At 69.5% G+C, this 54,316-nt stretch carries 70 protein-coding genes (1 of these 70 only partly in view); 54 read left to right on the top strand and 16 right to left on the bottom strand.

Annotated features, from left to right (window positions below):
- Positions 1-140: 140 nt before the first annotated feature.
- From proS to GXW83_RS27635, 15 genes are all read left to right on the top strand, one after another.
- Positions 141-1,553, top strand: coding sequence for a proline--tRNA ligase (proS, locus tag GXW83_RS27705; protein WP_182445785.1), 1,413 nt, complete (start codon positions 141-143; stop codon positions 1,551-1,553).
- A gap of 311 nt (positions 1,554-1,864) precedes the next feature.
- Positions 1,865-2,470 (top strand): hypothetical protein, encoded by a 606-nt coding sequence (locus GXW83_RS27700; protein ID WP_182445784.1) that lies wholly within the window; start codon positions 1,865-1,867, stop codon positions 2,468-2,470.
- Positions 2,471-2,642: 172 nt separating this feature from the next.
- Positions 2,643-3,083 (top strand): 30S ribosomal protein S16, encoded by a 441-nt coding sequence (gene rpsP, locus GXW83_RS27695; protein WP_182445783.1) that lies wholly within the window; start codon positions 2,643-2,645, stop codon positions 3,081-3,083.
- A gap of 3 nt (positions 3,084-3,086) precedes the next feature.
- Positions 3,087-3,326 (top strand): RNA-binding protein, encoded by a 240-nt coding sequence (locus GXW83_RS27690; RefSeq protein WP_182445782.1) that lies wholly within the window; start codon positions 3,087-3,089, stop codon positions 3,324-3,326.
- A gap of 97 nt (positions 3,327-3,423) precedes the next feature.
- Positions 3,424-4,014, top strand: a complete 591-nt coding sequence (gene rimM, locus GXW83_RS27685; protein WP_182445781.1) for a ribosome maturation factor RimM — start codon at positions 3,424-3,426, stop codon at positions 4,012-4,014.
- 13 nt (positions 4,015-4,027) lie between these two features.
- Entirely contained in the window at positions 4,028-4,852 is an 825-nt protein-coding gene (trmD, locus tag GXW83_RS27680; protein ID WP_182445780.1) for a tRNA (guanosine(37)-N1)-methyltransferase TrmD, read from the top strand.
- Between the two features lie 161 nt (positions 4,853-5,013).
- On the top strand, positions 5,014-5,364 hold the full coding sequence (gene rplS, locus GXW83_RS27675) for a 50S ribosomal protein L19 (protein ID WP_182445779.1): 351 nt from the start codon (positions 5,014-5,016) through the stop codon (positions 5,362-5,364).
- Positions 5,365-5,401: 37 nt separating this feature from the next.
- Positions 5,402-6,124, top strand: a complete 723-nt coding sequence (lepB, locus tag GXW83_RS27670) for a signal peptidase I (protein ID WP_182445778.1) — start codon at positions 5,402-5,404, stop codon at positions 6,122-6,124.
- Complete coding sequence (gene lepB, locus GXW83_RS27665) at positions 6,117-7,151, top strand: signal peptidase I (RefSeq protein WP_182445777.1); 1,035 nt, start codon at positions 6,117-6,119, stop codon at positions 7,149-7,151. Before lepB (GXW83_RS27670) ends, lepB (GXW83_RS27665) begins: the two co-directional genes overlap by 8 nt.
- Before the next feature lie 53 nt (positions 7,152-7,204).
- Positions 7,205-8,314 (top strand): signal peptidase I, encoded by a 1,110-nt coding sequence (gene lepB, locus GXW83_RS27660; RefSeq protein ID WP_225447292.1) that lies wholly within the window; start codon positions 7,205-7,207, stop codon positions 8,312-8,314.
- Between the two features lie 112 nt (positions 8,315-8,426).
- Entirely contained in the window at positions 8,427-9,203 is a 777-nt protein-coding gene (gene lepB, locus GXW83_RS27655; RefSeq protein WP_182445775.1) for a signal peptidase I, read from the top strand.
- Between the two features lie 28 nt (positions 9,204-9,231).
- Positions 9,232-9,759 carry an NUDIX hydrolase gene (locus GXW83_RS27650; RefSeq protein ID WP_182445774.1) on the top strand — a complete coding sequence of 176 codons (528 nt, stop codon included), beginning with the start codon at positions 9,232-9,234 and terminating at the stop codon, positions 9,757-9,759.
- Between the two features lie 14 nt (positions 9,760-9,773).
- Positions 9,774-10,100: a DUF2469 domain-containing protein gene (locus GXW83_RS27645; RefSeq protein ID WP_034090139.1), complete on the top strand. Its 327-nt coding sequence runs from the start codon at positions 9,774-9,776 to the stop codon at positions 10,098-10,100.
- A 181-nt stretch (positions 10,101-10,281) separates the two neighbouring features.
- On the top strand, positions 10,282-10,653 hold the full coding sequence (locus GXW83_RS27640; protein ID WP_182445773.1) for a YraN family protein: 372 nt from the start codon (positions 10,282-10,284) through the stop codon (positions 10,651-10,653).
- Position 10,654: 1 nt separating this feature from the next.
- Positions 10,655-12,571 (top strand): recombinase family protein, encoded by a 1,917-nt coding sequence (locus GXW83_RS27635; RefSeq protein WP_182445772.1) that lies wholly within the window; start codon positions 10,655-10,657, stop codon positions 12,569-12,571.
- A 3-nt stretch (positions 12,572-12,574) separates the two neighbouring features.
- On the opposite strand, the gene GXW83_RS27630 is transcribed toward GXW83_RS27635, so the two are convergent.
- The gene (locus tag GXW83_RS27630) at positions 12,575-13,279 is read right to left on the bottom strand and encodes a helix-turn-helix transcriptional regulator (protein WP_182445771.1); all 705 of its coding nucleotides are present in this window, start codon (positions 13,277-13,279) and stop codon (positions 12,575-12,577) included.
- A gap of 92 nt (positions 13,280-13,371) precedes the next feature.
- On the opposite strand from GXW83_RS27630, the gene GXW83_RS35465 reads away from it, so the two are divergent.
- The 31 genes from GXW83_RS35465 (at position 13,372) to GXW83_RS27475 (ending at position 32,664) form a co-directional block, all read left to right on the top strand.
- Entirely contained in the window at positions 13,372-13,623 is a 252-nt protein-coding gene (locus tag GXW83_RS35465) for a helix-turn-helix domain-containing protein (protein ID WP_182445770.1), read from the top strand.
- Positions 13,620-13,808, top strand: a complete 189-nt coding sequence (locus GXW83_RS27620) for a hypothetical protein (protein WP_182445769.1) — start codon at positions 13,620-13,622, stop codon at positions 13,806-13,808. The genes GXW83_RS35465 and GXW83_RS27620 overlap by 4 nt, the downstream gene beginning before the upstream one ends.
- 117 nt (positions 13,809-13,925) lie before the next feature.
- On the top strand, positions 13,926-14,294 hold the full coding sequence (locus GXW83_RS27615) for a hypothetical protein (protein ID WP_182445768.1): 369 nt from the start codon (positions 13,926-13,928) through the stop codon (positions 14,292-14,294).
- On the top strand, positions 14,291-14,569 hold the full coding sequence (locus GXW83_RS27610; protein ID WP_182445767.1) for a hypothetical protein: 279 nt from the start codon (positions 14,291-14,293) through the stop codon (positions 14,567-14,569). Before GXW83_RS27615 ends, GXW83_RS27610 begins: the two co-directional genes overlap by 4 nt.
- On the top strand, positions 14,566-14,913 hold the full coding sequence (locus GXW83_RS27605; RefSeq protein WP_182445766.1) for a hypothetical protein: 348 nt from the start codon (positions 14,566-14,568) through the stop codon (positions 14,911-14,913). The genes GXW83_RS27610 and GXW83_RS27605 overlap by 4 nt, the downstream gene beginning before the upstream one ends.
- Entirely contained in the window at positions 14,910-15,419 is a 510-nt protein-coding gene (locus GXW83_RS27600) for a hypothetical protein (RefSeq protein WP_182445765.1), read from the top strand. The genes GXW83_RS27605 and GXW83_RS27600 overlap by 4 nt, the downstream gene beginning before the upstream one ends.
- Entirely contained in the window at positions 15,416-15,952 is a 537-nt protein-coding gene (locus GXW83_RS27595; RefSeq protein WP_182445764.1) for a hypothetical protein, read from the top strand. Before GXW83_RS27600 ends, GXW83_RS27595 begins: the two co-directional genes overlap by 4 nt.
- A 115-nt stretch (positions 15,953-16,067) precedes the next feature.
- Positions 16,068-16,316 (top strand): hypothetical protein, encoded by a 249-nt coding sequence (locus tag GXW83_RS27590; protein ID WP_182445763.1) that lies wholly within the window; start codon positions 16,068-16,070, stop codon positions 16,314-16,316.
- A complete protein-coding gene (locus tag GXW83_RS27585; RefSeq protein ID WP_182445762.1) occupies positions 16,313-16,558 on the top strand; it encodes a hypothetical protein in 246 nt (81 codons plus the stop codon). The genes GXW83_RS27590 and GXW83_RS27585 overlap by 4 nt, the downstream gene beginning before the upstream one ends.
- Complete coding sequence (locus tag GXW83_RS27580; protein WP_182445761.1) at positions 16,555-18,360, top strand: hypothetical protein; 1,806 nt, start codon at positions 16,555-16,557, stop codon at positions 18,358-18,360. Before GXW83_RS27585 ends, GXW83_RS27580 begins: the two co-directional genes overlap by 4 nt.
- 176 nt (positions 18,361-18,536) lie before the next feature.
- The gene (locus GXW83_RS27575) at positions 18,537-18,743 is read left to right on the top strand and encodes a hypothetical protein (protein WP_182445760.1); all 207 of its coding nucleotides are present in this window, start codon (positions 18,537-18,539) and stop codon (positions 18,741-18,743) included.
- Entirely contained in the window at positions 18,740-19,405 is a 666-nt protein-coding gene (locus GXW83_RS27570; RefSeq protein ID WP_182445759.1) for a hypothetical protein, read from the top strand. The genes GXW83_RS27575 and GXW83_RS27570 overlap by 4 nt, the downstream gene beginning before the upstream one ends.
- Positions 19,406-19,417: 12 nt before the next feature.
- A complete protein-coding gene (locus GXW83_RS27565; RefSeq protein WP_182445758.1) occupies positions 19,418-19,765 on the top strand; it encodes a hypothetical protein in 348 nt (115 codons plus the stop codon).
- A gap of 219 nt (positions 19,766-19,984) precedes the next feature.
- The gene (locus GXW83_RS27560; protein WP_182445757.1) at positions 19,985-20,170 is read left to right on the top strand and encodes a hypothetical protein; all 186 of its coding nucleotides are present in this window, start codon (positions 19,985-19,987) and stop codon (positions 20,168-20,170) included.
- A gap of 1 nt (position 20,171) precedes the next feature.
- Positions 20,172-20,645, top strand: a complete 474-nt coding sequence (locus GXW83_RS27555) for a hypothetical protein (RefSeq protein WP_182445756.1) — start codon at positions 20,172-20,174, stop codon at positions 20,643-20,645.
- Between the two features lie 147 nt (positions 20,646-20,792).
- Positions 20,793-21,062 carry a hypothetical protein gene (locus GXW83_RS27550; protein WP_182445755.1) on the top strand — a complete coding sequence of 90 codons (270 nt, stop codon included), beginning with the start codon at positions 20,793-20,795 and terminating at the stop codon, positions 21,060-21,062.
- Positions 21,063-21,560: 498 nt separating this feature from the next.
- Positions 21,561-22,136, top strand: a complete 576-nt coding sequence (locus tag GXW83_RS27545; protein ID WP_182445754.1) for a hypothetical protein — start codon at positions 21,561-21,563, stop codon at positions 22,134-22,136.
- Positions 22,137-22,304: 168 nt separating this feature from the next.
- Entirely contained in the window at positions 22,305-22,955 is a 651-nt protein-coding gene (locus GXW83_RS27540) for a hypothetical protein (protein WP_182445753.1), read from the top strand.
- Positions 22,956-22,973: 18 nt separating this feature from the next.
- Entirely contained in the window at positions 22,974-23,333 is a 360-nt protein-coding gene (locus GXW83_RS27535; protein WP_182445752.1) for a hypothetical protein, read from the top strand.
- The gene (locus tag GXW83_RS27530; protein ID WP_182445751.1) at positions 23,333-23,656 is read left to right on the top strand and encodes a hypothetical protein; all 324 of its coding nucleotides are present in this window, start codon (positions 23,333-23,335) and stop codon (positions 23,654-23,656) included. The genes GXW83_RS27535 and GXW83_RS27530 overlap by 1 nt, the downstream gene beginning before the upstream one ends.
- Positions 23,649-27,191 (top strand): phage tail tape measure protein, encoded by a 3,543-nt coding sequence (locus tag GXW83_RS27525; protein ID WP_182445750.1) that lies wholly within the window; start codon positions 23,649-23,651, stop codon positions 27,189-27,191. The genes GXW83_RS27530 and GXW83_RS27525 overlap by 8 nt, the downstream gene beginning before the upstream one ends.
- An 83-nt stretch (positions 27,192-27,274) precedes the next feature.
- Positions 27,275-27,532 carry a helix-turn-helix domain-containing protein gene (locus GXW83_RS27520; RefSeq protein WP_255431332.1) on the top strand — a complete coding sequence of 86 codons (258 nt, stop codon included), beginning with the start codon at positions 27,275-27,277 and terminating at the stop codon, positions 27,530-27,532.
- Positions 27,533-27,588: 56 nt separating this feature from the next.
- On the top strand, positions 27,589-28,650 hold the full coding sequence (locus GXW83_RS27515; protein WP_182445748.1) for a site-specific integrase: 1,062 nt from the start codon (positions 27,589-27,591) through the stop codon (positions 28,648-28,650).
- A gap of 99 nt (positions 28,651-28,749) precedes the next feature.
- On the top strand, positions 28,750-29,376 hold the full coding sequence (locus GXW83_RS27510) for a hypothetical protein (RefSeq protein ID WP_182445747.1): 627 nt from the start codon (positions 28,750-28,752) through the stop codon (positions 29,374-29,376).
- A 149-nt stretch (positions 29,377-29,525) separates the two neighbouring features.
- Positions 29,526-29,798 (top strand): hypothetical protein, encoded by a 273-nt coding sequence (locus tag GXW83_RS27505; protein ID WP_225447291.1) that lies wholly within the window; start codon positions 29,526-29,528, stop codon positions 29,796-29,798.
- Positions 29,776-30,303, top strand: a complete 528-nt coding sequence (locus GXW83_RS27500; RefSeq protein ID WP_182445746.1) for a DUF6879 family protein — start codon at positions 29,776-29,778, stop codon at positions 30,301-30,303. Before GXW83_RS27505 ends, GXW83_RS27500 begins: the two co-directional genes overlap by 23 nt.
- Positions 30,304-30,315: 12 nt before the next feature.
- Positions 30,316-31,167, top strand: a complete 852-nt coding sequence (locus GXW83_RS27495; protein WP_182445745.1) for a helix-turn-helix transcriptional regulator — start codon at positions 30,316-30,318, stop codon at positions 31,165-31,167.
- 96 nt (positions 31,168-31,263) lie between these two features.
- Positions 31,264-31,434, top strand: a complete 171-nt coding sequence (locus tag GXW83_RS27490; protein WP_182445744.1) for a hypothetical protein — start codon at positions 31,264-31,266, stop codon at positions 31,432-31,434.
- Between the two features lie 186 nt (positions 31,435-31,620).
- Positions 31,621-31,800, top strand: a complete 180-nt coding sequence (locus GXW83_RS27485; protein WP_182445743.1) for a hypothetical protein — start codon at positions 31,621-31,623, stop codon at positions 31,798-31,800.
- Positions 31,797-32,072: a hypothetical protein gene (locus tag GXW83_RS27480; RefSeq protein ID WP_182445742.1), complete on the top strand. Its 276-nt coding sequence runs from the start codon at positions 31,797-31,799 to the stop codon at positions 32,070-32,072. The genes GXW83_RS27485 and GXW83_RS27480 overlap by 4 nt, the downstream gene beginning before the upstream one ends.
- A gap of 184 nt (positions 32,073-32,256) precedes the next feature.
- Positions 32,257-32,664: a hypothetical protein gene (locus GXW83_RS27475; protein ID WP_182445741.1), complete on the top strand. Its 408-nt coding sequence runs from the start codon at positions 32,257-32,259 to the stop codon at positions 32,662-32,664.
- A 1,001-nt stretch (positions 32,665-33,665) separates the two neighbouring features.
- On the opposite strand, the gene GXW83_RS27470 is transcribed toward GXW83_RS27475, so the two are convergent.
- The 13 genes from GXW83_RS27470 to GXW83_RS27410 form a co-directional block, all read right to left on the bottom strand.
- Entirely contained in the window at positions 33,666-33,965 is a 300-nt protein-coding gene (locus GXW83_RS27470) for a hypothetical protein (protein ID WP_225447290.1), read from the bottom strand.
- 108 nt (positions 33,966-34,073) lie between these two features.
- Positions 34,074-34,796 (bottom strand): hypothetical protein, encoded by a 723-nt coding sequence (locus GXW83_RS27465; protein ID WP_182445739.1) that lies wholly within the window; start codon positions 34,794-34,796, stop codon positions 34,074-34,076.
- A complete protein-coding gene (locus tag GXW83_RS27460; protein ID WP_182445738.1) occupies positions 34,793-35,197 on the bottom strand; it encodes a hypothetical protein in 405 nt (134 codons plus the stop codon). The genes GXW83_RS27465 and GXW83_RS27460 overlap by 4 nt, the downstream gene beginning before the upstream one ends.
- Before the next feature lie 18 nt (positions 35,198-35,215).
- Positions 35,216-35,905: a hypothetical protein gene (locus tag GXW83_RS27455; protein ID WP_182445737.1), complete on the bottom strand. Its 690-nt coding sequence runs from the start codon at positions 35,903-35,905 to the stop codon at positions 35,216-35,218.
- Complete coding sequence (locus tag GXW83_RS27450; protein WP_182445736.1) at positions 35,902-36,093, bottom strand: hypothetical protein; 192 nt, start codon at positions 36,091-36,093, stop codon at positions 35,902-35,904. The genes GXW83_RS27455 and GXW83_RS27450 overlap by 4 nt, the downstream gene beginning before the upstream one ends.
- Positions 36,090-37,382, bottom strand: coding sequence for a DUF2637 domain-containing protein (locus tag GXW83_RS27445; protein WP_225447289.1), 1,293 nt, complete (start codon positions 37,380-37,382; stop codon positions 36,090-36,092). Before GXW83_RS27445 ends, GXW83_RS27450 begins: the two co-directional genes overlap by 4 nt.
- The gene (locus GXW83_RS27440; protein ID WP_182445735.1) at positions 37,376-37,603 is read right to left on the bottom strand and encodes a hypothetical protein; all 228 of its coding nucleotides are present in this window, start codon (positions 37,601-37,603) and stop codon (positions 37,376-37,378) included. Before GXW83_RS27440 ends, GXW83_RS27445 begins: the two co-directional genes overlap by 7 nt.
- Positions 37,604-37,759: 156 nt before the next feature.
- Positions 37,760-37,909, bottom strand: coding sequence for a hypothetical protein (locus GXW83_RS27435; RefSeq protein ID WP_182445734.1), 150 nt, complete (start codon positions 37,907-37,909; stop codon positions 37,760-37,762).
- A complete protein-coding gene (locus GXW83_RS27430; RefSeq protein WP_182445733.1) occupies positions 37,906-38,412 on the bottom strand; it encodes a hypothetical protein in 507 nt (168 codons plus the stop codon). Before GXW83_RS27430 ends, GXW83_RS27435 begins: the two co-directional genes overlap by 4 nt.
- On the bottom strand, positions 38,409-38,732 hold the full coding sequence (locus GXW83_RS27425) for a hypothetical protein (protein WP_182445732.1): 324 nt from the start codon (positions 38,730-38,732) through the stop codon (positions 38,409-38,411). The genes GXW83_RS27430 and GXW83_RS27425 overlap by 4 nt, the downstream gene beginning before the upstream one ends.
- Positions 38,729-38,926: a hypothetical protein gene (locus GXW83_RS27420; protein ID WP_182445731.1), complete on the bottom strand. Its 198-nt coding sequence runs from the start codon at positions 38,924-38,926 to the stop codon at positions 38,729-38,731. The genes GXW83_RS27425 and GXW83_RS27420 overlap by 4 nt, the downstream gene beginning before the upstream one ends.
- The gene (locus GXW83_RS27415; RefSeq protein WP_182445730.1) at positions 38,926-39,147 is read right to left on the bottom strand and encodes a hypothetical protein; all 222 of its coding nucleotides are present in this window, start codon (positions 39,145-39,147) and stop codon (positions 38,926-38,928) included. The genes GXW83_RS27420 and GXW83_RS27415 overlap by 1 nt, the downstream gene beginning before the upstream one ends.
- A gap of 5 nt (positions 39,148-39,152) precedes the next feature.
- Entirely contained in the window at positions 39,153-40,436 is a 1,284-nt protein-coding gene (locus tag GXW83_RS27410) for a hypothetical protein (protein ID WP_182445729.1), read from the bottom strand.
- A gap of 126 nt (positions 40,437-40,562) precedes the next feature.
- On the opposite strand from GXW83_RS27410, the gene GXW83_RS27405 reads away from it, so the two are divergent.
- The 7 genes from GXW83_RS27405 (at position 40,563) to GXW83_RS27375 (ending at position 49,712) form a co-directional block, all read left to right on the top strand.
- Positions 40,563-41,927: a YifB family Mg chelatase-like AAA ATPase gene (locus GXW83_RS27405; RefSeq protein ID WP_182445728.1), complete on the top strand. Its 1,365-nt coding sequence runs from the start codon at positions 40,563-40,565 to the stop codon at positions 41,925-41,927.
- A 71-nt stretch (positions 41,928-41,998) separates the two neighbouring features.
- On the top strand, positions 41,999-42,445 hold the full coding sequence (locus GXW83_RS27400; RefSeq protein ID WP_182445727.1) for a DNA-processing protein DprA: 447 nt from the start codon (positions 41,999-42,001) through the stop codon (positions 42,443-42,445).
- A gap of 169 nt (positions 42,446-42,614) precedes the next feature.
- Positions 42,615-44,057 (top strand): hypothetical protein, encoded by a 1,443-nt coding sequence (locus tag GXW83_RS27395; RefSeq protein ID WP_225447288.1) that lies wholly within the window; start codon positions 42,615-42,617, stop codon positions 44,055-44,057.
- 80 nt (positions 44,058-44,137) lie between these two features.
- Positions 44,138-45,973 (top strand): hypothetical protein, encoded by a 1,836-nt coding sequence (locus GXW83_RS27390; protein WP_182445725.1) that lies wholly within the window; start codon positions 44,138-44,140, stop codon positions 45,971-45,973.
- Complete coding sequence (locus GXW83_RS34495; protein WP_225447287.1) at positions 45,970-48,117, top strand: hypothetical protein; 2,148 nt, start codon at positions 45,970-45,972, stop codon at positions 48,115-48,117. The genes GXW83_RS27390 and GXW83_RS34495 overlap by 4 nt, the downstream gene beginning before the upstream one ends.
- Positions 48,114-48,605: a hypothetical protein gene (locus GXW83_RS27380; RefSeq protein ID WP_182445724.1), complete on the top strand. Its 492-nt coding sequence runs from the start codon at positions 48,114-48,116 to the stop codon at positions 48,603-48,605. Before GXW83_RS34495 ends, GXW83_RS27380 begins: the two co-directional genes overlap by 4 nt.
- A gap of 114 nt (positions 48,606-48,719) precedes the next feature.
- Positions 48,720-49,712 carry a hypothetical protein gene (locus tag GXW83_RS27375; protein ID WP_182445723.1) on the top strand — a complete coding sequence of 331 codons (993 nt, stop codon included), beginning with the start codon at positions 48,720-48,722 and terminating at the stop codon, positions 49,710-49,712.
- Between the two features lie 376 nt (positions 49,713-50,088).
- Here GXW83_RS27375 and GXW83_RS27370 read toward each other — a convergent pair whose 3' ends face one another.
- Together GXW83_RS27370 and GXW83_RS27365 are read right to left on the bottom strand one after the other, a co-directional pair.
- Positions 50,089-50,922, bottom strand: coding sequence for a DUF4238 domain-containing protein (locus GXW83_RS27370; protein WP_182445722.1), 834 nt, complete (start codon positions 50,920-50,922; stop codon positions 50,089-50,091).
- Between the two features lie 114 nt (positions 50,923-51,036).
- A complete protein-coding gene (locus GXW83_RS27365) occupies positions 51,037-51,804 on the bottom strand; it encodes a hypothetical protein (protein WP_182445721.1) in 768 nt (255 codons plus the stop codon).
- Between the two features lie 2,388 nt (positions 51,805-54,192).
- On the opposite strand from GXW83_RS27365, the gene GXW83_RS27360 reads away from it, so the two are divergent.
- Positions 54,193-54,316, top strand: the 5' portion of a protein-coding gene (locus tag GXW83_RS27360; protein ID WP_182445720.1) for a hypothetical protein. 158 nt of this gene lie beyond the right edge of the window; 124 of the gene's 282 nt are visible here — the first part of the coding sequence; it begins with the start codon at positions 54,193-54,195; its stop codon lies off the right edge, out of view.

The raw sequence follows: 54,316 nt of genomic DNA, 5'->3' as shown, positions 1-54,316 counted from the left end.
CCACGCCCTCCAGACAACTCCGACCCGGGCCGGGAGTCCAGAGCGCGGAGGTATTGAAAACCCGCCGCCGCCGTGCGCCGCCGCCCGCCCCTCGGCAAGCGGTTCGGCTGCCCCGCCCACGGCGGGATACCATTCGCCCCATGGCAAAAGCTCCCGTTCTCACCCCCCAGGCGGACGATTTTCCCCGCTGGTACCAGGATCTGATCAACAAGGCCGAGCTGGCCGACAACGGTCCGGTGCGCGGCACCATGGTCATCCGACCGTACGGCTACGCGCTGTGGGAGCGGATGCAGCAGGAGATGGACGCGCGGATCAAGAAGGCGGGCGCGCAGAACGCCTACTTCCCGCTGTTCATCCCGCAGTCCTACCTGACCCGCGAGGCCGAGCACGTCGAGGGCTTCGCCCCCGAGCTGGCCGTGGTCACCCACGGCGGCGGCAAGGAACTGGAGGAGCCGGTCGTCGTCCGGCCCACCTCCGAGACCATCATCAACGAGTACTTCTCCAAGTGGGTGCAGAGCCACCGGGACCTGCCGCTGCTGATCAACCAGTGGGCCAACGTGGTCCGCTGGGAGCTGCGCCCGCGGGTCTTCCTGCGCACCACCGAGTTCCTCTGGCAGGAGGGCCACACCGCCCACGCCACCTACGAGGACGCCCGCGACTACGCCTCGCACATCCACACCGAGGTGTACGGCGACTTCATGACCAACATCCTGGGCATCGACGTGGTTCTCGGCCGCAAGACCGCCAAGGAGCGCTTCGCCGGGGCCATCAACACGCTCACCCTCGAGTCGATGATGGGCGACGGCAAGGCCCTGCAGATGGGCACCAGCCACGAGCTGGGCCAGAACTTCGCCAAGGCCTTCAACACCCAGTACCTCTCCAACGGCAGCGAGCGCGAGTACGTCTGGCAGACCTCCTGGGGCAGCTCCACCCGCATGGTCGGCGGCCTGATCATGTCGCACGGCGACGACAACGGCCTGCGGGTCCCGCCGCGGCTGGCCGCCACCCAGGCCGTGGTGCTCGCCATCAAGGGCGACGACGCGGTGATCGCCAAGGTCCGCGAGATCGGCGCGCAGCTGGAGGCCGCCGGGGTGCGCGTGGTCGTGGACGACCGCACCGACACCCCGTTCGGCCGCCGCGCGGTGGACTGGGAGCTGAAGGGCGTCCCGGTCCGGATCGAGGTCGGCCCGCGCGACCTGGAGTCCGGCACCGCGATGCTGGCCCGCCGCATCCCCGGCGGCAAGGAGCCGGTGGCGGCGGACGCGCTGGCGTCGCTGGTCCCCGGCATCCTGGAGGAGGACCAGGCGCTGCTGCTGCGCCAGTCCCGTGAGCGCCGCGAGAGCCGCACGGCCGAGGTCTCCACCCTGGGCGAGGCGGTCGAGGCGGCCGCCACCGGCTGGGGCCGGATGTCCTGGGCCGAGCTGGGCCCGGAGGGCGAGCGCAAGCTGGCCGAGCAGGGCGTCTCGGTGCGCTGCCTGGTGGCCGAGGACGGCTCGGTCCCGGCCGCCGACGACCAGCCCGGCAACGTCGCAATCGTCGCCCGCGCCTACTGATCCGTGCCCGCCGGTCCGCGCGGACACCCGTTCCGCGCGTGCCGACGGCGCTGATCTCACTGGCTGAGACGGTTGTCCGCCGATTTCCGTAGAGAATGTGGTCCGCTTCCTTCCTCCGGGAAGGCGGCGGGCCACCGGCGTTTTCGGCCGCCCCGCGCGGTGAAACCGCAGGTGGGGGCGGGTGCGGCCGAAGTCGGGGCAGGTCGGCGGCCAGTGCCGGAGGAACGATTCGGCGGCCGTTCGGCTCAGGCCGTCCACGCTGATCTCGTCATCCCCGGAACATGACGGGACCTTCCCTCGTTTGGCGTTGCGTGAGCACGACACAACAACCTCTGGTCCTCGCGGCCGAGCTGGCCCTCGCCTGGGGCGACATCCAGCGCCACCACCCCGACCTGCCCAACCTCGCGGCCCCGGAGTCCCTGATCGGGGAGTCCTCCTCGGCCTGCGGGTCCGAGCTGGGCTTTGAGCGGCTGCTGCACGAGGCAGCCCACGGACTCGCCGCCGCCCGCGGCATCCGGGACACCTCGCGCGCCGGCCGCTACCACAACCGCCGGTTCCTGGCCCTCGCCGACGAGCTGGGCCTGGACCACGCCGCCGATCCGCACGCCAGCAGCGGGTTCTCGCTGGTGACGCTGCGGCCGGAGACGCGGGAGCGCTACGCGGACACCATCGACCGGCTGCAGGCCGCGCTCGACGTCCACGCCGCCGCCACCAGCGGCTCCGGCGCCGACCGGGTGCGCAGCTTCCGGGGCCCCTCGGCGCGGCACGGCTCCTCGGGCGGAGGCGTCCGGGTCAAGGCCGTCTGCGACTGCGGGCGCAACGTCCGGGTGGTCCCCTCGGTGCTGTCCCAGGCCGCGATCGTCTGCGGCGCCTGCGGTCAGCCCTTCCGGATCGCGGACGGAGCAGCCCAGGCGTGACCGCGCGGGAAATCCGGCAGCCGACCTATGGCAGAATGGACAGCTGAGTACTCGGCAGCCGAGCAGGACCCCTCTCTCCTCCGGCTGACGTGTCCGTCGAGCAACCTGCAGCCGCAACCCCACGTGGAATGCGCGGTTGCTCACCCACGTCAAATCCAGGAGAACCACTCCCGTGGCAGTCAAGATCAAGCTGAAGCGTCTCGGCAAGATTCGCTCCCCGCACTACCGCATCGTCGTCGCCGACGCCCGCACCAAGCGTGACGGTCGCGCGATCGAGGAGATCGGCGTCTACCAGCCGACCTACGACCCCTCGATCATCAAGGTCGACAACGAGCGCGCCCAGTACTGGCTGAGCGTCGGCGCCCAGCCGACCGAGGCCGTGCTCGCCATCCTCAAGCTCACCGGTGACTGGCAGCAGTTCAAGGGCCTTCCCGCCCCGGCGCCGCTCAAGGTCGCCGAGCCCAAGGTCACGGACTTCTCGCACCTCTTCGCCAAGGCCGTCGCGGGCTTCGAGGACTCCACCACCGGCGTGGCGATCACCCCCAAGGCCAAGAAGTCGGACAAGAAGGACGAGGCCGCGGCCGAGTCCGACGCGCCCGCCACCGAGGCCTGATCCATGCTCGAGGAAGCCCTCGAACACCTGGTCAAGGGCATCGTCGAGAACCCGGACGACGTCCAGGTGCACTCGCGTGAACTTCGCCGGGGCCGCATCCTCGAAGTGCGCGTGCACCCCGAGGACCTCGGCAAGGTCATCGGCCGGGGCGGCCGTACCGCGCGTGCCCTGCGCACCGTGGTCACCGCCCTCGGCGGTCGCAGTGTCCGCGTCGACCTGGTCGACGTGGACGGCGTGCGATAGATCAGAAGGCAACGCTCGGGGCCGGTCGGGACGTCACGTCCTGACCGGCCCCGAGCCCTTTGCGTGTCATTTCCGTGTCCAGAGGAGAAGGATCACCGTGCAGCTCGTCGTCGCCCGGATCGGCCGGGCCCACGGCATCAAGGGGCAGGTCTCGGTGGAGGTGCGCACCGACGAGCCGGAACTGCGGCTCGCGCCCGGCGCGGTGCTGGCCACCGACCCCGCCTCGGCCGGCCCGCTCACCGTGGCCGACGGGCGTGTGCACAGCGGACGGCTGCTGCTCCGGTTCCAGGGGATCGACGACCGCAACGGCGCCGAGGCGCTGCGCGGCACCCTGCTGATCGCCGAGGTCGACCCGGCGCAGACCCCGGACGATCCGGAGGAGTTCTACGACCACCAGCTGATCGGCCTGGAGGTCGTCCTCGCCGACGGCACCCCGGTCGGCGAGCTGGCCGCGGTGCTGCACCTGCCCGCGCAGGACCTGCTGTCGGTGAAGCGCCCGGACGGGAGCGAGGCGCTGGTGCCGTTCGTCCACGAGATCGTCCCGGAGATCGACCTCGACCGGCGCCGGGCGGTGCTCACCCCGCCGCCGGGCCTGCTCGACCCGTCCCAGGCGGAGGTCGCCTCCGCCCGCGCGGACGAGCCGGACGCCGACGTAGACACCGCCGACGCCGACGCCGAGTCCGAGTAAGGGGCTCCGAGGCTTGCGCATCGACATCGTCACCATCTTTCCCGAGTACCTGGAGCCGTTGAACGTCTCCCTGGTCGGCAAGGCCCGCGCCCGGGGCCTGCTGGACGTCCGGCTGCACGGGCTGCGCGAGCACACCGCCGACGTGCACCGCACCGTGGACGACTCCCCGTACGGCGGCGGCCCCGGCATGGTGATGAAGCCCGAGCCCTGGGCGGCCGCGCTGGACGGCGTCACCGCCTCGGCCGGTCCCGCCGACGGCGAGGCCCCGACGCTGGTGGTGCCCACCCCCAGCGGCCGGCCGTTCACCCAGCAGCTGGCCCAGGAGCTGGCCGGACGCCCCTGGCTGGCCTTCGCCCCGGCCCGCTACGAGGGCATCGACCGCCGGGTGATCGACGACGCCGCGACCCGGATGCCGGTGGTCGAGGTCTCCATCGGCGACTACGTGCTGGCCGGCGGTGAGGTCGCGGTGCTGGTCATCGTCGAGGCGGTGGCCAGGCTGCTGCCGGGCGTCCTCGGCAACGCCGAGTCGCACCAGGACGACTCCTTCGCCCCGGGCCGGATGGCCGACCTGCTGGAGGGCCCGGTCTACACCAAGCCCGCCGAGTGGCGCGGCCTGCCGGTGCCGGAGGTCCTGCTCAGCGGCAACCACGGCAGGATCGCCCGCTGGCGGCGCGACCAGGCGTTCGCCCGCACCCTGGCGATGCGCCCGGACCTGCTGGAGCGCTGGGACCGGTCCGCGATGGACAAGCACGACCTGCGCGCGCTGGCCGAACTGGGCGTCCACTGGGACGAGGCGCAGGCGCGGTTTAGGCGCACGGCGAGCGGTGTGGAAGAATAGGCGGTCGCTGCCTGTCCTCGGCCGCCGCCGACTCCTCGGAACCGGCCGGTCGGCCCGGCGCCCCTGCCACGGGGGAGACGCCGTCAACCGGGTGACACACAGCACAACCATTTCACGCTACTTTCCGTGGGTGGCCCGTGGCGCCTGCGATGGAGACAAAAATGAGCAACCTGCTCAGTGCGGTCGACGCGGCCTCGGTCCGCAGCGACATCCCGTCCTTCCGCCCCGGCGACACCGTCAACGTCCACGTGCGCGTCATCGAGGGCAGCCGCTCGCGTGTGCAGCAGTTCAAGGGCGTTGTCATCCGTCGTCAGGGTGACGGCATCCGCGAGACCTTCACGGTCCGCAAGGTCAGCTTCAACGTCGGCGTGGAGCGCACCTTCCCGGTGCACACCCCGGTCGTCGAGAAGATCGAGGTCGTGACTCGTGGCGCCGTCCGCCGCGCCAAGCTGTACTACCTGCGCGACCTGCGCGGCAAGGCCGCGAAGATCAAGGAGAAGCGCGACCGCTGAGGTCGTCCTCACCGCGGTGCCATAAGCTACTGCGGCCATGGAGACCCAAGAAGCGCCCGAGGACCGCGAGTCCCCTCCCGATCCGGCCGACGCCGGAGCCCCGGAGGAGCACTCGCGGTCCTCTGCCGTTCGCGGACTGCTGCGCGACGCCGCGGTGCTGGTCGTGGTCTGCGCGCTGGCACTGTTCCTGGTCACCCGGTTCGTGGCGGAGCCCTTCTCGATCCCCAGCGGGTCGATGGAGGGCACCCTGAAGGTCGGCGACCGGGTGGTCGTGGACAAGCTGGCGTATCGTTTCGGCGCCCCCAAGCGCGGCGACGTCGTCGTCTTCGACGGCCGGGGCTCCTTCATCACCGCCAACTCGGCCGACCCGGACGACAGTTCGGGGAACGACTTCGTCAAGCGGGTGATCGGCGTCGGTGGCGACACGGTGACTTGCTGTGACCGCAGCGGCCGGGTGAGCGTGGACGGCGTTCCGCTGGACGAGTCCGCGTACCTCTTCCCCGGCGACGCCCCCTCGACGGTGCCCTTCTCGGTGAAGGTTCCTTCGGGCACACTGTTCGTGCTGGGAGACCACCGCTCCCAGTCGCGGGACTCCCGTGACCACCTGGGCGACCCCGGCGGCGGCTTCGTACCCGTCGACAGGGTGATCGGTCGAGTCGACTGGGTGGTGTACCCGGTCGACGACTGGCGCTCGGTGGACCGTCCGCAGATCTTCGCCGTGCTTGAGTCAGAGCTGCGGAAGGGCGCCGTACGTGGGTAGCAGGGGCAGGAGCGGCGCGCCGGAGCGCCCCGCGGCGGAGGGCGAGCGGGGCTCGCGCGCCGAGCGGGCGTCGCGCCCCGACAGCGGCTCGCGCCCCGGGACCGGTTCGCGCTCCGATACCGGTTCGCGCTCCGAGCGGGCCGGGCGCGGGCGCGCGGACCGGCGCCGGGCCGCCCGGCGCGCGCAGCGCCGCAGACGCCGCTCGCTGATCCGCGAGATACCCCTGATCATGGTGGTCGCGCTGCTGATCACCCTGATGCTGCAGACCTTCTTCGTGCAGGTGTTCTCGATCCCGTCGGGCTCCATGCAGAACACCATCGCCATCGGCGACCGGGTGGTCGTGGACAAGCTCTCGCCCTGGTTCGGCTGGAAGCCCCAGCGCGGCGAGGTAGTCGTCTTCAACGACCCCGACAACTGGCTCTCGGACGACCCGGTGCCCAAGGACGGCCCGGTCCTGGGCGCGGTCAAGACCGCCTTCACCTTCGTCGGACTGCTGCCCTCCGACCGCGACCTGATCAAGCGGGTGATCGGCGTCCCCGGCGACACCGTCGCCTGCTGCGACAGCAAGGGGCGCGTGACCGTCAACGGCAAGCCCCTGGACGAGCCCTACGTGTTTCCTGGGAATCCGCCGTCGCTGATCACCTTCAAGGTGAAGGTCCCGGCCGGGAAGATCTGGGTGATGGGCGACCACCGCGACATCTCCGCGGACTCCCGCTACCACATGTCCGACGCCACCGGCGGCTTCGTCCCGGAGAAGGACGTGGTGGGGCGGGCGGTCGCGGTGGTCTGGCCGTTCTCGCACTGGCGCACGCTGCCCGTCCCGCAGACGGCGCCCCCGGCCGCGGCGTCGGCGGTCCCAGGACAAAGTCTTCGTCAAGTATCGTCCGCAGCGGTGCTCGGGCCGATTCCCGGGGAACTTCCGCTCGTTATGGGTGTGGCTGCGTCTGCCTCCTCCCGCTTCCGCAACTGGCGGCGTCGGCGAGGCCGACGGTCGCGGACAGCGGCTCCACCAGGCGGCAGCGCCTGACGACAGTAGTGATGAGCGGACGCTGGGCGTCCGCACGGCAGCAAGGAGGCGACGTGGGGGATCTTGCGATCGGTGCCCACTCCGGTATCGGCGAGCCCGAGGATGGGGGCAGCCGTACCGTGGAGTCCGTGGACGACGAAGGACGCGGCGACCAAGGCAGCGATCAGACCGGGCGACCGGAGGCGGACCCCCTCGGCCCCCTCGGCGAGGCCGGCGACGGCGCGGGCGAGCGCTTCTCGCACAGCGGGTCCAAGCCCGCCGCCACCGGCGCCGCCGCGTCCGGCGGCGACGGCCCCGGCGGCCGGGACGGCACCGCCCCGGGCGGTTCGGGGAAGAGCAAGAAGCCGCAGCGCTCCTTCTGGAAGGAGCTGCCGATCCTGGTCATCGTGGCGCTGGTGCTGGCGCTGCTGATCAAGACGTTCCTGGTGCAGGCGTTCTCCATCCCCTCGGGGTCGATGGAGAACACCCTGCAGATCGGCGACCGGGTGCTGGTGGACAAGCTGACGCCGCACTTCGGCGACAAGCCCTCGCGCGGCGAGGTCGTGGTCTTCCACGACCCGGGCAACTGGCTGGCCGACGAGCCCACCACCTCGCAGAGCAGCAACTCCTTCGTCCGGGGCATCCAGGACGCCCTCAGCTGGATCGGCCTGATGCCCTCCGCCAACGAGAAGGACCTGATCAAGCGGGTCATCGCGGTCGGCGGGGACACCATCAGCTGCAAGGGCACCGGCCCGGTCTACGTCAACGGCAAGGCGCTCACCGAGCCGTACATCTACCCGGGCGCCACCCCCTGCGGCGACAAGAACTTCGGCCCGTTCAAGGTGCCCGCCAACTCCATCTGGGTCATGGGCGACCACCGCAACGACTCGCTGGACTCGCGCTACCACATGGACGAGCCCGGCGGCGGGGCCGTTCCGGACAGCGACGTCGTCGGCCGGGCGATCCTGGTGGCCTGGCCGCTCTCGCACTGGGCGACGCTGCCGATCCCCTCGACCTTCACCCAGCCGGGCATCGGCGACCAGTCCGCCCAGGCCGCCGGCGGCGGCACGGCCGGCGCACTGCTGGTCAACTCGCCCGGCGCGGCGGGCCTGATCGGCGCGGTGCCGCTGACGTACCTCTACCGACGCGGCCGGCTGCGCCGCGCGCGCCGCAAGCAGGACTGAAACCCGGTCCGAACTCCTTCCCGACAGCTCTTGCCAGGGCCGCAGTACTCCTCAGTAGCATGCGAGGACGTCCTGCGGCCTTGCGCATGGGCCGGTGATCGAGGGAGGGCGCATGGCGGCAGTGGCGAGCGGTACCGGGAGCCGGACCGGGGGCGGACCGCGGCGGGGGCTGCTGGGCCGCTGGGGGCTGGGGCAGCTGCTGCAGGGCCTGGGCATCACCGTCGGCCTGATCGCCATGGTCGGGGGCTTCGCCGTGCTGGCCGTCCAGTACCGCCCGTACAGCGTGCCCACCGACTCCATGCAGCCCACCATCAAGCCCGGCGACGTGGTGCTGGCCCACCCGGTCACGCCGTCCGCCATCGGCCGCGGCGACGTCGTCGTCTTCAACGACCCGCAGTGGGAGGGGTCGAACCTGGTCAAGCGGGTGGTCGGGATCGGCGGCGACACCGTGGTCTGCTGCGACAGCAGCGGCCGGATCACCGTGGACGGCCACCCCGTCACCGAGCCCTACACCCGTCAGGCCGGCGCCCTCGCCGGGGTCCCGCAGACGAAGTTCACCGCGGTGGTGCCGCCCGGCCGACTGTTCCTGCTCGGCGACAACCGCGCCGTCTCCCAGGACTCCCGGGTCCACCTGATGCTGGACGACGGCACGGTCGCCGCCGACCAGGTGCTCGCCCGGGTCGACGGCACCGTCTGGCCGCTCGGCCACACCGCCGCCATCGCCCGCACCACCGCCTTCGACGCCCTGCCCGGCCGCGACGCCTCCGCGCACGGACCGCTGGCCGCCGCCACCTGGGCCACCCTCGGCGGGGCCGCGCTGGTGTTGCTGACCGCCGCGCTGGGTACGTTGGGAGGACTGGCACGGCGGCTGCGGGGCCACCGGGAGTGACCGAGCCGAGGCTGCCCGGGAGGCTGAGATGACCGAGCCGACGGTGCTGCGGCGGACGGCGGCCCGGGTGCTGCTGCTCGACCCGGCCGACCGCATCCTGCTGCTGCACGGCTTCGACCCGCTGGACCGGGACCGCCAGTGGTGGTTCACCCCCGGCGGCGGGGTCGAGCCCGGCGAGGACCTGCCGACCGCCGCCCGGCGCGAGATCGAGGAGGAGACCGGCATCCGCGAGGTCCGGATCGGGCCCCTGGTCGCCCGCCGCAGCAGCGCCTTCAGCTTCGACGGCCGCTCCTTCGAACAGGACGAGTGGTACTTCCTGGCCCGGACCGCGACCACCGCGACGGACACCTCCGGCCAGACCGCGCTGGAGCGCCGCAGCACCGACGGCCTGCGCTGGTGGACCGCCGCGGACCTGCTCGCCACCGCCGAGACGGTCTATCCGGAGGCGCTGGCACCACTGCTGGCGTCCGTCCTGAGGGACGGAGCGCCGGCCCGGCCGGTCCTGCTCTCCGGTCCGGCCGCGTGGTCCACAATGGACGAACATACGCACAGCTGAGGGGAACGTGGGGAATGAGTGCCGAGGACCTCGAGAAGTACGAGACCGAGATGGAGCTCAAGCTCTACCGGGAGTACCGCGACGTCGTCGGGCTGTTCAAGTTCGTGATCGAGACCGAGCGCCGCTTCTACCTCACCAACGACTACGAGCTGCAGGTCCACTCGGTCCAGGGCGAGGTGTTCTTCGAGGTGTCCATGGCGGACGCCTGGGTCTGGGACATGTACCGACCGGCCCGCTTCGTCCGCAAGGTCAGGGTGCTGACCTTCAAGGACGTCAACGTCGAGGAACTTGCCAAGAGCGATCTCGAACTGCCCTCCGACGAGGCCGGTTTCGGGCCCTGACCCGGCCCGCCGGCCCGGCCCCCGCCCGGCCCGGCCGTTCGACCGTCAACACCCGGCCGCCCGGACTCACCCGTCCGGGCGGCTGAGTTTTTCACACCCCCCAGGTTGTCCACAGAACGCCGGAACCCCCTCGCACCACCGCCCCCGGGAGCGGAAGAGTCCTGTTCCGGAGGTGACTGCGATGACCGCACGCACACAGGCACTCGGCCGCTACGGCGAGGACGCCGCCGCCCGCCACCTGGCCGCCGCCGGGCTCGACGTCCTGGAACGCAACTGGCGCTGCCGGGCCGGGGAGCTCGACATCGTCGCCCTGGACGGCGACACCCTCGCCGTCTGCGAGGTCAAGACCCGCACCGAGCACGGCTTCCAGAGCCCCGCCGAGGCCGTGGACGCCATCAAGTCCGCCCGGCTCGCCGAGCTGGCGGAGCGCTGGCTCGCCGAGCGCTGGAGCGGGCCGCCCCCGCCCGGCGGGGTCCGCATCGACCTGGTCTGCGTGGTGCACGGCGCCCGGGGCGCGGCCCGGGTCAGCCACCTGCCCGGGGCGGTGGGCTGACATGGCCTTCGCCCATACCGGCTCGGTGGCTCTCCTCGGCGTCGACGGCGTGGTGGTCGAGGTCCAGGCCGACCTGGAGCCCGGCGTCGCCGCCTTCACCATCGTCGGCCTTCCGGACAAAGCCCTCAGCGAGGCCCGCGACCGGGTCCGGGCCGCCGTCGTCAACAGCGGCGAGAAATGGCCCCAGCGCAAACTCACCGTCGGCCTCTCCCCGGCCTCCGTCCCCAAGAGCGGCAGCGGCTTCGACCTGTCAATGGCTAGACGAAAACTCTTTTACGTGGCTACGCTGGCCACCATGAAGACGACTCTCGAAGGCGGCCGAGTACGGGTCGTCATCTACGCGCGGATCTCTGATGACCGTGAGGGCCGCGGTGCCGGCGTCGAGCGTCAGGAGCGGGACTGCCGCAACCGCGCTGACCGCAACGGCTGGGACGTGGTCGCCGTCCTTGTCGAGAACGACCTGTCGGCGTACTCGGGGAAGCCACGTCCGAAGTACGAGCAGATGCTCGCCATGATCCGCGCCGGCGAGGTGGACGCGGTCCTCGCCCTGTCCCCGAAGCGCCTGTACCGGCAGATCGGGGACGCCTTCGACTTCTTCGACCTGATCATCCAGAAGAACATCAAGGTCGAGACGATCAAGCAGGGTCGATTCGACCTCAGCACGGCCGAGGGACGGCGTGACGCCCGCCGGGCCGCCATCGACGGCCAGTACGAGTCGGAAGAGATTTCCGAGCGCGTCAAGGACGCGAAGGCCGACAACCTGGCGGCGGGGGAGTACCGGGGCGGTCCGCGCCCGTTCGCTTACGAAGCAGATGGGCGCACCCTGCGCTCGCTCCAGTGCCCGCAGTGCGGGTCCACGGAGGGCTTCACCGCCGACCGCGAGTGCGAAAAGTGTGGCGCGGCGGCCGTGAACGTGCCCGAGAGCGAGGCGTGGCACACCGAGGCTGCTATGGACTCGGTCATCGCCGGAGACTCGCTGCGGTCGATCTGCGCCGCCTGGGCGACCAAGGGCATCACGAGCGCCGGGCGCCGCCGCAAGCAGCCGGACGGAACGCGCGGGGAGGTCCAGTACACCCCGGTGGACCCGACCGGCCTGCGGCGGATCTTGTTGCGGCCCAGAAATGCCGGTCTCATCGAGCACGACGGCGAGATCGTCGGCCGCGCGGTGTGGCCGGCGGTCACGACGGAGGAGAAGTGGCGGGCGTGCAAGGCGATCTTGGAGAACCCGGAACGCCGTACAACGACGTCTAACGGGCGCGTGTGGCTCGGTTCCGGGATCTACCGCTGCTGGTGCGGGGAGACCGTCAGGGGCTCCACCACGGGCGTCGGCGGCACCACCAAGGCCGCAGCGACCGGGAAGACGCACAAGCCCGCCTACAGGTGCCGCACTGGGAAGCACGTCATCCGTGACGTCTTCAACATGGATGCGTACATCGAGGGCCTGGCCGTCGAGCGGCTGTCGCGGCCGGACGCCATGGAGCTTTTGCTGCCGCCCGCCACTGCGGAGCCGCAGGAGAACCTGGCCGCGGACGCGAACGCGCTGCGAGCCAAGCTGGACTCCATTGCGGCCGACTACGCAGCGGACCTCTTGACTCGCAAGCAGGCTTTGGATGCGACCTCGTTCACCCGGGCCCGACTGGAGAGCGTCACGGCGAGGATGGCCGGTCGCGCCGCAACGTCCGTCCTCGCGTCGGTTCCGCTGGGTACGCCGGAAGTCGCTGAACTGTGGCCCGGGTACCACCTCGACAAGCGCCGGGCGATCATCGACGCCCTGATGACTGTGATCATCCATCCTGCTCGACGCGGCAGGGTGCCCGGCTTCAAGCCAGGGAAGCCGGGGGAGCCGAAGGAGCCGGGCCAGACCTACTTCGACGACACCACGATTGAAATCACGTGGAAGGGGCGGGAGGGGAGCTGAGGGCTATGGGCGGGTGTCCCTGGGGGGCTCACCCTCGGTTGGCACCCCGTGGTGCTGAATGTCCGACTGGAGCATGTTGAGGGCCTGCTGCCAGCGGCGAGCGATGTCCATCAGCTCGCCGGGTGCGTTCTCCAGGCCGGCTGCCTTAAAGGCGCTGAACGCCATCGACTGCAATCCCGCGTTGCGCCTGTGGATATAGCCCATGTAGCTGTTCAGGTTGTCTTGTCCGGATGCCTGGCTAGCGAACTGATTGAAGAGATCCTCTGTCCGCTCGTTCAGTGCGGCTGCCTCTGCGCTCGCCGGGTGCGGGAAGACCAGCTCAAGCAGTTGGTCGCCGGTGATCTCGCGCTCGGCATTACGAAGCTTCAGGTGACCGGTTGGGGTCGCCGGAAGGAACCACCACGTGATGGGCACGCCGAAGACCTGTGACAGTGCTACCAGTTCGTCGGCGCTGAACTCCTTGACTCGCGCCGATCGGTGCGAACGTTCCGCTGCGGCGTACACCGCCACAGACCACTGCTTGCCGAGGGCGGCTGAGATCCGTTCGGCGGCTTGGGCCTGCGTGTATCCGCGCAGTTCCCTGGCGCGTAGCAGGTTGTAGGAAACGAGGCCATCCGCGGTCAGCGTGGGCAACTCGCGTGCCTCTTGGGCGTCGTGCAGACGCTTCTCGACGCTAGCGACGTATTCCCGCTCAGATTCATCAGCCACGTCCCGGAAGTTACCACTCAGCAGCGGGCCAACATAGATGTTGGGTAGCCAACCCTCTTGCATGGTGTGCCAAAAGCGGCTAGAACTGAGTCATGGCAAACATCAGTGTTGGCCACCCTACATGTGAGTCGGGGTGGACCTCGCCCTTGCGTACGCTGCGCCGCCGGTACCGCTGGTCGCTGAGTCAAGCGGCTGCGCGGGCACGGATGGACCAGTCCCACCTGTCCAAGGTCGAGAGGGGATTGGCGGGCTTGAGCGTCGAGACGCTTGCACGCCTCGCCGATGCCTACGACCTGTCAGACCTCGCCCGCGAACTCGCCCCATTCGTCAGGGACTGCCAGTGAGCGAGTCCTACGCCGGCCGGATGGCGGCTGAGGCCAAAGCTCGCGGTGACCTGGCCAAGGCCCGGTTCTGGCTACGAATTAAGGCCGAGGTCGACCGGGCTCCCGAGTTCGACCAGGAGACCAAGGACCGCCTACGGATACTCCTCGCCGCCCCGGCTCCGGCGCGAAAGCGCACGGCGGCCTGACCCCAGACATGGCGAAGGCCCCGGATCGCCATCCGAGGCCATGTTCGCCGACCACCCACCCAGCGTCCGGATTTCCAAGGCCAGGGCGCACCGAGTAAGTGAAGGAGTTCAACCCTGATGGTACAGAGAACCATCCCCGACCGCAGCTCTGCTGTCAGACGGGCCCAGGGCGAGGGCGAGCGCTATGTCGCCCAGCTGTCCGACCTGTGCAGCGGCAGCTTCCACGCCGTGCACCCCGAGGTCCGTGCCCACTTCCCGGTGGCGGCCTTGGACTACGCCAGCAACCCCAGTCGGAACGTGGCGGTGCTCCCGATCCCGCCGGGTGACGGCTCCGGCCTGCGCTGGGTCGACACCGGCGACATCGGCATCGTCGGCGCGTACGACCCGGCTCTGATGACCCGAGCCCAGGCGCTGGACGTGATCGAACGCCAGTCAGGCAAGGCCCTCCGCGACGTCACACCCGCCGACCTGGCGGTGACCCTGTGACCGTCACGACCGCCAGCGAGCAGGACGAGTTCACCACCATCGCCAAGGCCGAGGTCATCGTCACCAAGGAGTGCATCCTCGAGGCCGAGGTCAACGACTGGCCCGCCCAGCCGGGCTTCCCCGCCTCGACGGACATCTGCGCCGTCATCAGCGGCACGGTCCTGACGCTCTCCCCCGAGCAGGCCCTCGCCGCCGCCGCCAAGTTCGCCGAGTTCAACACGCTCCTGGTCAGCCTCGCCGCCCAGGCCATCGCCCACCAGGGGGGTGCCCGGTGACGACCATGAGCTACGAGCACCCGATCCCGAAGCCGGCCTGGGCCGTCGAGTCGGCCAGCGGCAAGTTCGGCAAGTTCGGCTGGACCCGGCACGACGGCGAGCCCGTCCGCCTGGCCTCCCCGGACGGCAGCTTCGTCCTCGCCGAGGCGGCGCTGTTCCAGTTCGCCGAGGACAGCGAGCCGATCCTGACCCGGATCCGGATCCGCCCCGAGGACGACGGCGTGACCGACGACGGCGAAGGCGTCGAGCTGGACGCCGACCAGGCCGACACCATGATCCAGAACGCCGAGCAGTGGGTCGCCGGCCTGCGGGCGCTCCGCGCCCAGATGGGCGGTGCGCCGTGACCCCCGCCGACGCCGAGGCACAGCTGACGGCCGCCATGGACAACTACAACCGGGTGCACATCGAGCAGCTGCAGGCCGAGACCGGTCTCCGGCACCTCGGCGACACCCCCGCGATCTACCTCGCCGGGCACATCCGCATCCGGTGTCCGTTCGTCGGCCCGGACGGCCGCCACTACGCCGACGCCTCCTTGGTCGTCGAGTCCATCGGCGGCGACCCGGACACGACCCGTGGCCTGCTCGACTACTACGAGGACATCATCGGCAACCTCCGCGAGGGCCACGACCTGTGGATCGTCAACAGAATCCGTGGCGAATGGAACGGTGTCCTGGCTCCGGTCAAGGAGATCGCCGAGCTGTTCCAGCTGGGGCCAGCCCTGCGGATGCCCGCCGGGAACTGGGCCAGGTCTTGGAGGGACATGCCCTCCCGCACCGACGCCGAGGAACTGGCGTGGGCGGCGGCTGGTGGCAAGCCGCTGGCCGAATACCGGACGGGGGAACGCTGGTGACCCCCTTCACGATCGACCTCGCCGACCAGGCCGCACAGGAGCTTGAGCAGGCCGAAACGCTCACGACCGAGCAGCTGGAACGGCTGATCCTCCTGGCGGGCCGGACCTTCGGGCCGAGGTTCCTGGGCGAGGCGTACAGCGACGACAAGATCACCCGGGCCACGGTCACCGCGCTGATCGGCGGTATCTGGTCCTCGGCCGAGTACCCGAACCAGGACTTGGACCGCGACACCTGGCGCTGGCTGTTCGACGTCGCCGGGTTCACCGTCGACGGCAAGGCGGCCGAGCGTCCCGCCAAGCCGGTGGAGCTGTGGCGGGGCAGCGTCCCGGAACGCCGCACCGACTGGTCCTGGAGCACCGACCGCGAGGTGGCGCAGAGGTTCGCCGACGGGGGACGGGGACGCCTGCCCGGCCACCTGTACCGGCTGGTGGCGCCCCCCGAGGCGCTGCTGTGCGCCAACACCGAGCGCGGTGAAGCCGAGTACGTGGTCGACACCCACGGGCTGCTGATCGAGATGGCCGAGGACGGCTGACCCTCACGCCGGCAGGACCGGCGGGCGCAGTTGACGCCCACTCGACGGCCCGCGGCGGAACCCTCGCCGCCGCGGGCCCTCCCCCAGTGACCACCAGAGCTATGGAGATCAGCAAGTGAGCGGAACAACCAGCACCGGCCCCGAGGGCGCCGCGGGCCGTTGCACCCCCACCGAGGCACGGGTCGAGCTACCGGGCGACCCGCACACGGAGGCGGCCATCCTCAACGGCATCCGAGCCGAGGCCGAGCGCCTGCTGTGTATGAAGCCCAACCCCAAGACGGTCCGCAGCGCAGGCCAGCGCCTGCATGTCGCCATCACGGCCGTGGTGGACGACGTTGCCCGGCGGAAGGGAGGTGCCCGGTGATCGAGCTGGACGGTGAAGTCCTCGAGGGGTTCATAGAGCACCTTCGTGCCCACTTCCGCCAAGAGCTCCTGGAGGAACTCGAAGAGGTCGAGCGCGCCTCGTGGGAGCCGGTGCGCCAGCACTTGAAGCGGATGCGCAACCAGCCGAGCTGGGCGGAAGTACAGGCCCGCCGAGGGCAGCACCACCAGGTAGCCGACGCTGAGCGGGCGGCGCAGGAGAACGAGAGCCAGGAGCCCGCGTGACGATCAACCAGAACGACGACGCGGAGCCGACGTTCCCGCCTGGCTACCGGGAGGCTGTCGAAGGGTCGCCCTTCTTCTGGGACGACGATGACCCGGACGACCTCGGCGAGTACCCGGAGTACCTGCTGCTGGCGGACCAGCAGCAAGGGCGCCCCTCGCCCGAGCAGCCCAGGATGGAAACCGCCGCGCCAGCTGGCCCGAAGACACGAGTGATCGTCAACAACCAGGCTCTTGCTGCCGAGTGGCTGCGCGGCGAGCTGGGGCAGGACGAGCTTTCGTGCCTTTTCCGGCGGGATTGGTCGATCGTGCACACGCCCCGAATCGGTGAAGACGGCTACCGGCCGCCGAGCGAGGAAGACCAGCGCAAGGGCGTCGATCACGGACCTGCTCAAGTCCGGCCCGTCACGGCTGCGCACGTCTGCGCCCTGATCGACGTCCGCTACGAGGTCGTGAGGGAGCGGGAGAACAAGAGGACGGGGAAGAAGACCCACTCGCCCGCGCTGTTCCCACCGCCCGCAGCGAACTCGGCCGTCAATGCCGCGTCCATCGGTGAAGGCACCCCCAACCTGCGGGAACTGCTCGGCGTCACGCACACGCCCATCCTGCGGCCGGACGGCACCGTCCTGGAGACGCCCGGGTATGACGACGCCACGGGACTGCTGTACCTGCCCACGGGTGACCTAAGGGTGCCGCAGATCCCGTTCGAGCCCACGCGCGAGGAGATCGAGACGGCGGTCAGGCTGATCCTGGAGCCGGTCGCGGACTTCCCGTTCGTCTCGGAGCGGCACCGCACCAACTGGGTCGGCGCGATGATGACGCCGATCTTGCGCACGATCCTGCCGCCGCCGTATCCGTGGTTCGTCATCACCGCGCCCCAGCCCGGCTCGGGCAAGACCCTCCTGGCCAAGGCCATGGGCATCGTCCACGGCATGGCCGTGCGCCCGGAACTGCCCGCCGAGGACGAGGAGCTGCGCAAGGTCATCACGACCACGCTCCTCGACACCACGGCGCCGGTGGTCCTGTTCGACAACCTTGCGGGCGTGGTGCGCTCCTCCGTCCTCGAGGCGCTGCTCACCTCGGCCTCGTACAACGACCGGCTACTCGGCGCGCACAAGGGACTCAGCCTCGTCAATGACCGGCTGTGGGTGGGCACAGGCAACAACGCCAAGATCGGCGGCGACCTTGCCCGCAGGACGTACGACGTTGTCATCAATCCGAAGTGCCCGGACCCGTTCCTGCGCACCGGCTTCACCATCGTCAACCTTGAGGCCTGGATGGAGGCCCGGCGTGGCGACTACCTGGGGGCGCTGCTGACGGTGGCTCGCGGTTGGGTGGTGGACGGCAAGCCGTCCAAGGAGAAGCGCTCCGATAGCTACGCCCGGTGGGACGGATCCCTGCGGATGCTGCTCGCAAATGCCGGACTTGGCCAGGACTTCGGGCAGGCCCGCGAGAGTGACCTTGGCGCGGTCAGCGAGGACGACGCGGACTGGGGAGCGTTCCTCGCGGAGGTCCACCGAGTCTTTGGCGACCAGGCGTTTCGCTCGAAGGACGTGCTGGACCGCATCGGATCTGACGATCTTGCTGGCTTTGACTCGTCGGTCAAGAGGGTGCAGCCCGAGAAGCTGCCTGGAGATCTCGCCGACAAGTGGAGCCGTCCCGGTCAGACGGCCGGCGTGGCGAAGTCGCTGGGTCGGTGGCTCTCCAACCGAGAAGGCCGGTATGCCGACGGCTACACAGTCGTGCTCCAGCGGCAGGCCAAGGACGCGAAGTGGTACCGCGTGGAGCTAGCAGAAAAGCGCTAGTGGGGGGTTTGGGGGTTTGCAGGGTTTTTTCGCCGCCGTGAGCCGATGGAAAAACCGAAACACCTTTCTCCCGCGAACGGTGCCGAAAAAACCCCTCCAAACCCCAAACCCCCCTTGCAGAACGGTCCTAAACGGACTTATCACCCAAGGCTTCAAACGAGAGTACGGAGATTCACATGGACGACGAAGACCGGAAGCGGCTGGCCCGCTCAGCCGAGGCCCGCGTGCAGGCCCTAGTTGAGGCTGCCCGCCGCCGGGCCGAACTCCAGCGCCAGGGCCGGGACGAGTTCGCCGCCTCCCGCACCGCCGGCCTCCGCGCCCGATACAGCGCAAAGCAGGCCCGCAACCGGCTCACCGCCCGCCACGGACGGCGCAGCTCATGACCACCACGCGCAACACCCCGGAGACCACCGTGCCCACCCGCCACCAGTTCGAGCGCCCCACCCGCGAGAAGTGGACCGCCGACGCCGAGCACCACGTCCGCACCCTGTGCATGCCCAGCGAGCGCGTCAGCAGCCAGCCCGCAGACTGGCTCAACGCAGACGAGCTGGCCGAGCTGCAGGCGCTCATCCCGGCCATCCTCAAGACCGCCCGCACCGCCCTCAACCGCGCCATCCGGCCCCACCTCCACGCCTTCGACGACGAACCCCGCGGATACGGCTGGTACGACTGGCGAGACGCCCTCACCCCGGAGCAGCGCGCCGGCTTCGACCAGCTGTGCAACGCCCGCCGCGACCGTACCCACCTCAATGCCGTCGTCCGGCGCGCCACCGGCGCCTGGGCCGACGTCGACACGGTCACCGCTGGCGTCGGCGACCTGGTCCACGCCGTCCGAACCTACGGACAGCCCGACCCGGACACCGAGCGGCTCGCCGAACTGGGCCACGCACTGTCCGAACGGCGCAGCACAGCCGCCCAGGAGGCCACGGAACAGGCGGTGCAGCAGGAAGTCGCCCGCCGGCAGACCGACGAGGCATGGACCAAGCAGGTCCGGCGCTGGGACGACCTCGACCGCACCGGCGGCGTCACCATCACCTTCCATTGAACGGAAAGCACCATGACCGACGACCTCATGGGCGACCTGCTCGCCCACGCCAGCCTCGCCTTCGAGATCAACACCGAACCCGACCCCGAAGCCGAGTGCGCCCTGTGCGGCGACACCCTCGACTTCCTCGGCGACACCCGAGTCGTCGCCGTTGCCCTCAAGCTCGACCTCCCCGACGTCTGCCGCATCTGCCAGAACTGCTCCGACAAGCGCGACCCCGGCATGTGGGACATCGCCACCGGCATGGACGAGATTCTCACCGGACTCCTGCACCTCGCCCCGGAGGACCGCGAACCCATGGCCGACCGGATCAGCGCCTTCATCCACACCCTTGCCACGATCCGCCGAGTCGGGGAGTAGCCATGCCCGCCCGACTCCGTCGACCCCCCGTCGTCCAGACCGTCTGCCCGTCCTGCGCGGCCATCCGCCGAGCCCAGCCCGTAGGGACCGCCCACGTCGGGCGACAGCAACACCAGGTACTCGAGTGCCTGGAAACGTCCTGCGGCTTGATGTGGATCCCCATCCGCACCATCACCCCGCACGCCGCCTAACCCCACCCCGAACAGCACGGAGAACAAGATGCTCACCGCCCCCACCCCGCCCATCGTCAACGGCGACATCCTGCGCACCAGCGGAGCCGAACAAGTCGTCGTCCACCACTGCCCCGGCTGCGGCAGCGCCCACCGACACCTCGCCATCGGCCTCCGCACCCCCGCCTGCGGCAACCCGTACATCGTCCGCATCAGCCAGACCCGAGAGGCGTGAAATGCCGCGCCACGACGAACGCCGCGAGCCTCGCGCGCGCGCACGCGCGAGGCACGAGCCCGCGAACCCCCTGCTCAACCGCGACATTCGGCGGGCGATCCTCGCCACCGCCCGCGCCTCCCAGACCCGTGACGGCGGGCGCCAGCCGCTGCGGATCCCGCGCACCGCCCGCCCCAAGGTCGTGCTCACCGTTGACCGCGCCAGCGCTGCTAGCCACCCCGTGCCAGGCACGCTCACCGTCACCGAGGACGGCACCCGGGCGGTGCTGCACGTCGGATCCGTCCGCCACGCCGCCGCCCTGCGCGCCCCGGGCCTGGCAGCCCGGCTCCGCACGCTCCGGACGCTGGAGATCGTCTCCAGCAATGTCGTGGCCGGCTTGGACGCGCGGGCCTACCTCGGGCGGAAATGGAAGCTCGCCGACGCCGCCGAGAGCGGGCTGCTGTCCCCGCGGGCCTCCAAGTCCCTGCGCGAGTGACCTCCGGGCCACCCGCCGCCAGGTAGGCCGCGGGCAGCGTCGCCGCCTCATACACAAGCACCACCGCACGGAGCACCACGGTCCGGCTCCAAAGACCCCATGGCCTTGTCCTCCAGGAGTCCGGACCCCCACCCGCAAGGACCACCTATGAGCCTTCCCCAGCCCGAAGACCCGGGCCCCGAGCCCACCCTGTTCACGCGCGACGCCCTGCAGGCCGCCGTCATCCTGGTGACCGCCGCCACTTTTGACGCCCCCGTCGCCAGCGTGGACCAGCTGCTCGACGGCGCGGACCCGCGCGCGGTCGCCGAGATCCTGTCCATCGCCTTGAGCAGCGCCCTGCGCGTCACGCTCGGCGTGGAGGGCCGCAGCATCGTCCTGCAGCACCTCGGCCTCAAGACCGCCGGGGGAGCAGAGTGAGCGCCCCGCAGGACGCCCCTGGGGCCCGTGACGGGCGCGCCGCGCCGGTGCTGCTGCCCGGGGCCGACCTGGTGATACCCGGGCGGCTGTGCGCCGAGCTGAGTACCGCCCTGGAGCTGCTGGAAGCGTACGTGCGCGGGACGCCGCCGCCGGCTTCGGTGACCGCTCCCCGGCTGTCGCGGGCGGTGCTGGCGGTGAAGGTGGCGAGCAGTGACGCCGCGGTCCTGTACCGGCGTCAGACCTCGCAACGCACAGCCAGTTGGGCAGCCCCAACCGTCCCGGTGGTCACAGTTCTTCCGCCTGCCCAACCCGCCGCACCCTCAACTCAGATGGTCACCACGGCGAAGGCCGCGGAGGCTGTCGGGTTGTCAGCCGAGTGGGTGCGCCGCCTCGCCGTTGCCGGAGAAATCCACGGCGTATTGGGGCCACGCCACACCTGGAGCATCGACCTCGACAGCTTGCGCACATACCTCGCCCACCGGACGAGGAGGGGCGCACATGCCCGAAACGGTCACCCTGGAGCAGCGCCTCGAACAAGCGCGGCATGACGCCGAGCAGCTGCGCGAGAAGCTGTCCGAGGCCGAGTTCCAGCAGCAGGCGGCGGTCGCCGAGAAGCGGTACGACGACGCCGCCAAGCACAAGGCAGCCGGCGACGCCGTGCGCGAGCCGCTGCTGATCGCCGACGCCCACGTACAGGCCCTCGCGGCCGGCATCGGGGAACTGGCCCGGCACCGGGCCGAGGAGGACCGGGCCCGCCAAGAGCGCGAGCGCCGCGAGCAGGCGTCCGCCGCCTACGACCGCTTCAAGGCCGAGGAAGCCCAGGCCCTCGACGACCTGGGCCGGCTGAAGGCCGAGATCAAGGCCACCTACGCAGCGCTACGGCAGACCATCGGCGAGGCCATCACCGCCGAGCAGCGCGCCGGGCAGGCCCGCCAGTTCGCCTGGGAACAGGGCCTGGTCGCCGGCCAGCTGCCCGAGGGCTACCCGCGCCCGCCCCGCATGAACGACTTCGCCTCCCGCGTCAGCGGTACCGGCCTTGCGGCCCTGGTCCAGCGCACGCCCGACCTGCTCTGACAGCGCATGTCTCGGCACGGGCGTCAAAGTCACCCCGCCCGGTTCGGCAGCCGGATCGGGGAGCCAAGGCCGCGAGCGGGTTTCTCACCTCCCTTTCCCCGCACTGACCGACCTGCGCCGTGCCGAGACATCGCAACACCCCCGACCTTCCCAGACGCGGAGGACGCGATGGCCTTCACCAGCGTGCCTGTCCAAGGCACCTTCACCCGCTCTGACGGGAGCCCCGAATCGGGCACCGTCTCCTTCACCTTGAGCGCCGCCATGGTCAACAGCGGCGTCACGGCGCCCGCCAGCACCACGGCCGCGCTGGACAGCACCGGCAGCGTGCACCTGACCCTGGACGCCAATGACGACGCCGGCACCACCCCGACCGGCACCACCTACCGGGTGGTGAAGGCATTCGAGGGCGGCACCTCCGGCCGGATCAGCCTGCTGACGGTGCCCGCCGCCGCGGTGTCCACCGGCGTCACCCTCGGAGCCGTCACCGCTGCCGCGGGCACCGCCGCAGGCACCTCGGCACCCTCGCCCGTGGTCGCGGCCGGCGCGACCGGCCAGTACGGCACGTTGACGTTCGGCTCCGGCACCAGCCCGGGGACCGGCTCCCAGGTCGCGGTGACGTTCAGCGAGGTCTTCGCCAGGGCCCCGGCTGTCGTTCTGACGGCCCAGAACGCCGCCACGGCCGCCCTGGGCCTGTACGTCACAGCCGTTTCGGCGACCGGCTTCACCGTCTCCGCGGCAACCGCCCCCACCGGATCGCAGACCGCGACGACCTACGCCGTCGCGTGGGCTGCCATCGGTCCCAACGGCTCCGGCCAGTAACCCAGGCAGGAGCCCACCATGCCCAAGATCAATCACGAAGCCCGCTGGCGGCGCCTGCAGGCCCGTATGGACGCCCAGGCCGCCCAGCGCCATGCCGCACGTCTGGCAGAGGCTGCCAAGCCCAAGGCGCTGCCCCTGGCCGAGTTCAACGCCGCAATGGACCAGTTGGCCGCGCGCATCACTGAAGTCGCCCCCCAGTTCGCGGCCCGCATCGCCGAGTCCGAGCCGCCGGCCGCCGACCCGCTGCCGGCGAAGGTCCCGCATGAGATGACCCGCGAGGAGTTCCGCGCGTACGCCGTCGACACCTGGACCAGCGCGGGCCAGCACCTGAACTCCCCGATGTGGCGCACCGGTGCCGGCGAGGGTGGCGGTGAGTGATGGACCTCAACGCCGAGACCGCCGCGTACGAAGCGGAGATCGAGGTAGCCCGCGGCGCGCTCGACGTCCTCGCGGTCGCCTATGCCGAGGCCATGGGGGCCGTCTCGGCGTTGGTCACCGAGATCGTTGACGCACAGAACAAGTTCGCGGCCTGCGCCGAGATCCTCAATGCCGAGGCCGCCCGCCAGGGCCTGCCGGCCGTGGTGACCGTGCCGGACGTGCCCGGCGAGGCAGACATCGCCCTGGTCCTCCGCGGCGTGCAACTGCCGGACGAGATGACGTTCACTGCGCAGGCCCGCCGAGCGGGTGAAGCCCGTGGCTGACATTCCCCCGCTGAGGGCAACGCTGACCGGCAGCGCGGCCGGCTTCATGAAGATGATCCGCAACGCGGTCGCCTCCATAGACACCCTCAAGGAGTCGTGCGCCTCGCTCGCCGAGTCAGTCGATGCCGCGTTCGCCGGGATCGATGACGGCGTCGCCGAAATGGCCGCCTCGGTGCGGGAGTCGACGACGTCGGCGTCCGAGGGTCTCGCGGCGATGGGCGACGAGGCCAGGTCTGCGGGCGTCGGCATGTCCGAGATGGGCGAGGAGATCGTCGCGTCCATGCGGGAGGCCGCAGCGGCGATCTCCGAGGCCGCGGCTGAAGTCAAGGCCGCTGCGACGGAGATGGCCGGATCGGTCACTGCGGCATCGGCGGAGGCCAGCGAGGCCACGGAGGGCCTGAGCACCAAGGTTCTGGGCCTGGGCGAGCTGGGCGGCATGCTCAAGGCCGCCCTGCCTCTGAGTATCGCGGCGATCGGCTACGAGTCGATCAAGTCGGCGGCGAAGTTCCAGGCCGCGATGACGCAGATCAGCACGCAGGCCGGGGTGCCCCTCAGCAAGATCAAATCTTTGGGTGACGGCGTGCTGAGCCTGGCCGGGCAGGTCGGGCAGTCCCCCGATTCGCTCGCCGAAGCGCTCTACCACGTCGAGTCGAACTTCTCGTCGATGGGCATCAGCGGCGCCAAGGCGCTGAACCTGGTCAAGGTCGCCGCGGAGGGTGCCACCACCGGCCACGCCGACCTCGTCGACGTCACCAACGCGCTCACCGCGGCGGTCGCCTCGGGCATTCCGGGCGTGCAGAACATGGGCCAGGCCATGGGCGCGCTGAATGCGATCGTCGGCGCGGGCGACATGCAGATGCAGGACCTCGCCGACGCGTTCGGGTCCGGCATGGTCGCCACCGTCAAGGGCTTCGGCCTGTCCCTGGCGGACGTCGGCGCCGCCCTCGACGTCTTCGGCGACAACAACGTCCGCGGCGCCAACGCGGCGACAATGCTGCGGATGTCGGTGCAGGCCCTCGCGCAGCCCATCGCCACCGCAGGTCCGGAGCTGCAGAAACTCGGCCTGACGTCGACGCAGCTCGGCAAGGACATGCAGAACGGCGGCCTGCTGCCGGCCATGAACGACCTGATGGCCCACATGAGGGCCGCGGGTGTCACGGCGAAGGAGCAGGGCCAGGTCATCACGGAGGTTTTCGGGAAGAAGGCCGGGTCGGGCCTGAACATCCTTGCCGATCAGATGGACCGGTTGAAGTCGAAGTACCCGGCCATCGCCGCCGGGGCGAACTCTTTCGCCTCCGCCTGGGTGACGTCGACGCACACGCTGTCGGTGCAGTTCGCGCAGATCAAGGACGGCTTCGAGTCGGTCATGATCCGCATCGGCGAGGGGCTGATCCCGCAGGTCAGCAGCTTCATCAGTCTGATCGAGTCCAAGGGCACGCCGATCGTCCACGGCTTCGCTACCGCCCTGTCCGGCATCGCCTCCGGCTTCTCCGGCTCGACACCCACATCCGCTCCCGCTGCTGCGGGCGAGGGGCACCTGCAGGCTGGGGCAGGCGCAGCCGCCACGGCGACAGCGCCCGCACTGTCGCCATGGCAGAAGGTCGGGCAGGTCTTCAAGACCGTCGCAGACGACCTGTCGCACTTCGCCGACGCGGCCACGCACTTCGCGTCCGTCCTCATAAAGACGGTCGGCCCGTCCCTGGCAACGCTGGTGGGCACCGCGGTGCTGGGCGCGCTGTCGGCCCTGGGCTCGATCCTGTCCACCACGGTGACGCCCGCCCTGAAGGATCTGGCGAACTTCACCGACCAGCACAAGACGATCATGCAGTGGCTCGTGGACGCGTTCCTCGCGCCGCTGGCCCTGCGCCTGGGCGCGCTCGCGGTCATCAAGCCGATCACTGCTATCGCCGGGCTGGCCAAGTCGATCGCCACGTTCCCGTTCAGCCAGGGCAAGCAGCTCATCGCCTCGACAAAGAGCATGTGGGGCGCGCTGTTCGGAGCAGCCGCGACGAAGGACGCCGAGGGCAAGACCGTGGCGGCCGTCGAGGGCTTCTTCCCGAAGATGTCCCGGATCTTCAAGAGCGGTTTCGCGGGCATCAAGACGGGCTGGGGCAAGCTGTTCGGCGCGGCGGAGGTCACCGACGCCGAAGGCAACGTCGTCCCCGCCGTCGAAGGACTCTTCCCCAAGATAGGCAAGGTCTTCAAGACCGGCTTCAGCGGCCTGGTCAAGGGCGTGACAGCAGGCTGGAAGGCCGTCTTCGGTGCGGCGGAGGCCGAGGACGCCGAGGGCAACGTCATCCCTGCCGTCGAGGGCTTCTTCCCGAAGATGCTCGGCTCGATGAAGACGGGCTGGGCGTCACTCGTGCAGGGTGCCCGGGCGGGCTGGGCTGCGATCTTCGGGGCGGAGGCAGTCGAGGACGAGGAAGGCAACATCACCCCCGCTGTCGAGGGCCTGTTCCAGAACTTGGGCGGCCTCTTCAAGACCGGCTGGTCGACTCTGGCAGGCGGTGCGCGGACCGCGTGGCAGGGGATCTTGAACATGAAGCAGGCTCTGTCGGGCCTGAAGGATGCTGAGGTGCTCGCCACCGGGGCGGCGGACGAGGAGGCGGTGGCGACGGGCGAACTCGATATTGCGATGGACGCCAACCCGATCGGGTTGATCGTGATCGCTATCGGGGGACTTGTGGCTGCCTTCATCTACTGCTGGGACCACTTCAAGGGCTTCCGGGACTTCTGGAAGGACGCCTGGAAGCTGATCTCGGGTGCGGCCGACGACGCGTGGCACATTATCGAGAAGGCGTTCGACTCGATCGTGTCGGCAGCCGGGACGGTCGTGAACTGGATCAAGGGCCACTGGCCGCTCCTGCTAGCGATCCTGACCGGCCCGATCGGTCTCGCGGTCTACGCGATCACCCACTACTGGAAGCAGATCTCCGGCGCCTTCTCCGACGCCTGGTCGGAGGTGAAGTCGCTGGCGGGCGACGGGATCCGTTTCGTGGAGTCCCTGCCCGGCAAGATCCTCCACGCGCTGGGCGACGTAGGCTCCCTGCTCTACGGCGCTGGCCAGAACATCATCAGCGGCCTGATCAGCGGCATCGAGTCGATGATCGGCTCGGCGGGTAGCGCGATGAGCAGCGTCGTCAGCGAGATCAAGAACTTCCTGCCGTGGTCTCCCGCCAAGAAGGGCCCCCTGTCGGGCTCGGGGGCACCGCAGATCGGCGGCCGGAACATCGCCCGCCAGATCGCGCAGGGACTCGCGATGGGCACGGCGGACGTGTCCGGCGCCATGTCGCACCTGACCGGGGGCGCTGCTGGCAGCCTGGGACTGCGCATGGCCGGCGGAGGCGCAGCCCTGGTCCACGGCAACCGTGGCGGGGGCGCGGGAGGCGCAGGCGGTGCCACGTCGGTCGTCAACTACAACATCACCGTCGAGGGCACCGTAGTCACCGCTCGGCAACTGCGTAACGAGCTGCAGCGGCTGGACCTGCAGAACGGCGCCCGCAACAGTCAGACGTACCCGTCGTACCGGCGCTGAGCACACAACGAGGAAGGGGAGGGGCAGCCATGGAGCAGCAGAGCGTACGACAGCGACGGGTACCTCCGGCGACGCTGGGGCCGATGATCAGTGCGGCCCGGATGCGATCCGGGCTGCGCGGCGGGGAGTGCGCACGGCTGGCCGGGATCGCCCACCCGTACCTGATCCAACTGGAGGCGGGCCTGCGGACACCGTCGCGGAAGGTCGCCGAACAGCTGTGCGCCGTGATCGCCTTCACGGTCGAGGAACGTGCCGAGCTACTCGAGGCGTCGCTCCCGGACGTCGGCAAGGACCACCCGGGCAAGCGGAAGGCACCGAATTCCCCCGTTAGCCATGGCTAGCCCTCTGGCTCTTGATAAGGTTTCTTCTCAAGAGCCAGAACTGAAGGGGGGTCAGGATGGCCGCAGAGATCGAAATCCGGACCACGACAACCGATGTTGTCACCCAAGCCGACCGGGACACCCACCTCTCGGCCGAGACGATCACGGCCATCGCCGCCGGGCGCGCGGACTCGACCTCGCGCGCCTACCGGGCCGACCGCGAGGCGTACGCCCGCTGGTGCGCCGCCGAGGGCCGCACCGCACTGCCAGCCACCGCCGAGACCATCGCCTCGTACGCCGCGCACCTCACCACCGCGCCGCTGCCCCGCACCGGCCGCCCGGCATCGCCGTCCTCGATCGACCGGGCCATGTCCGCCATCTCGACCCTTCACGCCGAACACGACCTGCCCAAGCCCAGCACCGTCGCCGCCCGCGCGGTCATCAACGGATTCCGGACCCGGCTGGCCCTGGCCAAGGACCCGGCCGCCAAGCCGCGGAAGGCATCCCCGGCGGTGCCGACCGCACTGCGGGCGATGCTGGCCCCGGTCGACCGCACGACACTGCTGGGGAAGCGGGACGCCGCTCTGGTGCTGCTCGGCTTCGCCACGGCTGCCCGCGTGTCCGAGCTGGTTGCGGTCGACGTCACCGACCTGCGCGAGACCGACGAGGGCCTCGACACGTCGATCTACCGTCGGAAGGTGAAGCTGTTCACCGAGAACGTGGTGCTGTACGGCTCGGATCCGGCGACCTGCCCCGTCCGGGCGGTGCAGGCGTACACGACGGCCCTGGTCGCTGCCGGCCGCACTGGGGGTCCGCTGTTCGTGCGCATCGACCGGCACGGCCGGGTGGCGCCGCCGATGCTCCGCAAGGGCCGGCCGATCGGTGACCCGTCGGGCCGGATCACTCCCGAGGCCGCCGCCGACGTCGTCACCCGCCTGGCCGACCGGGCCGGGCTGACCGGCGACTGGTCGGGGCACTCCCTGCGGCGGGGCTTCGCAACCGCGGCCCGCCTGGCTGGGCACGACGTGATCCGCATCGGGCGTACCGGCGGATGGGCGGACGGCAGCAGGGCCCTGGCGGGGTACATGGAGGACGCGGACCGTGTGACCGCCTCGCCGTTGGTCGGCATCGGCCTGTAGACCTGCCCTCGCTTTGGGTAACGCTCCGGCAACACGGTGACGATCTATCAGCCATGTCTGAAACGCTTGCCCCTCAACCATCCCAGGGGGATCAGCGCTATGACCACGCCCAGCTGGGCACAGCCAGCTCCAGAGCCACCAGCAAAGAAGCCCGCGAAGAAGAGTGACACCTGCGTCGGCTGCGGGTGCGTCACGCTCCTCGTCGTCGGTGTGATTGTCGGCGCCGTCGCCTTATTCGGGGGCAGCCACAGCAGCACAGCCACTACCGCCAGCAGCGCCCCGACAACGGCGGTCGCCCAGCCGGTAGCCCCCGCACCCACCACGGGCGCCCCGACACCGAAGCCGACGACTGACAGCGTCGGCCAGCAGGTCAGCGACTGGTGGAACAACGGCGGCCAGGCGGACGAGCAGAAGATCAGCGGCGACTTCAACACCATCGGCAACGACAGCAGCCAGGACACTGCCGCTGTCGGCTCGGACTGCTCCACGCTGTCCAAGGACGTCGCTGCCGCCCAGCAGCACGCCCCGATTCCCGACCCCGCTGCGGAGCAGCACTGGTCTGCGGCTCTCGCCGACTACCGTGCGGGGGCGAGCGACTGCCTGACCGGTGTTGCGGACGGCGACACGGCTCTCGTGATGCAGGCCAGCGGTGAGATCGGGCAAGGCAATACCGAGCTTGGCGCCGCGACCACCCGGATCGGGCAGATCGCCGACGCGGCCGGCTAGACCACAAGGCGGTGGGGGTCCTGCTCGACCTCGGCCAGGACCCCCGGGAGCAGCCTACGGGGCGGGTGAGTACGACTGTTACCCCTGAGTCACGCACTCTTGACGGCCTGTCACGATGGCGTAAGAGTGTGCAAGTCCGTGGAAGCGACTTGTGGCTGGAGGGGATCATGCCGCTACGGTTTGTTGCGATCGACCCGGAGACCAACGGGCAGGGCTCGGTGACGTTCTGGCTCGACGAGGAAGCCGGGGAGATCATCGCGCAGGGATACATCGCCGACGAGGCACTGAGGCAGAAGGTCACCCAGGCCCCCGCCCCGAACCACGACGCCGGGATCCCCGAAGGCGAAGACATCATCCGTATCCCGGTCCGCCTGGTGCCGGCGCTCCGAAAGGTCTGCGATGCCGCAGAAGGACTGGACTGAACCGTTCCGCGCTGCCCGCGTCTCCGCCGTCCACCTGGAGATGAGGGACCTCTACGCGGTCGGCGACGAGTCCGGGCCGTACGACCGGTGGCGCGAGACCGGCGAGGCCGACACCGACCCCGAGTCGGACATGTGGCGCCCCTGGACCAGCCTCGCCCGCGACATGACCGCCGCCGGTGTGATGATGCGCCGCGCCCGGATCGTCTCCGAGCCGGTCACCGAGTACATCAGGTACGAGCACGCCGGTACCGGCGTGAACCTTGCCGTGGGAGAGCTGGTGCGCTGGCTGCCCCGGCGGCTCGCCTCGGACCTGGCGCTGCCCGGGAACGACTTCTGGCTGTTCGACGGCACCACCGTCGTGTTCAACCACTTCACCGGGAACGGCGACTGGGCCGAGCCGGGCACCGAGACCGTCACCGATCCGAATGTGGCCAAGCTGTGCCGGGACGCCTTCGAGTCCGTGTGGGCCAGGGCCACCCCGCACGAGGAATACAAGATCCGCTGAGCATCGGGAACCGTGGCCGAATCACCGTCACCCAGCGCCCAGGCCGCCCGCGAACGCCTGGCCGCGCAACTGCGTGACCTCCGCCTGGACGCGGGCATCAGCGCGCACGAACTGTCCGCGCGCTGCGGGTGGAGCCCCGCCAAGACCTCCCGGTTGGAGCACGCCAAGGCAGCGCCGTCGGACGCCGACGTCCGCACCTGGTGCGAGGCGTGCGGCTTTCCCGAGCAGGCCCCCGACATGGTCGCGGCGAACCGGCAGGCAGACCGGCTGTACGCGGAGTGGCGCAGGCTGAACCGGTCCGGTCTGCTGCGCCACCAGGAGGACGTGCTCCTGATGATCGAGCACACCCGGGTTCAGCGGGTGTACGTCTCCAACGTGGTGCCGGGCTTCCTGCAGACGATGGAGTACGCCCGGGCGCTGCTGCGGGCCATCACCCAGTTCCAGGGCACCCCGGACGACGTCGAGGCGGCGGCCCGGTCGCGGACTCAGCGGGAGCGTGCCCTGCGCGGCGGCGAGCGGCGGTTCGTGGTGCTGATGGAGGAGTCGGTGCTCCGGTACCGGATCGGCGGCCGGGATGTGATGGCCGGCCAGCTCGCGCACCTGCTGGAGGTGATCGGCCTTCCCTCGGTGGCGCTCGGGGTGATCCCCTTCACCGCGGACCGGGTCACCATGTGGCCGCTGGAGGCGATGTACATCTTCGATGACGAGCGCGTCGTCGTGGAGTCGCTCACGGCCGAGGTGAACGTCACGGCCCCCAGTCAGGTCCGTGTATACCAGCGGGCGTTCCGCGAGTTGGGCAGCATGGCCGTCTACGGCCCCACGGCAAAAGCGCTGATCGAACGGGCACTCGACGCCCTCGCCTAAGTAGCGTGCAAGAAAAGGGAAGACAGTGGAAGGCGGATTCCGACCTTCCCTACGGTCAGTGACATGGCGAACACGACGGGACCTTTACGCCTTGCATTGCCGGTCGACCTGGCGACCCTGGCCCGGCTGCAGGGCAGGGCGTGCATCACCTGCGGCAGCACCGAGTACCCGCTGACACCGGCCGGGCACGTCGAGACGACCAGCTGCGGCGCGGTCCTCCCGTGGGCCGTCGTCGCCTGCCCCGACCACGCCGGGGAGCGGCCGTGACCGCGCCCACCAAGGCCGTGCCCGGCGGGTACCTGACGCCGAACTGCCGAACGGCCGCGCACCCGCGCGTCCCCGACGACTGGGCGTACGGCCATCCGGCTTGTGAGCACCCCGGCTACCAGCACCCGGCACTTGGGTGGGTGGCCGTGCCGTGCACCTGTGCCTGCCACCCCGGAAAGGACACCCATGACCGCGAAACCGTCTGAAGGCGCGCCCGGCACCTGCGCGTACTGCAAGCAGCCTTCCCGCCGACTCGTCCAGGCCGACCCCGGCGACCCTGAGTCGCCGCTGCTGGGCGCCGAGCACGACCCGTGCTTCGACTGGCACGCCGACCTGGTCGTCGCACGAGAGGCAGCACGCTGGTGACCGCCGAGACGCCTCGGGGGCGCAAGCAGCGCCAGGCCCGAGAGATCGCCAACACCCCGACCGCGACCGAGGCCCTGGGGTTCTGCACGGACTGCGGGGCGAGCTGCACCGGCCGGGTGGTGGGCAGCGTCGAGCAGAACGTCGCCTGCGCCTCGGTCGTCATCTGCGGACCGTGCGACAAGGCCTTGAAAGCGCGGCATCAGCGCTGGGCGCGCGAAGACCGGGACCTCATCAACGCCGCCCGAGCCGCGCGCCGGAGGACGACCGCCTGAGACTCCCGTCCGGCCGGCCTGTGGAGGGGCGTGCCGGACGGGGTAGGACGGCCGTCCGCGACCGCGCGGCAAACGCCTGGGGAGGCAGCGGGAGCGGACGGCCCACAGGGCGGTGCCGGTGAGCTGGACCTGCAAGACGCAGGTCCGGGTCCGTGGGCCCATCGCAGACGACAGGGAGCAGGACATGACCGACCCCCACCCCGACGCCGACTCGTGCCCGCCGTGGTGCTGCGGAAGCCACGGCGACCAGCCGACATGGCACGGCATCGAGTTCCACGAGTCCCGGCCGGTGGTGCTGGACGTGCTCACGGGCCCGGTGAAGCTGCAGTGCGTCACGGCCATGACCCAGTACCCGAAGGCCCGTACGCCGGCCGGGAGCCGCGTCTTCGCCTGGTCGCACATCACGGCCGACGTGACCATGGCCCGCCCGTCCGACCTGCGGGGCTTCGCCGACATGCTCTCCGGCTACGCGGCCCGGCTGCGGGAGGTCGCCGACGAGCTCGGCGTCGCCCAGGCCCAGGACCGGGAGCGGGAGCGGGAGCGGACGCAGGCGGTGGAGACCGATGCTAGGGACGCGGGCCGGGAGGAGTGATGGCCACTCTGGCCATCACTGGAGCACGCTGCCCCCGCAGCGAGCTACGGCTTAGACCGCCGACCTGTGCGAATCCACTCTCGCTTGACGATGCACACCACGACGGGCAGTACGAGCATCCCGAGGAACCACAGCCCCACGGCCCCGTGCGAATAGAAGACCGGCAGATCAGACCCCGGTAGGTAGGGCCCCGGCGCGAGATACGGCACTGTCAGCACCAGCCAGGACCCCACAACAACGACCGACATCCGCCCCAGAACTGACAAGCACCCCATGACCCCCCATCCTGACCGACGAGCAGAACCTATCCGGCCTCGGTGCACACCATCGCGGCGGAGTAGGGTCGTGACGGAATTCGGAGCCCCGGGCCGGTCAGCAGTTGGTGCTGAGCAGGTCGCCGCATTCTTCCCGCTAGCAGTAAAAAGGCAGGTCAGGCCGTTTTTCACGCGCGACCGTGAAAGGGTACGCACTGGTGCGGACCCCTGGGGTACTCGCTGGTCAGTACCCCTGCGGGAGGGTTTCGCTGGCACCGAAGCCCTCGGGCCACGCAGGGTAGGCAGATTGTGCCTACCCTTGATCACTTTGCGGGCACCCGCACGGTGATACCTGCACCGCACCAGCGCGGACGCTTTTGCGGGTCCAGTCGGCGGACCCGCAACCGTGGCAGCAACGGCCACGGACCTTCGGTGTGAAGGGCGGCGGCTGGACGGTACCCCGTGGTTGTGGGCGAGCCGCCCACACCTGGAGCGGCAACCGTGGGGCAGCACGCCAAGGTTGTGACCGTCCGGGTCACGACTGGCTGGTGGTTGCGGCGGCCAGGCTGTCCGCCGCAGATTGCCGCTACCGGCAAGATCACGCTTTGCGACTCCGCCGAACGGAGCCGCAAACATGAGGTGGTCACGATGACCAGCGGTGAGCCCGTCAGGCTGATGGGCTCAAGACGAACATCTTCGGGGCTCGCCCGGCCCCTGGCCGAAGTCGGCGAGTATGCCGCGGCCGGTTCAGCCGAAGAGGTGGGTGTACAGCAGGTAGAGCGGTCCGGCGAGCATGGCCAGTACCCAGAACTGCCACATGGCCCGGCCGATGATCCGGTCGTGCCGGTCCAGCCACGCCCGCACGTACCCGTCCACCGGGCGGGGCTTGGCGTGCGGGCCGGTGATCTCGTCGTCCTCGGGCCAGCGCCCGTGGTGGGCGCGCTCGGCGTGGTCGACGCGCTCGGCCTGCGCCTCCCGCTCGCTCGCATGGCCGGTGACGGTCCGACAGACTCGGCATCGGTAGAGGTACCGCATGCCTTCGAGCATGACAGAGCCCCCTCTCGGCCGGGGTCGATTCGGGGGCTCTGGGCGGTAGGTAGGCACTCGGTAGGGGGCCGGTAGGAGGCCCGGTAGGCGCGGGCTGACCTGCGGGTCCTACCGGCTACCGGTGGCCCCTGAGGGGACGCCGGAGGCGGCCGGGGGAGCGGGGCTGGACGCCCGTCCGGCGCCACCCGCAGCGGTGCCCGCAGCGGTGCCCGGGGCGGGCTGCCGGGTGAGGGCCGGGACGGGTGCCGGGGCGGCCGGCGGGAGGCCGTCGAGGAGCACTGCCTGACGGTTGCGCTGGTGGCCGTTGAAGGTGAGCTTCTTGCCGTCCACCAGGGGCGCCCCCAGGGCGGTCAGGTGGGCCTTGAGGTCGGTCTGCTGCCAGCCTCCGAACAGGCCCCGCTTGTGGCCCTCGGTGAGGAGGTCCGGCAGGTGCGCGGCGGTGCCCTGATCGGAGAGCGCGGCGACGTGCCGGATCAGCGCGTACAGGGTCGCCTCGGCGGGCGGCTCCTGCCGCTCCTCCGCCGGCTCCCCGCCGTCCGGCTGCTGGGCGTCGACGGGGGAGCCGGCCGCCGTCTTCGCCCCGTACCCGGAGGCCCCGACCGCCATGGCGGTGAAGAACCACACCGTGGCCGTCACCGTCACCGCGGGCACCACCGCTGGCAGCACGCGCCGGACGATCGGCCACAGGAAGTAGAGCGCTGCCACGGCTCCCCCGGCGTGCTTCCATCTCGGCCGGTAGGTGATCTTCGCCTTTGCCTTCAGGACCAGGAAGCGATGGCCCTGCAGCAGGGCGGCCAGGGTGCAGTCTTCGAGGTAGCGGCGCACGGTCACACCACCGAGTGGAGGATCGAGCCGAGGATGGTCACCGGCAGCACCCACAGGCCCCCCGCCGCGGCGAGGATGCCCGGGGCGGCGACGCCGCAGATCAGGTCCTTGACGAAGTTCGGCTTGGAGCCGAACGCGACGAAGATCAGCGCCAGGGCGATGGCGGCCGGCCCGATCGTGCCCAAGGTCGCGGACTGCTGGTTGACCGCCGTGGTGATGGTGGTGGACACGGTGCCGACCTGCCGGAACGCTGTGCCTGCCCCGGCCGCGAACAGGCCGATCGCGCAGCCCCAGTAGAACACGTGGTGATCTTTGACGGGCTTGAGCTTGCCGCCGCCCCGCCTGTGCATGACCAGGGCGACGATGATCACAAGAAGGACGCCGCCGGAGCCGAAGGTCCCGAACATGGTGGTGGTGTCTCCTATTCAGTGGTGGCCGGTGAGGGCGAGGAGCGGGGCGAGGCCGAGCAGCGCGACCAGCGCCGAGGCGACCGGGATGCGCACGATGATCAGCAGGGCGAGGGGGAAGGCGCCGCGGACCTGGGAGACCCGGACGCGGCCCCAGCGGCGGATGTACAGGTCCAGGAGCCAGAAGCCCCCCAGGAGTGCGCCGCCGACGGTCGGCGACTGGCGGGCGGTGGCCTGGACGAGGTGGACGCTGTAGCCGACGGAGGCGGACAAGCCGGTGAGGATGACCCAGCGGCGGAAGCGGCGGACGCGCTCGGTGTGGTGGACGAGGGGTAGGAGGCTGGCCAGCCGTTCGCGCTTCCGGCGCTCCTCGCGGTGCCGCTGCCTGCGCTCGGCCGCCGTCTCGCCTGCCGCGGCCAGCCGCGCTTCGTGTTCGCGCTGCCGGCGCTGCTCGCGCTCGGCGGGTGTCTCGGAGAGCACGCCGGCGAGGTGGTCGGCCAGGGCCCGCAGGTCGAACGGGGGTTCTGCGGCCTCGGCCTGGTCGTCGTCCGCGTCGGTCTCCGGCTCGGGCTCGGGGTCGGCCTGGTCGACTGCAGGGGTTTCGGTAGTAGCGAGACCCTTCGTGTCCTCGGTGGCAGAGTCGTCGGCGTACAGCCGCTCGAACCAGGTGTCGGGGTCGACGTCCCGGGTGTCGTCGGTGTCGGTCACAGCGGACCGCCGATCCCCAGCAGGCAGAACAGGCGCGCGCGGACGGCCAGCTCGTCGTCACCCACCTGGCGGGCGCACACGGGCGGCGCAGGGGGCACACGGACCGGCGCAGGCACCGGCAGGCGGGTCAGGGTGTCCGGCTCGGTCCAGCGGCGACGCCGCAGCCGGGACAGGATGCGGGTGATCACGGCACAACCTCCGGTTCGGGCTGGGGGAACTCGGCGAGGGCTTTGCGCAGGGTCGGGACGGAGATGCCCGACGCCTTGGCATGTTCGTTGAGGCTCGGCGGTCCCGGCAGCTGCTGCGCCACCCACCAGCCGACAGCGGCGTCAGCTCTGGTCTGCCGCTGCCGTTCACGGCGGGCGCGGGAGGCAAGCTCCATCGCGCTCAGCACCGGCTCCGGTTCGGGCTCGGGCGTGGATGTCGGCAAATTACCGACGACCAACTCCGGCTCCGGAACGGACATTTTGGGTTGTGACTGTCGCAGATCTGCGACAGTCGTGTCCGTTTCGCCCGAATCGACAAGATCAGAGCTTTCCGAAGTCAGCAGCGGCTCCGCGATCACCTCGACGGGGGCACAGGTGGCCGCGGTGGCCATCTGCTTGGGCCCTGCGGCCGGCCGAACCTCAGGAAAATTTCCTGAGGATTCCGGCGGCTCGGCTGCCTCGGCGGCGGCTGCCTCGGCGGCGGCGAACGCGGCCCACCCGGCGGCCTCCGGGGTCAACTCGGTGATCTTCGCGGTAGCAGGAAGATCGCTAGCTGCGGCGAGCGCCGGGGCGTCCTCGGCTTGCGGGTCCAACGCATGGACCCGCACCGACTCCGCACCGGTCAGCTCGGGCAGCGGCACGCCGTAGCGGGCGAGCTTCAGCGGCAGCAGCAGCTCCACCGGGGCCCGCCTGCGCCACCGGCGGCCGTAGGTGGCGCGCAGCCGCGCCCGGTACACCACCCGGGCCTGCTCCAGGCTCACGACCTGCTCGTAGGAGCGCAGCTCCCACAGCTTCATCCGCCGCCACAACCGGAAAGTTGGCAGAGGTGACAGAATCCAGCGGACCAGGCGGACCGACTCCATGTGCTTGTCCACGCTGATGGCGGCCAGCCGGCCGACGGCGTGCCGGGCGGCCTCGACGACCACCACGAACAGCACGGGGATGATCGCGTGCATGGCCACGGCGAGCAGATCGCCCCAGGCCGAGGCGGCGTTGAACACGATCGTCGCCGCGGTCAGCAGCCATGCGGTCTGCCGCAGCAGCGGGAACGGGATCCGCAGCCACGTCAGCACCAGGTCCAGGGCGAGCAGGACGGCGATGCCGACGTCCACACCGACCGGCAGGGCGTAGGAGAACCAGCCGAAGCCCTTGCGGACCGCGAGGCCCTGTACCGCTGCGTAGGAGCCGGTGAAGCCGATGACGGCGATCAGGACGGCCCCGGCCGTGATGCAGCCGATCACGATGCGCTGGGCGCGGTTGAGAGTCACCACCAGCCCCGCCCCCGCGTGCCGGAGCGCTCGGCGGTCCGGTTGGCGTCGATCTCGGCGTTCACCTGGCGGTCGAGCTTGGTGGCGGCCTTGCGGTGCGAGGCGGCGCGCCGGGACCGCGCCTCGGCATCCTTGCGCGCGGCCCGGTCGCTGGCGGACTCCCGACCGGCGTACGTGCCGGTGGTCATGTCGTGGGTCGAGCCGAACAATCCGAAGAGGGCCATGTCAGCTACCTCCGGTGGTCGGGTTGGGGCGGGTGTTCACGGGTGCTCCAGGGGGTGTGAGCCCGGCGGCGCGGCGGTGACCCCGGCGGAAACTCCGCAAAGTTGGCGGAGTTCCACTGGCCTTCCGCCGCACCGACCGGGCGCGGGGAAGACGGGTCAGAGGTGGACGTCGACGCTCAGGGCGACCTGGCCCTCGATGTCGTCCGGGTCGGGGATGCCGATCGGGTCGGCGGTGCTGAACGCGTCGCGCAGCCGGTGCAGGACAACGTCAGCCTCGGCCGGGGTCGCCACGATCAGGAAGATCACGGGTCCTCCCCGTCCAGCGGCGCCAGCGGCGGCAGGTGCTTCGGGAAGCCCGGCGGGCGCATCGCCTCGAGCGCCTCGGCCCGCAGCGGCTCGAAATCCGCGATGAACCGGCGCAGGAACCCGGCGTGCGACTCCAGGCCGTCGGCCAGGGCCCGCATCTCGTCCGGCGTCGTGCGGACGCAGCCGTCGGTGCCCGCGTCGACCGTCAAGTACGGCAGCACGCTGCCGCGCGTGGACAGCGGGGCCTGCGAGATGCCGACCGCCAGGATCTCGACCGTGTCCTCGGCCAGGGTCACGGTCAGCCCGTGGTCCTCCGAGTGGTGGGCGAAGTCCACCGGGTGCTGGGCGACGTCGGCGTCCGGGTGGCCGGCGCACCAGGTGGGGCAGGGCATCGTCAGGGCCCCGCCGCGCCAGGTCGCCACGGTGGCCGTGACCGGGTTCTCACGGACCACCCGCCACCACAGGCGGCCACCGCGGGTGGCGTCGAGGAGACGTCTTCTCATGACCGCTCACCTGCCTCGCGGGCCGCGTAGGCGACGAAGTCCCAGCGGGCACCGCCCCAGCGGCCCTGCACGTACAGGGACCGGGTGGGGATGCCCTGGTCGCTGAAGTCGCCCGTCTTGAGGTCGAGTTCCAGCGCGTCGGCGAGCAGCTGCGCCGCCTTGGCGCAGTCGGGGTGGCGGACGGTCATGAACGGCCGGATCACCCGGTCGACGTCGACAGTCCACTCGATGGGCAGCTCGTCCAGCTCGGGGTTCCGCGCGAGCAGCAGGTGAAGGGCGGCGACGGACAGCGAGGCTTCCGTCCGGTGGTCGCTGGTCATGACCGCTCACCGGCCTTTCCGGCGATGGCCCGCAGGATCAGGCAGCCGAGCAGGGTGAAGCCCTCGCGGTCGTCGCGGCGGCGGGTGGTGGCGAGGTCGGCGTACAGGGCCTCGGCCGGCGGGACCGGCCGCGGCCGGACCGCAGCGAGTGCCGCGGTCTCGGTCGGGCGCGGGATCGGGAAACGGGCACCCATCAGGACCGGCCCCGGGGCATCTGGAGCAGCTGGCGGATGACGCTGTCGCTGATCTCGGGGAGCTGGCCCTCGGGGAGGACCACGATCGTCTGACCCTCGGGGGTGTGGGCCAGGAAGCCGAGGAACGAGCCGAAGTTCTCGCCGAGGTCGGCCGGGCCGATCTCCAGGAGCAGTGCGCCGGAGTCCTGCAGCAGGGTGCTGGTGTCGAGGGTGGTCGTCATGGCGGTCACCGCCCCGCGTGGGCGTAGGCCCGGTATTCGGCGCGGTCGTCGCCCGGGTCGCTCGCGTGGCAGTCGCAGCACACGGGGTCGCCGTTGGCGTCGTCGGACAGGTCCGCCTCGGGCCAGGTCCGCTCGCAGCGGGCACACACGCCGGTCGTGGGCTGCACCGCGCTGGTGCGGTGCAGGCTCGCGCCCGCCTTCCGGATCATCGCGGCCAGCCGCTCGAACTCCTCGGCGAGTCGGTCAAGATCGGCCTGGGTGTGGGCGTGGACGTTGATCGCCTCGTCGCGGTCGTCGTACACGCCGAACACGGACACGTACAGCGGGCCTTCGTTCGGGGCGACCAGCTCTGTCGTGACCTCAAGATCACCGTTGATGATGATCCGGTCGATTCTGCGGGTGCAGTCGTCCGGGTGGCTGTAGCCGTCGCAGCCGTCCAGCACGCACGGGACCGTGACCCGCTCGTCAACCTCGGGCGACTCGGCGGCATCACCCATTCGGGCGTCCGCCCCCTCCTCCGGCTCCAGACCGGTGAACGACCAGTTCACCCAGGCCGAATGGGCGGTGTCGCGGCACTGCTGGTAGGTGTCGAAGCTGCGCGCGGCCACCCGGTAGGCGGTGGCGACGGGCGACTCCGGCCCGGCCGCGATGATCGCGTTCAGGTCGGCGGGCGTCAGCGCCTCTTCGAGGACGTCCAGGCGCTGCTTCCAGTCGTCCAGGACGGGTAGCAGCTGCTCGATGCGGTCGGAGGCGGCGTCGCAGTCGCCGACGCGCTCCAGGTCGCGCAGGTGTTCGCCGGTCAGGCCCTCGAAGCGGCCCGGGTAGTCCTGCACCGCCTCGTTGAAGCCGGTCAGCAGGGCTGTGATGGAGCCGAGGCGGTCAGCCGGCGTCTGCGGCTGGGCGGGGCGGGTGAGGCCGGTCTTGGCGGTGTAGTGCTCCATGGCCTCGTCCAACAGGTCGAGGTCGGCGTCGCCGTAGTAGTAGACGTCCCGGGCGACCCCGCGCACCATGTTCAGGCACTGGGGGGCCTTGTGGCCGTGGCGGGCCTGGTACTTGCGGTGGACTCGGCCGCCGAACGCGGAGGACCACTTGGCCTGCCAGTCGGCGGGGGCGCCGTGCTGGCTCATGTAGTCGGTGACGGTGACGAACCGGCCGCGCAGCGCCTTGAAGGTGAGGGATCGGGTGACGCCGAGGGCGGCCTGCTGAAGGCGCTGCAGGTAGCGGCGGGCGGAGCGGAGGCTCCACGCCCGGGGGGATGCGGACGGCACTCGATTGATGGGACGATCCATGGCAGCCGACTCCTTGGGTGAGATCAAGGGGGCGCCCGACCTAGTCGGGCCTTGCGGTCAGGCCCCTCCGGAGACGGGAATCTCCTGGTGGGGCCGTCTTTGCTTTAACAGCGTCTCAGTGGATCATTGGTCCTCGCCATCGCCTGCGCGGTGCTGGCCGCCGCCGAACGGCTGGACCCGGCGGCCATCGCCGGGCTGCTGCTCATCGGCGAGCTCGGCCTGGACGGCCGGGTCCGCCCGGTCCGCGGCGTGCTGCCCGCCGTGCTCGCCGCCGCCGACGCCGGCTACACCCGGGTCGTCGTGCCCGCCCAGACCGCCCCCGAGGCGTCCCTGGTGCCCGGCATGGACGTCCGCGGCGTCCGCACCCTGGGCAGCCTCATCGCCCTGCTCAGCGGTCGGGAGGCCGCCGAGGACCAGCCCGGGCCGGAGGAGCCTGCGCAGCCCGACAACGCCCTGGCCGGGCTCTCCCTGCCCGGCCTCGGCGTCCGCGGCCGCGCCGCCGACGAGCGCGACCACCGCGACCTCGCCGACATCGCCGGGCAGTACGAGGCCCGCCACGCCCTGGAGATCGCCGCCGCCGGGGGCCACCACCTCTTCCTGAAGGGCCCGCCCGGTGCGGGCAAGACGATGCTGGCCGAGCGGCTGCCGGGCATCCTGCCGCCGCTCAGCCCGCACCAGGCCCTGGAGGTCACCGCCGTGCACTCGGTCGCCGGGCTGCTCCCGCCCGGCCGACCGCTGGTCGGCACCGCGCCCTACTGCGCCCCGCACCACTCCACCACCATGCCCGCCATCATCGGCGGCGGCAGCGGCCTGCCGCGCCCGGGCGCGGTCTCGCTCGCCCACCGCGGCGTGCTGTTCCTGGACGAGGCCCCGGAGTTCCCGGTGCGGGTCCTGGACGCCCTGCGCCAGCCGCTGGAGTCCGGCGAGGTCGTGGTCGCCCGCTCGGCCGGTTCGCTGCGGCTGCCCGCCCGGTTCCTGCTGGTGATGGCGGCCAACCCGTGCCCCTGCGGCCGCTGGTCCCGGCGCGGGCAGGCCTGCGACTGCACCCCCACCATGGTCAGCCGCTACCAGGCCAGGCTCTCCGGGCCGCTGCTCGACCGGGTCGACCTCCGGGTCGAGGTCGAGCCGGTCACCCGGGTGGAGCTGATGGAGCGCGACGCCTCCGCCGAGAACAGCGCCACCGTCGCCGCCCGGGTGCTGGCGGCCCGGGAGCGCGCCGCCGCCAGATTCGCCGGCACCCCCTGGCGCACCAACGGCGAGGTGCCCGGCCACGAGCTGCGCACCCGCTGGCGGCTCGCCCCCGGCGCGCTGCAGGACGCCGAACGCCAGCTGGAACGCGGGCTGCTCACCGCCCGCGGCTTGGACCGGGTGCTGCGCGTCGCCTGGACCGCCGCCGACCTCGCCGGGCTGGACCTCCCCGGCCGGGCCCAGGTGCGCACCGCGCTGAGCCTGCGCAGCGGCGTCCCCGGCGGCCTGGCCGCCCCCGGCTGACCGGCCCCGCACCAGCCCGCCCGCGTCCGACCCATCCGCACGCCGCACCGAACCGCGAACCGGAGGCCACCATGGAACAGGCAGTACGACTCGCCAGGGCCGCGCTCAGCCGGATCGTCGAACCGGGCGACGAGGCCGCCGGTGCGCTGATCGACCGGTACGGCCCGGTCGAGGCACTGGACCGGCTCCAGGCAGGCCCGGCCGGTGAGGGCTTCCGGGCCCGGGCCGCCGGGGCCGACCCGGCCGCCGACCTGGACCACGCCTGCTCGCTCGGAACCCGGCTGGTCTGCCCGGGCGAGCCGGAATGGCCCACCCAGCTGGACGACCTCGGCCCCGCCCGGCCGACCGGGCTCTGGGTCCGCGGCGCGGCCTCCCTGCGGCTGCTGGCGCTGCGCTCCGTCGCCGTGGTCGGCGCCCGGGCCTGCACCGCCTACGGCGTCCACGTCGCCGCCGAGCTGGCGGCGGACCTCGCCGACGCGGCCTGGGTCGTGGTCTCCGGCGGCGCGTACGTTCTCTAGCGAGATCTGTGTTGTTGCAGAGGCGTGTTGCTGATACGGGACACAGCGAGCATCACCCGTTCGGGTGAATGCTGTCCTGTAGTGGTCCTTCTATGACCTGGGACTATGCAGGATCCCTGTTGTGAGATGGAAGGTCTACTTTCACGGTGAGCGGTTGGATCTTCTCCCGGTGCGCGACGATCCGGTCGTGTTGCAACACCAGGGCGTCCTGTTGCGGGCTTCGTCGGCGCCACGGAGGGCTGGCCAGCCCTTCTTGCTCAACCCTCTGGGGGCTCCGGATCTTCGGGTTGACCGATGGTTCGACAGTGACGAGGTGCGCGACTTAGGTCGGCTGACCTGGCGGAAGTACGCGTACAGCCTCGTGGTGTGGCTGAGCTTTCTGTGGGCTTGCGGACAGACCTGGGACGAGGTGGAGCCAACCGCGGTCGAAGCCTTCAAGACCTGGCGGACGCTGGACGGCCGCAATACGCGCTTGGTGGAGTCCGGCACCTACAGTGACAACCTCATCAACATCCGGCTGTTCTACCTCTGGGCAGCCAACGAGTTCCAGGTCCCCAATCCGATCCGGACCCGCCCAGGTCGCGGAAAGCGCCGGGATGGCAGCCAGTCGGAGAAGGTCGTGACCGACCCGAAGGCGACTCGGGACCGAGATGTGAAGTGGTTCGACCCCGCAGGCTTCGAGCGCTATCGGGACTGCGGGCTGCTCGGGCTGACGCTGGAGGGTGATGAGGACCCGAGTTGGCGAGGCCGCAACGGGCAGCGCAACGGCGCCTTCGCGGACTACCTCTACAACTCTGGACTGCGGCTGGAGGAAGGCGGTTCGCTGCTGCTGATCGAGCTCCCGCCGGACGATCCCAGCCGCGGCTTCTACACCTGCCACTTGGCCGAGCAGACGGCCAAGGGGGACGTAGCCCGCAGGTACTGGTTGGCACGCAAGGGCCTGGTGCCGGTACTGAACTACTGCGAGGGCGAGCGGGCCACGGCGGTGCGCAGGGCCCAGGCCGCCGGGCGTTATGAAGGCATGAAGGGGACCCGGCTGCTGACGCGGGTGCTGGCCAAAGGGCGGGTGAGGCTGGTCGGGCAGGACGGAGTGGTGGAGGAGGTCACTCTCGACTCGCTGACGCCGTCGGCTCGCCGTCTGCTTCTGCGTCAGACGCAACAGGGGCTGGAGCCGGTGGCACTGTGGTTGAACGAGGACGGGATGCCGAGGGATCCGCACGGGTGGCAGCACACCTTCACTCAGGCCAACAAGCGGCTGCGGGACAATTTGGGGCTGGAGGGGTTCGCCGGGACCGCCCACATGCTCCGACACAGCTTCGCCTTGCGCTGGTTCTCGGTAGGCCGGCTTCTCTTCGACAAGAAGTTCGCGCATCTGGACGGGGAAGAGCTTCGTGACCTGCGATACGAGTTCGGCAGCACCTGGGACCTGGTGCGTCTGCTGCTCGGGCATGCTGATCAGCGCACGACCAAGGAGACGTACTTGGAGCCGTTTGAGGCTCTGGAACTGGAGCTGCTGCTGCTGCACGCCAACAACAGCGGCCTCTCGGACCTGATGGCGGCGGTCTACGGCGCCGACCGGCGGGTGCTGGGCGATCCGGTGACTGACCGGTGAGCCCGGGGCGACAGGCGGAGATGCCGGAGGCGGGGTATAGCCCGCCGCAGCGGCTGTTCCTAGAGGACGGTCACTGCCGGGTGCGGTTCTTCTCCGAGCAGGACCCCGGCGAGATCGTCGACTACGACTTCACGACGTTCGCGGTGGATCGCCCGCTGCAGGAGGCGTTCGCCCGCGCCTTCGACGCGCACGTGGGGCCCGCGGGACAGGTGAACGCCTCCAATGCCGCCAACAACGCCTTCAGGCAGCTGCGCTATTTCGTTGACGTCCTGCTCCTGGAGGCAGAGCCCCCGCGGACCCCGCAAGATTTGGCACCCCGACACCTGAAGGCATTCCTGCTGAGCAGGGGGGAGGCGCCGTCCGCCGGGATGGCGGTGGGGCTGCTGCGATCCCTGCTGGCGAACGTGAAAGGGCTGACACCGCAGTTCGCCGCTCAGTGCGCGCAGTGGGTGCCGGCCCGCCGGGACAAGATCGTCTCGCGGGGCAGCTACAGCCCGACCGAGGAAAAGGCGATCTTGGACGCCGCACGGAAGGTGGTGCGGGCAGCCGTGAAGCGCATCAGGGAGTCCCGGGAGGTGCTGGAGCGCTGGCGAGAGGGCGGCGTCTCACGCGAGGACGAGCCAGTGCTCTACGAATACGGCTCGATCCTCGACATGGTGGAGACGACCGGGGAGATGCCGCGCAACAAATGGGGCAACGGCCTGGCATCGTGGATCGTCCCGCACGGCACTGTGACCGACCTGACCACGCGGCTGCATCTGAGCCTGGCCGAGGCCTGCGCGCTGGTGATTCTGCTCGTGCGGCTGACCGGGGAAAACGGGTCGACGATCATCAAGGCACCAGCGGCTTTCCACCGGCCAGACGGCGGGGCCGGGCCGTTGGCCAGCGTCCAGCTCGACCTGAGCAAGCCGCGTCGGGGCCCGCGGCGCTACATGACGGTGACGTTGAGCGAATTGCCGTCGTGGGCCTCGGCGCCCGCAGAGGAAGGCGAGCTGTCTTCCCGTGACGAGCTGCACACGCCGTTTGGCCTCTACATGGTCGCTATGGAACTGGCGGCGTCGTCACGGCGGATCAAGGGCAGCGACCGGCTGCTGGTCTATTGGGTTCCCAAGGCGGGAAAAGGCTCCCGGGCCCAGGGATCCGTGGCAGTCACGCGCCGCAACGTGAGCGGACGGGGTTTCCGCGACCAACTGACGAATTCGAGCATCGGATCCTGGGGCGCCGGTTTGAACCTGGTCGCCGATGAGCCGGACGAGGACGGCGCCCTGCAACGGCTGATCGTAGGCGCCGGACGTATGCGGGTCACTCACGGCGTGCGTGAACAAAAGCCGGTGGCCCAGACCCGGGAGACACTGGCGAACATCTACCTGCGACGGGACAAGTCGAGCCTGCGCGAGTACCAGAAGGTGGTCGCTGACGTGCTGGAGAAGGAAGTCGTCAAGGCCCGCACCGCAGGCCGGATCACCCGGCTGAGCACGGCGGATGTCGCCGAGGCCCTGCGCGACCCGGAGACGGTTGCCAAACGGCTCGGGGTGACCGCAGAGATGATGCGGCTGCTGGTCGCGAGGGACGCGGACACGGTGCTGGCCGCCTGCACGGACAATGAGAACGGCCCGCATAGCCCGCCGGGAGAGCCCTGCCGGGCCTCCTTCCTGAAGTGCCTGGAATGCCCGTGCGCCCGCGCGATGCCCCACCATCTGGCGGTTCAGGTGGTCGCCCGGGACATGATCAACGAACGGCGAACCCATATGACGGCCCTGCGTTGGGCCGAGCAGTTCGCCCTGCCCTTCGCGGAACTGGAAGACCTGATCCGACTAGCGGGCAAACGTGCCGAGGACCGGGCCCGCGCGAGGGCCGGGGAGGAAGAGCGAGAACTGGTGCGACGGCTGCTGGATGGGGAACTGGACGAGCGATGACAATCGAAGACGCCGCAGTTGAGCCGAAAGACGTCGTCGTGCCCGACCCCGACACGGTGGTGCTGCTGAACCGGCAGCTACGCGAAGGTACGGATCTCTCGACGCTGTCGGTGTTCGGCGACATGCGCTGGAACCTGCGCCCGGGAATCCTTGAGGATCACATGTCCTCGGTCAGCATCAACTTTGCTCTGGTGCCCGAACGGTTCCGCGAGATAGCCAAGATCTACATCTGGCAGGAACTGAACTGCGACGAGGGCCTGACGATCCTGCGCCGGGCGAGTATCAACGGCAGGCTGGCCGTCTACACGATGGTCTCCCAGCTCCGCCTCCTGCGCGGGCTGTTGGACTGGATGGATACCTACGGCTTCACCCTGATCATGGAGGTAACGCCGGAGGACCTGGAAGACTACCTCGACGGCGTCCGGGACGCGGAGATCAGTCATGGCAACCGCTGTGATCTGCTGCAGGCCGTTCGCCGCCTGTGGGCCTTCCGCGACCTGCTGCCGCCTGAGGGTCGGCTGCCCGAGATGCCGCCCTGGGGCGGAAAGGACTCCCGGGTTCTGCTGGGCCAGTCCCAGCGGGATCGGGAGAACTCTACTCTCCGCATCCAGGAGACCACGATGACGATGACGGTATTGTGGGCCGCCCGCTTCGTCGAAGGCTTCGCCGAGGACATCATCGCGGCCATGGAGGAGTTCCGGCCGCTGTTCGGCCTTAAGCCCGGCCGCTACAGCCCTGGCCCGCACCGTCGGATCCGGGTCCCAGGTCAAGCCGGGGCGACCCCGGAAGTCGGCGCATTGATCGAATCCTTCCGCGCTGAAGGCCGTGACCTGCCAGGCAGGCAACGAGGAGACGGCACCTGGGAGCCGGACTGGCCCTTCCTCGCCAAGCTCCTCGACCTCTCGCCAACCGCGATGCAGAAGAACCACGCCTATCGGGACATGTTCCTGACCTCTGGCATTCCCATCGCTCATGGCGCCTTCCTGACGGCCCGTCCGAAGGGACTTCTGGACGGCGGGCCCTGGATGGAGAACATCGCCTATGCCGACGTTAAGAAGCTGGTGCGCATGCTATCGACTGCGTGCTTCCTGCTCCTGGCCTACCTCACCGGCTGTCGCCCCGGAGAAGCGGTCAGCCTGCGACGCGGCTGCCTGCGCCGGGACAAGGTGACGAAGCTATGGGAGGTCCACGGCCGCAAGTGGAAGAATGCCCGCGACGAGAGCGGCGCCAAGATCCCCGAAGGGCAGTTCCGCGACGAGCCGTGGATCGCTCCAGATCTTGTCGCCACGGCGATCGGCGTTCAAGAACGCCTTCACGACGCCGAGGCTCTGTTCCCTGTCTGGCTGGTGGCGGACGAGCGCGACCAGCATGAGGGCGGAGAGGCCCGCACACTTGCTTCGATCAACGAGGATCTGAACGGTTTCATCGACTGGGTGAACGCTTTCTGCAGCCGGCATGGCCGCAGTGACGTAATCCCCCTCGATCCGCAGAGGCTGACGGGTTCACGCCTGCGGCGCACACTGGCCTGGTTCATCTGCCGTCGCCCCCGCGGGATGGTCGCCGCTGCGATCCAGTACGGGCATTTGCGGGTCCAGATCACTCAGGGCTATGCCGGCACATACGCGTCAGGATTCCCAGATGACCTCGCCTTCGAGCGGTGGCTGACCCAACTCGATGATCTTCAGGATGCCGACCGGCGCTTGAAAGCCGGCGAGCACGTCAGCGGTCCAGCCGCAGGAGCCTACCGGGCGAGGGTGAGCGGAGGAGCGAGAAAGTTCGCAGGACGGGTCCTACGGACCGGGAAGGAGGCAAGGCACGTGATGGCGAACCCCTCGCTGCAGATTTACCACGGCAAGGGCATGACCTGTGTTTTCACGGCCGCGACGGCGCGATGCGAGCTCGAACCCTCCCTGGACGACGCACGGGTCACGCCGGACACTGAGGGCTGCCATCCCGCCTGCGGCAACCTCTGCCGCACCGAAGAGAACATCTCCGAGCTGCGGGCCGAGGCTAGCCAGTTGCGGAACAAGGTAGCTGACAAGGTGAGCCCGCCGATCCGATGGGGCCGCGAGCGCCGCCGCCTGGCCTACCTGGAGCAACTCATCGACGAGCACGAGCGCGGGCACCCAGGAGGCACTACGTGAAGGCTGAACAAGATCCGCCACATGACCTTTGCGTCAAGCTGCGGGCCGCCGCCGACCGGCTACTGGCTGGCACCCCGCTCCACTCCTCAGGCAAGCTCACTATCCTCGACCTCGCCCAGGAGGCCCAGGTCAAACGCTGGCTCCTGACGCACAAGTACCCGAACACGCTCATGGCCAAATACCGGGCGGAGTTCAAGGCCGTTGGGCACAAGAGCGAGCCGATCAAAAGAGCTGAGACCGAGGTCGACAAGCTACGAGAACACCTGGCCAAGGCACGCAAGGAGAAACGACAGCTCGCGGATCTGGTCAACACCTACGCGATCATGACCCAGGAGCTGGCCCAGGAACGGGCAGAAGCCCTCGCCGAACGCGATGAGGCATGGGCCGCCCGTGACGCCGCGCTGGGCGTCACCGCCCTCAACTCAGCACCGCTGAAAACCGCCCCCACTGGACGGATGCACCGCCCACTCCCGCGAGGTCGCCGATAACGGGAACACTGGATCACCAAGTTTGAAAGCCAGCCCGCAAGCCGTTCCGGTGGGGACCAAACTCCTCTCCAGCGCGCAGTGGAGTTGCCCCTACCAACCCAGTAAGGAGACCCGGTGACCACACCCATGACCCCTCTTGAAATGGAGCGGTTGGCCTTCGTCAAGTTCCTCTTTGACCAGGGGCAGGCCCAGGCACGCCAGCCCGAACCCCTGAACGCGACCGCCGTGCTGTCCTTCCATGACGCCGTGGAACAGTTCCTTCGGCTGGCAGCGGACCACCTCGGGGTCTCGTTGTCGAAGAATGTCACCTTCCTCGGCTACTGGAGCGAAATCAAGTCCGGCAGCACAGCTAACATCACATTGCCCAGCAAGGCTCCTATGGACCGGATGAACAGCCTTCGCGTTGGGTTCAAGCATCATGGAACTATCCCCTCGAAAAGTGCCATCGAACAGTCGCGCGCGGACTCGGTGACCTTCTTTACCGATGCTGTTCCGATGGTCTTCGGTGTTGGTTTCGAGGGCATCGACATGATTGATCTTGTTACGCAACCTGAGACCGCTAAGATTCTTCGGCACACTCAAGCACAGGCCGATGCCGGACAGTGGCCGTCAGCAATGGCCGGACTCATGATCGCATTCACTGGGCTCGTCAATCACTATGGCGAGTACCATACTTACGATAGAAGCCACCCGTTCCGATTTGGGCCCACCATCGGCCCCCTGGCTACCTCGATGGACCCCGTGACGACAGCGCTGCGTCCACTTTTCCAGGCTGTCGGCAGCATGCAGACTGCCATGCGAATCATGGCCCTGGGGATTGATTACAGTCAGTATGCAAAATTCGAGGTGATCTGCCCGAAGGTTAGCCAGATCTACTCGGAAAATGGGACTCGATACACCTTCCATTTGACCGAGGCTCAGAGGCAGGCGCTTGGCGTGACCGAGTATGAGTCCGGCCGTCATTTCGTTATTGAGGCGGCGATTCAAGCTGCCCGCGCGGAGTCCGCACTCCAGGCGCGGAGTGACCACCAGGCGATCAACAGCCCAGCACCAGGCGTCTGGCACTCGGGCACGGCGCACGAGTGGAAGGCCCCCGAAGAGGCGTAATAGGTCCCTTGCCGTGACCGCCGCCAGGGTATGCGGGGCAGCGGTCATGGGGCTGGAGCCGTACGAAGTGCAGACGGGGTACGTTCGCCACGCTCTGGTCCTCTCCGGCCCTGAGGCGGGCCGCTGGCCTGGAGTCCTGCCGGCCATTGGCCGGAAGGTTCCTTCGCTTCGCCGTGCACCATGCACATCGACGGTGCTATCACCCGGCTGATCCTGTGTGGCCCTGCCTGCGTGCGACCCCTCCCTGCTGCAGGCCGAGCTCCGAAAATCCCGTCTCCCCAGCCCCTGTGGCCATCTCGCGAAGCGAGTCCGGAAAGTCGGGCACTTGGGGCACTTTGGGCACTTTCGCCCTGGGGGGGCATGTGTCGGTTCTCATTTAGACCTCGTCGAAGAGGAACCGCTGCCCAGCGACGTCCTGGAATGCGCCGCGGGCCAGAGTGACACGCTCTGATACTTGCTTCGCAGTGCGCTGCTGGGCGAGATCCAGGGCGTCGGCGGGGTGCCCGACAATGAACTCGGGCGCTTCGGTCCAGGTCGCGGCGTTGAGCCAGCGGACCCAGTTGGGACGAAGAACCTGGTGGTCGAAGCCTCCCGTGAGGCCACGCTTGAGCCATCCGACGAGCGCGACGCTCTCGCTCAGCGGGAAGTAGAGTCCTCGGCCGGCCCAGCCCTGTTGGCCTATGTAGGTCCAGCTGAGGTCGTTGAGGATGAAACGGGGCGCATCCGGGGAGGTGTGCAGGACGCGCCAGCGGAATCCACGGACCAGTTGGGGGCCGCGCGTCAGGACGTCCAGCCGGGCCACGTGAACCTCGTCTCCGGTGATGATGGGCATGCCAAGTTCGGCACGCCAGCGATTCACCGCTTGGGCGAAGTTGGGATGGCGCACGCCAGCCATGGCGACGTAGTCCATGAGCATGCTGTGGTCCTCGGCGGTTTCCCGGCCGGCCGCGAGACGTTCGACGAGGTGGGGCAGGTGGGGCTCAACGGTTTCCCAGACCTTGTCGACCACGTCCTTGTCGACACCGGGGGGCGGGTCGTTGAGTCGGTACATTCCGGGACGCCAGCCGATGTACTGGGCTGCGGCCTCCCGTGGCCCCTCCCACCTCCGTCGCCTCCAGACGACTACGGCATCGCGTGGGTCACGGCCTGCGCTGTCGCCAAACCCACCGATGAGCGCGGCGGGCAGGTAGTGCTGCTTTCTTCCGGACATCTGCTCTCAATCTCAGTCGGGAAGCCGCGCTGCCGGCTCTCCACAGCCGGGGACTTGATTCCCCGGCCGTTGGGCCGCAGGCGGTATGGGGCGCGGTCTGCTACGAAGCGGGGCCTACAGAGTGCCGCGGGTGGAGCCTGGCGCGATCGGACCGTAGCGCCCTGGAGCGGTGGGGCCCCAGCGGGTGTCGTTGGGGCCGGCGAAGACCTCGCGGGGCAGTGCGGTGGCGGCTTTGCTGACCGTCTCGAAGACGTCCAGGCTCACGACTTCGTCGGCTGTCGCGGGTGCCGCGTCCGGGGTTCCGTCGCCGTATGCGGCGAGGACGTTGGGGCGAATGGTGGATTCACCTCGCAGCCAGGCAACTATGCGTGCGTCCTCGGCCTGGGCGACGCGCAGTACACAGACTGCGCTCAGGTAGGGGTGGCTACCGCGAACGGAGTTGTCCGGCTCGTCGACGTGGAGCCGGCCGTTACGGCCTGTCGTCCAAGTCAACTCAGCACTCTGCGTGAAAGAGACCTGTTGGTCTCCATACATGGCCGCGATGACCATGGCGGGCGCTAGGGGTACCGGAGACATACGGGGGTTGGCGAGCACGACCACAAGAGGGTAGGGCGCGATGCCCTTGAGCTGGCTTGCGCCTGTGGAGATCTTGCTCCGTACAGCGGTGAGCTTCGGCATCGGGACGAAGCCACTCGGCGATGAAGCCGGCGTCACCGGCGGGGGGTCGAACGACTTGACCTCAACGACGACCTCGTGGCCATCGGCGCGAACCAGGTAGTCGGGGCGCTTCGCCGTGCCCAAGTCGGGCTCGTAGTCAAGGATCTCGTAGCCGCGTGCGTCCAGGTAGCGCTCGAACAGTGCCTCGCCGGGATCGGTGGTCATGGGCACCATGGTGCGCCTGATTCAGCCTCCCTGGTGCCCACTGCAACATGCGGCCAGAACCCAGTAGCAGGTATCGAGCCCCCACGGCCTATCCGGTCAACCTGGGCGCGTCGAGCTACTCGCCTCGGGCTGCGTGCTGAACTCTCGCGTGAGACCGATTGCCACTTTGACTGGCCATCGCACTTGTTCAGTTCCCGGGTCCGAGGGGGCCGTTACTCAACGACTGGCTGAGCACCAGCACCATGCGCTGGGGGAGTGGTCGAGAGGCAGCCACCCGTGACCGCACATGGAACGCGTCCACTCCCAGGAACAGGCCAGCTCAACGGGCCTCCGACCGAAGGTCTTGCAGCTCCGAGGCGAGGCTCTCCTCCTGGTACGTCAACCCCATAGCTGCTGTCATCACCCATCTGAGTGCGGCGTTCTTAAATTGACGACTGAGAAACGATGCCGGCTGACCTCAAGGCTGTCTGCGGCGCGAAGCGAGATCTCGCTGCGAGCGTTAGAGGCGGGCTGCCGCGATTGGTGGCTGCGGCAAAGCCGCAGGTCAGAGCCCTGGTGGGGGGGACGTCGTGGCGTCGTCCTGTCAAGGCTTCGCTGATGCTTCCTCGATGGCCTTCGATGGGGGAGTCGTCTTGCATTGGGGGAGTCGTCTGGGGTGGCGATTCGAGGATGCGAGGCGAAGGTGCAGGTCAGTGTGAAGGTGCAGGTCAGTGTTACGAGGGGGGCTGTGATGGAGGCGCTGCCAGGTCGCCGAAGCATCCTTCGTAGCTTCGAGGGTTCTGCAGCTTCGATGCGTTGTTCTCTGTAGAGAGATCGGTGCAGCCTCGGTGCTTCATCGATGGCGGGCTGCCGCGATTGGTGGCTGCGGCAAAGCCACAGGTCAGAGCCCTGGTGGGGGGACGTCGTGGCGTCGTCCTGTCAAGGCTTCGCTGATGGGGGAGTCGTCTTGCATTGGGGGAGTCGTCTGGGGTGGCGATTCGAGGATGCGAGGCGAAGGTGCAGGTCAGTGTGAAGGTGCAGGTCAGTGTTACGAGGGGGGCTGTGATGGAGGCGCTGCCAGGTCGCCGAAGCATCCTTCGTAGCTTCGAGGGTTCTGCAGCTTCGATGCGTTGTTCTCTGTAGAGAGATCGGTGCAGCCTCGGTGCTTCATCGATGGCGGGCTGCCGCGATTGGTGGCTGCGGCAAAGCCGCAGGTCAGAGCCCTGGTGGGGGGACGTCGTGGCGTCGTCCTGTCAAGGCTTCGCTGATGCTTCCTCGATGGCCTTCGATGGGGGAGTCGTCTTGCATTGGGGGAGTCGTCTGGGGTGGCGATTCGAGGATGCGAGGCGAAGGTGCAGGTCAGTGTGAAGGTGCAGGTCAGTGTTACGAGGGGGGCTGTGATGGAGGCGCTGCCAGGTCGCCGAAGCATCCTTCGTAGCTTCGAGGGTTCTGCAGCTTCGATGCGTTGTTCTCTGTAGAGAGATCGGTGCAGCCTCGGTGCTTCATCGATGGCGGGCTGCCGCGATTGGTGGCTGCGGCAAAGCCGCAGGTCAGAGCCCTGGTGGGGGGACGTCGTGGCGTCGTCCTGTCAAGGCTTCGCTGATGCTTCCTCGATGGCCTTCGATGGGGGAGTCGTCTTGCATTGGGGGAGTCGTCTGGGGTGGCGATTCGAGGATGCGAGGCGAAGGTGCAGGTCAGTGTGAAGGTGCAGGTCAGTGTTACGAGGGGGGCTGTGATGGAGGCGCTGCCAGGTCGCCGAAGCATCCTTCGTAGCTTCGAGGGTTCTGCAGCTTCGATGCGTTGTTCTCTGTAGAGAGATCGGTGCAGCCTCGGTGCTTCATCGATGGCGGGCTGCCGCGATTGGTGGCTGCGGCAAAGCCGCAGGTCAGAGCCCTGGTGGGGGAGACGTCGTGGCGTCGTCCTGTCAAGGCTTCGCTGATGCTTCCTCGACGGCCCAATGCGCCCCAAGTGATTCAAATCTAAGCCATCCTCCCTGGTCAGGGGGGCTCTACTGTTCTAGCTACATGCGGCCAAGCCTTGCGTGTGAAGCAACCTTGCTTCTATGCTCACAGCACTGGCTTTTGCTGAACCTCAATTCTTGGGCAAGCAAGCGCCGAACTGATAGGTGGGTTCACCCAGTACCTACCTGTCTGGTCTGACTGTTAGTCGCCCGGGGCAAGGGATCAGGTCTCACAGTCGGACACAATCGAAGATCGTTAGCGCCTACCACGGTTCTAGTGGCAGGCGCTAGATCTGTTTGCCGACTGTGATGATCTTCACACTACTGCCATTTGGCTGGCGCTGGCCATGGTCATCGCTCCTAAGCTCCTCCTGACCGTGGAGAGACCCCCTGCCCCGGGCGCCACAAAGCGGTTGACACAACATCAACATCTACTGGGTAAAGGCAAGATGACGACCAAGATGTTCAAGACGGTGAGCGGCCACCAGGTCCGCGTTGGCTACGCCAGCGTGTGCATGCTGGCGATTGCGGACTCCGTGACCAACCACTTCGCTCCGGGCTCTGGCCTGCACG

The sequence above is a fragment of the Streptacidiphilus sp. PB12-B1b genome (assembly GCF_014084125.1).
In the GTDB taxonomy this organism is placed as follows: Bacteria; Actinomycetota; Actinomycetes; order Streptomycetales; family Streptomycetaceae; genus Streptacidiphilus.
This window is presented reverse-complemented; position numbering and strand designations above follow the sequence as displayed.

Coding starts and splice junctions, on each gene's coding strand:
- GXW83_RS27415 (WP_182445730.1), bottom strand. CDS start 39,147: ATGACGACCACCCTCGACACCAGCACCCTGCTGCAGGACTCCGGCGCA.
- GXW83_RS35465 (WP_182445770.1), top strand. CDS start 13,372: ATGGCAAACATCAGTGTTGGCCACCCTACATGTGAGTCGGGGTGGACC.
- GXW83_RS27510 (WP_182445747.1), top strand. CDS start 28,750: ATGACCACGCCCAGCTGGGCACAGCCAGCTCCAGAGCCACCAGCAAAG.
- GXW83_RS27530 (WP_182445751.1), top strand. CDS start 23,333: ATGGACCTCAACGCCGAGACCGCCGCGTACGAAGCGGAGATCGAGGTA.
- GXW83_RS27485 (WP_182445743.1), top strand. CDS start 31,621: ATGACCGCGAAACCGTCTGAAGGCGCGCCCGGCACCTGCGCGTACTGC.
- GXW83_RS27410 (WP_182445729.1), bottom strand. CDS start 40,436: ATGGATCGTCCCATCAATCGAGTGCCGTCCGCATCCCCCCGGGCGTGG.
- GXW83_RS27370 (WP_182445722.1), bottom strand. CDS start 50,922: ATGTCCGGAAGAAAGCAGCACTACCTGCCCGCCGCGCTCATCGGTGGG.
- GXW83_RS27690 (WP_182445782.1), top strand. CDS start 3,087: ATGCTCGAGGAAGCCCTCGAACACCTGGTCAAGGGCATCGTCGAGAAC.
- GXW83_RS34495 (WP_225447287.1), top strand. CDS start 45,970: ATGACAATCGAAGACGCCGCAGTTGAGCCGAAAGACGTCGTCGTGCCC.
- GXW83_RS27640 (WP_182445773.1), top strand. CDS start 10,282: ATGACCGCACGCACACAGGCACTCGGCCGCTACGGCGAGGACGCCGCC.
- GXW83_RS27540 (WP_182445753.1), top strand. CDS start 22,305: ATGGCCTTCACCAGCGTGCCTGTCCAAGGCACCTTCACCCGCTCTGAC.
- GXW83_RS27645 (WP_034090139.1), top strand. CDS start 9,774: ATGAGTGCCGAGGACCTCGAGAAGTACGAGACCGAGATGGAGCTCAAG.
- GXW83_RS27475 (WP_182445741.1), top strand. CDS start 32,257: ATGACCGACCCCCACCCCGACGCCGACTCGTGCCCGCCGTGGTGCTGC.
- GXW83_RS27570 (WP_182445759.1), top strand. CDS start 18,740: ATGACCACCACGCGCAACACCCCGGAGACCACCGTGCCCACCCGCCAC.
- GXW83_RS27365 (WP_182445721.1), bottom strand. CDS start 51,804: ATGACCACCGATCCCGGCGAGGCACTGTTCGAGCGCTACCTGGACGCA.
- GXW83_RS27555 (WP_182445756.1), top strand. CDS start 20,172: ATGCCGCGCCACGACGAACGCCGCGAGCCTCGCGCGCGCGCACGCGCG.
- proS (WP_182445785.1), top strand. CDS start 141: ATGGCAAAAGCTCCCGTTCTCACCCCCCAGGCGGACGATTTTCCCCGC.
- GXW83_RS27425 (WP_182445732.1), bottom strand. CDS start 38,732: ATGACCAGCGACCACCGGACGGAAGCCTCGCTGTCCGTCGCCGCCCTT.
- GXW83_RS27420 (WP_182445731.1), bottom strand. CDS start 38,926: ATGGGTGCCCGTTTCCCGATCCCGCGCCCGACCGAGACCGCGGCACTC.
- GXW83_RS27575 (WP_182445760.1), top strand. CDS start 18,537: ATGGACGACGAAGACCGGAAGCGGCTGGCCCGCTCAGCCGAGGCCCGC.
- GXW83_RS27560 (WP_182445757.1), top strand. CDS start 19,985: ATGCTCACCGCCCCCACCCCGCCCATCGTCAACGGCGACATCCTGCGC.
- GXW83_RS27470 (WP_225447290.1), bottom strand. CDS start 33,965: ATGCTCGAAGGCATGCGGTACCTCTACCGATGCCGAGTCTGTCGGACC.
- GXW83_RS27430 (WP_182445733.1), bottom strand. CDS start 38,412: ATGAGAAGACGTCTCCTCGACGCCACCCGCGGTGGCCGCCTGTGGTGG.
- lepB (WP_182445775.1), top strand. CDS start 8,427: ATGGCGGCAGTGGCGAGCGGTACCGGGAGCCGGACCGGGGGCGGACCG.
- GXW83_RS27500 (WP_182445746.1), top strand. CDS start 29,776: ATGCCGCAGAAGGACTGGACTGAACCGTTCCGCGCTGCCCGCGTCTCC.
- lepB (WP_182445778.1), top strand. CDS start 5,402: ATGGAGACCCAAGAAGCGCCCGAGGACCGCGAGTCCCCTCCCGATCCG.
- GXW83_RS27520 (WP_255431332.1), top strand. CDS start 27,275: ATGATCAGTGCGGCCCGGATGCGATCCGGGCTGCGCGGCGGGGAGTGC.
- GXW83_RS27635 (WP_182445772.1), top strand. CDS start 10,655: ATGGCCTTCGCCCATACCGGCTCGGTGGCTCTCCTCGGCGTCGACGGC.
- GXW83_RS27400 (WP_182445727.1), top strand. CDS start 41,999: ATGGAACAGGCAGTACGACTCGCCAGGGCCGCGCTCAGCCGGATCGTC.
- GXW83_RS27535 (WP_182445752.1), top strand. CDS start 22,974: ATGCCCAAGATCAATCACGAAGCCCGCTGGCGGCGCCTGCAGGCCCGT.
- rplS (WP_182445779.1), top strand. CDS start 5,014: ATGAGCAACCTGCTCAGTGCGGTCGACGCGGCCTCGGTCCGCAGCGAC.
- GXW83_RS27615 (WP_182445768.1), top strand. CDS start 13,926: ATGGTACAGAGAACCATCCCCGACCGCAGCTCTGCTGTCAGACGGGCC.
- GXW83_RS27650 (WP_182445774.1), top strand. CDS start 9,232: ATGACCGAGCCGACGGTGCTGCGGCGGACGGCGGCCCGGGTGCTGCTG.
- GXW83_RS27545 (WP_182445754.1), top strand. CDS start 21,561: ATGCCCGAAACGGTCACCCTGGAGCAGCGCCTCGAACAAGCGCGGCAT.
- GXW83_RS27550 (WP_182445755.1), top strand. CDS start 20,793: ATGAGCCTTCCCCAGCCCGAAGACCCGGGCCCCGAGCCCACCCTGTTC.
- GXW83_RS27565 (WP_182445758.1), top strand. CDS start 19,418: ATGACCGACGACCTCATGGGCGACCTGCTCGCCCACGCCAGCCTCGCC.
- GXW83_RS27460 (WP_182445738.1), bottom strand. CDS start 35,197: ATGTTCGGGACCTTCGGCTCCGGCGGCGTCCTTCTTGTGATCATCGTC.
- GXW83_RS27440 (WP_182445735.1), bottom strand. CDS start 37,603: ATGGCCCTCTTCGGATTGTTCGGCTCGACCCACGACATGACCACCGGC.
- GXW83_RS27515 (WP_182445748.1), top strand. CDS start 27,589: ATGGCCGCAGAGATCGAAATCCGGACCACGACAACCGATGTTGTCACC.